We start from the raw sequence: 57,671 nt of genomic DNA, 5'->3' as shown, positions 1-57,671 counted from the left end.
GTAAGGGGCTCGGCGTCACCCATCTGGTCGCTTATAACATTCCCGCCTCCACGACCGGCTTCGCGCTGAACGCGCTGCGTGACGGCAAAGGGTTTACCGGCGGGAAGAACACGCCCGGCACCGCCAGCTGGTACGGCCCCTGCCCGCCGCCAGGCTCCGGCGCTCATCACTATACCTTTACCCTGATAGCCACCGACCTGCCCCCGACGCTCCCGGCCGGATTAACCCGCGAGGCGCTATTTGAAAAGCTGAAGGGACACCAGCTTGCCGCCGCCGGACTCATCGGCCGGTTTGGACAATAGGTCATATCCATTGGAACAGGATGGATAACGCGGTAGCATTTGAGCACCGACTTTCCCCAAGGAGTTCTCATGCAACATATCGTCATTATCGCCAACGGCGCGGCCTACGGCAGCGAATCTTTGTTCAACAGTCTGCGCCTGGCCATCGCCCTGCGCGAACAGCAGGAGCTGGATCTAAAGCTCTTTTTGATGTCTGATGCCGTCACCGCCGGGCTGCGGGGACAAAAACCGGCCGAAGGCTACAGCATCCAGCAGATGCTGGAGATCCTGACCGCGCAGAACGTACCGGTGAAGCTCTGCAAGACCTGCGCCGACGGCCGGGGCATCTCAACGCTGCCGCTGATTGACGGGGTCGAGATTGGCACGCTCGTCGAGCTGGCGCAGTGGACGCTGGCCGCAGATAAGGTATTAACCTTTTAACGGTGAATACGCCAGGCCACAGTTTTTTCTAATGGACGCGGTTTCATTTTTCAAGTTTACCTGCGGTGTTGCCGATATGCCTGCAAACAACACAGCAGGTAACTATTATGTTTCGTTCCATTCGTACGCGCATTATTGCAGCGACCGTCGGCTGTCTGGCCGTTGCGCTGCTCCTCAACACCGTCATTAACTACCAGGTCACCCGCCAGGATAACCTCCAGGGGCAGCGTGAAACGCTCCTCAGCACCCGGGCAAGCCACAGCACGGCCATCGCCGACTGGGCTAACAGCAAAATGACCATGATCGCCTCACTGAGCAGCGTAGCGCTGAGCGATGACCCCGTTCCGCAGTTCGCGCTGATTGCCAAAGCCGGCGGCTTTAGCAACGTTTACGTCGGCTATGCCAGCAAGACGGCAAAATTCTCTGACGCGGCAGGTATTCCCGCCGACTATGACCCGACGATTCGTCCGTGGTATCAGCAGGTCGTACATGACGATGCCCCGGTCGTTACCGCACCGTATATCGATGCCGGTACCGGGAAACTGGTGGTGACCTTTGCCGTACCGGTCAAAGAAAACGGCACGTTAAAAGCGGTCATCGCCGGGGATGTCACGATGGACAGCGTGGTGGCAAACGTCCGCGAGATCCACCCAACGCCGAACAGCAGCGGGCTGTTGCTGAACAGCGACGGCAGCATTATTGCGGCAAACGATCCGGCGCTGACGCTGAAGCCGTTTGGCGATGCGCTGTCAGGCGTTGAGTTCAGCGCGCTGGCTAAAGGCGAGACCGAAAGCGGCCAGCTTCGCGGCGTCGACAAAATTCTCTCCGCAACGCCGGTCAAAGGCACCCACTGGCTGCTAGCGGTAGCGCTCGACAAAGCGGACGCTACCGCCGGGATGAATACGCTGCTGAAAGCCTCTGCCCTGTGCTTTATCGTGCTGGTCCTGCTGGGCGGGATCGTTGTTCATCTGCTGGTCGCCGCGATGCTCAAGCGCCTTATTACTATCCGTAACGCCATGCTGGCTATCGGCAACGGGACTAACGACCTGTCGCAACGCCTGCCTGAAACCGGCCAGGATGAGGTGGCGCAGATAGCGCAGGCCTTCAACCTGTTCAGCGACAAGCTGGCGCAGGTTATGCTGCAGCTGCGCGACGCCACCACCTCGGTACAAACCGCGGCGCAGGAAATTGCCGCAGGCAACCGCGACCTCTCTACCCGTACAGAGCAAGCCGCCTCAAGCCTGAGAGAAACCGCCAGCGCCGTTGAGCAGATTACCGCATCGGTCGCCCAGTCGACAGAGTCCGCCACCGCCGCCAGCGCCCAGGCGGATAAAGCGACCCAGATGGCCTCCCGCGGCGGTAACGTCGTCTCCAGCGCCATTGACACCATGCAGACCATTGAGGCCGCCTCCGCCAAAATTGGCGACATTATCAGCGTGATTGACGGTATCGCCTTCCAGACCAACATCCTTGCGCTCAACGCCTCCGTTGAAGCGGCGCGCGCCGGTGAGCAGGGCCGGGGTTTTGCCGTCGTGGCTGGCGAAGTGCGCAACCTCGCCAGCCGCAGCGCGCAGGCGGCGAAGGAGATCAAAACGCTTATCGACTCCACGACGCAAAGCGTGGCGACCGGTTCACGCTATGTGCGCCTGGCGGGAGAAAGCATGCAGGAGATTGTCGCCAACATCGACAGCGTCTCGGGCATCATGCGGGAAATCAGCATCGCCAGCAGCGAACAAATGCAGGGGATTCAGGAGATTAACCATGCGGTGATTCATCTAGATCGCATGGTGCAGCAGAACGCCGAACTGGTGGTGGAGTCTGCCGCCGCCGCCGGAGCGCTGCAGAGCCAGGCGGGCGACCTTGCTACTACCGCAGGCCATTTCCGCATTTAATTTCAGCCGGGCGCCAGAGCGAACCATAATCTGCGCGCCCGCTGAATGGTTTCAGGTTAATGTCATTTTTGTTGAATCGTTCCCGTTTTTTTTGATCAATGTCATCATCGCCCGCCTCCCTCTTTGGTGTTATGCCATGAGTGAAATGTGAACAACATCACGCACTGGCGCTCTCTGACAGGGTGGGCGTTTTTCTCTTTGTAACGGGGTTGAAAATGGCGATGGTAAAAGCAAGTCTGACATTATTTGGTGGGGATACGGTAGTCGTGCGCTGTTCTGAACAGTGCCACATTCATCTGATGAGCGCGAAAAAGCGTCTGAGCGATGCGCAAAGCGATATCTTAAGCGTACAAAACCGCGAAAGCGCCTACATGACCGTGCCCTACAGCGGCACCTGGAACGTGCTTATCGACAGCCACAGCCAGTCGCTTGAGCACTCCATCAGCTACGTTCCCGCCTGAATACGACAATACCCGGCACGCACCGGGTATTGTTTTGCTGCGCGACACCGCTGTCGTTAGCAGGCCAGCCCCGGCTGGCCTGCGCCGCCAAGCAGATAGCGCACCTTATTGACCAGTTCGTTCAGACAGTCATCCTGCATTCCCAGCTTCACCAGCTCCTGCTCCAGCGAGAACAGATACTGGGCGTTGGTCCCCAGCGGCCCGCTGGCGGCGGCGATCAGCGGCGCAATAACCTGCACGCTGGTATCCGACTCATACAGCGGATGGCGAGGGTCCATAATAAACACCAGCGCGTTTACCGTCCGGCCGTCGTCAAGCGCAAGCTTGCACCAGGTGGGCAGATAGCAGCCGGTGATCATCTCGCGTTTCCAGAGCAGCGTCAGCTCCTCCTCCAGCGCGCAATCGCGCAGGCGATACGCGACGCCGGTGGTGCGTCCGCCCTCTTTAAGGGCAAGCATGCGTCCCGGCTGGCAGGCGCTACCGCGCCCGGCCGTCAGACGTAAACAAAATGCGCGGTGCCAGCCGACGAGCGTGCCGGTGCAGGATTCACTGTAATCCAGCACCGGGTTCCACATCAGCGAACCGTAACCAAATATCCATACCGGGCCATCATCCGGACGGCAGGACAGCGTGGCGGCAAGGGATGCGGCACGTTGTTCCGGCGACCAGAGTAGCGATTCCTCGATTGCACCGAAGGCTGTTTTACAATCAGCCTTCAGCAAGAAATCACGCGTTAACACTTTAAACCTCCACCACTGCGAGCTTCCCGGCGGGATAAATTTCCTTCTGATTTGCTGAAATATTATCCAGCTAATGCTGACAATATGCAATTATCAGACCGCCTGCAAGGCAACATATGCTCAAAAAAACACATTATTCCGGCTTGAGCGAAGCGGCATGCCGCCAGCAGCGACGGGATATTAAGCGCATAATTAAAATACAACCCCATGTATCATAAACAGAAATTAAACGAAATCGATCATTACCCTCATTAGCTGAGAATTTTTATGACTAGCGGTAAATTTCGGTAAAAATTCACTGTCGCGTCAATTGCATCTGGTATTTTATTGGTTTTGATTACCTATAATTAAAACACTTGCATTAATGGAGATGGTTCATGACGCATGCACAAGAGGCGGTAAAAACCCGCCACAAGGAGACATCGCTTATTTTCCCGGTGCTGGCGCTGGCAGTGCTTTTCTTCTGGGGAAGCAATCAGTCACTGCCAGTGGTTATCGGGATTAATATCCTCGCGCTCATCGGGATTTTATCCAGCGCCTTCAGCGTGGTCAGGCACGCCGACGTGCTGGCGCACCGCTTAGGGGAACCCTACGGCTCGCTTATCTTAAGCCTTTCCGTCGTTATTCTTGAAGTCAGCCTGATTTCCGCATTAATGGCTACCGGCGACGCCGCGCCGACGCTAATGCGCGATACGCTGTACTCGATAATAATGATCGTCACCGGCGGTCTGGTCGGTTTTTCATTGCTGCTGGGCGGGCGTAAATTCGCCACTCAGTATATGAACCTGTTCGGTATTAAGCAGTATCTTATTGCCCTGTTTCCGCTGGCAATTATCGTCCTCGTATTTCCAATGGCGCTGCCGGGCGCTAATTTCTCAACCGGTCAGGCGCTATTGGTGGCCCTTATTTCCGCGGCAATGTATGGCGTATTTCTGCTGATTCAGACCCGCACCCATCAGAATTTGTTTGTTTATGAGCATGAAGACGACAGCGACGACGACGATCCGCACCACGGCAAACCGTCAGCGCACAGCAGCCTGTGGCACACCGTCTGGCTTATCGTGCATCTGATAGCCGTCATCGCCGTCACTAAAATGAACGCCAGCCCGCTTGAAACCCTGCTCAGCAGCATGAACGCGCCGGTGGCCTTTACCGGTTTCCTGGTCGCGCTGCTGATCCTTTCGCCGGAAGGCCTGGGCGCGCTCAACGCGGTGCTGAACAATCAGGTGCAGCGCGCCATGAACCTGTTCTTCGGCTCCGTACTGGCGACCATCTCGCTGACCGTGCCGGTCGTGACGCTGATTGCCTTTATGACCGGCAACGACCTGAGCTTCGCGCTTGGCGCGCCGGAGATGATCGTCATGGTCTCCTCGCTGGTGCTGTGCCATATCTCGTTTTCAACCGGGCGCACCAACGTGCTGAACGGCGCGGCCCATCTGGCGCTGTTTGCCGCCTACCTGATGACGATTTTCGCCTGATGCTGGCAGGCATAAAAAACCCCGCCGAGGCGGGGTTTTTTATTATTTGCTGGTATCGAGATCGTCGAAGTTCTTCACCAGATCGTCAATCGCCTTAATCTGCTTGAGGAACGGCTCAAGCTTATTCAGCGGCAGCGCGGACGGACCGTCGCATTTCGCGTGCTCCGGGTCCGGGTGCGCTTCAATGAACAGCCCGGCCAGGCCGGTCGCCATACCGGCGCGGGCAAGCTCGGTCACCTGCGCGCGACGACCGCTGGAGGCAGCGCCGAACGGATCGCGGCACTGCAGGGCGTGGGTCACGTCGAAAATGACCGGCGCATTGCCGGAAACCTGCTTCATCACGCTAAAGCCCAGCATATCAACAATCAGATTGTCATAGCCGAACTGAGTGCCGCGATCGCAAAGGATAACCTTATCGTTGCCGCCTTCGGCAAACTTATCAACGATATTGCCCATCTGGCCCGGACTGACAAACTGCGGTTTTTTCACGTTGATGACGGCGCCGGTCTTCGCCATCGCTTCCACGAGATCGGTCTGACGGGCCAGGAACGCCGGCAGTTGAATAACGTCAACCACGTCGGCGACCGGCTGAGCCTGCTGCGGCTCATGCACGTCGGTAATGATTTTCACGCCGAAGGTCTGCTTCAGCTCCTGGAAAATCTTCATCCCCTCTTCCAGACCCGGCCCGCGGTAGGACTTAATGGAAGAACGGTTTGCCTTATCAAAAGAGGCTTTGAACACGTACGGAATACCGAGCTTTTGGGTAACGGTCACGTAGTGTTCACAGATACGCATGGCGAGATCGCGTGACTCCAGCACGTTCATGCCGCCAAACAGCACGAACGGCAGGTCGTTTGCTACGTTGATATCGCCAATGCTAACCACTTTTTGTTTCATAAGTTCGCCTTATCAGGGGTTAATCGGAATCATTCCAGATTAATGATTAATGCAAAGTAATTTGTTTATGTGCGATGGTGTTGATCTGCGCGCGAATAATTTCGCTGATCGGGTCTTCCGGGCACTGCTCGACGAAATAGCTGAGGTCGTTGAGCGCCACATGTTCGCACTCGAGCTGGGCGTAAATAAGGCCACGGTCGCGAATTTCGTACGGATCTTCCGGATTGAACTGCAGCAGCGCCTCACTCGCGCGTAGCGCAAGCTCCATCTGCCGCTCTTCCATCAGCGCGGATTTCAGGGTATCCAGCAGCTTGCGGATAACCTCCGCGTTATCGGCCTCGTCGAGATCTTCGTTGAACAGCTCCGCCACCGGGCTAATGTTGCCTTTCAGCCACACCTCCAGCGTATGCTCATCCAGCGTGTCGCCGTTGAACGGGTTGATAAGCCACATCTCGCCGATTTCAACATCGGCGCGCAGCAGGAGCTGGGTCGGGAAAATGACCGGCACGACCGGCAGCGACAGACGCCGGGCTATCCACAGCAGGATAGCGCCCAGCGAAACGGCGCTGCCTTCACGGTTTTTCAGCACCTGATCGAGCCACAGGGCGTCGGACAGCCGGTAAATACCGTGCGAATCGCTAAAGCCCCACTCGTCGTAGAACAGCTCCAGCAGGCGTTCAATCTGACGGCTGTCGTCCCAGGACGGACTAATCTCCTCGCGCGCCAGACTCACCAGCAGCTCCAGCTGGTCTGTAACGTGCCGGGCCGGAAAATCGTCGCGAATGAGTTCGGAAATGAGGATCATGCCGTCACAAAGCGGCGCGTTGTTAAATTCAAAATCTGCTAACGATCTCATTACCTACCCCAACTACGTATTGCCTGATGACAACCTGATGACTTCAAAATGATGCTAATCATAGCGCTAATCGGCCGCTCAGTCAGCATGCCACCTCCCGAGCGTCAAACGCTCATTGCCGCCATAGTCCCGACAGGTTTCCACCTCGCGGTATCCGGCATCGGCAAAAAGCGCCCTGACCGCCGCTCCCTGCTGCCAGCCGTGCTCAAGCAGCATCCAGCCGCCGGCGCTGAGGTAGCAACGTCCCTGCGCGATAATATGGGCCAAATCGGCAAGTCCGGCGTCGGCCGCCACCAGCGCCGTTTTCGGTTCAAAACGCACGTCGCCCTGCGCCAAATGCGGGTCCTGTTCGTCGATATACGGCGGATTGCTGACGATCATGTCAAAGCGCTGGCCGTCGAGCGCGCTAAACCAGCTGCTTTGCAGCACCTGAACGTTGTTAACCCCGAGATGCGCCACATTGCGCCGCGCCAGCGCAACCGCATCGGCCACCACATCCACCGCCGTCAGCTGACAGTCGGGACGCTCGCTTGCCAGCGCCAGCGCAATAGCGCCGGTCCCGGTACCAAGGTCGAGGATTCGGCCGGGCGCATCGCCAAGACGCGCCAGCGCCTGCTCGACCAGGCATTCGGTATCCGGACGCGGAATCAGCGTGGCGGGGGAAACAAACAGCGGCAGCGACCAAAATTCACGCATGCCCACCAGGTGCGCGACAGGCTCGCCGCGCGCGCGTCGGGCCAGCAGGCCCGCCAGCGCGTCCAGCTGTTCCGCCGACAGCGGCGTTTCATCGAAGGCGAGAATAAAGGTGCGCGACTTGCCGGTCACGTGGCCAAGCAGGATCTCGGCATCGCGACGCGGGCTTTCGCTCTCTTTCAGACAGGCAATCGCCTGGGCCAGCCACTGTTGATAGCGCATCATTCCTGCTCGGACAGCGCCGCCAGCTGGTCGGCCTGATATTCCTGGACGATGGGCTCGATAAGCATATCCAGCTTGCCTTCCATGGTCTCATCCAGGCGGTAAAGCGTCAGGTTGATGCGGTGGTCGGTCACGCGGCCCTGCGGAAAGTTATAGGTACGGTTGCGATCGCTGCGATCGCCGCTGCCGAGCAGGTTGCGGCGCGTAGAGGCTTCCGCCTGCTGGCGCTTCGCCACTTCGGCGGCGCGAATGCGCGCGCCCAGCACCGACAGCGCCTTGGCTTTGTTCTTATGCTGCGAGCGTTCGTCCTGGCACTCCACCACGATGCCGGTCGGCAGGTGGGTAATGCGGATAGCGGAGTCGGTGGTGTTAACGTGCTGACCGCCCGCCCCGGAGGAACGGAAGGTGTCGATACGCAGCTCCGTCGGGTTGATCTCCGGCATTTCGGCCTCCGGCAGCTCCGGCATCACCGCCACGGTGCAGGCGGAGGTGTGGATGCGCCCCTGCGATTCGGTCGCCGGAACGCGCTGTACGCGGTGGCCGCCGGATTCAAATTTCAAACGCCCGTATACGCCGTCGCCGGACACTTTAGCGATAACTTCCTTGTAGCCGCCGTGCTCGCCTTCGCTGGCGCTCATGATTTCAACGCGCCAGCGGCGGGCTTCGGCATAGCGGCTGTACATACGGAACAGGTCGCCAGCGAACAGCGCGGCTTCGTCGCCGCCGGTGCCCGCTCGCACTTCGACGAACGCATTACGCTCGTCATCCGGATCTTTTGGCAGCAGCAGCACCTGCAGCTGCTGTTCCAGCTGTTCGCTTTTGTCTTTCGCTTCGCGCAGTTCATCCTGCGCCATTTCGCGCATTTCCGGATCGTCGAGCATCATCTGCGCGGTTTCGATGTCATCCTGAACCTGCTGCCAGTCGGTAAAGCAGCGCGACACGTCGCTTAACTGCGCATATTCACGCGACAGCGCGCGAAAACGCTCCTGATCGGCGATCGTCCCGGCATCACCCAGCAGCGCCTGAACTTCTTCATGGCGTTCATGCAGGGCTTCCAGTTTGGCAACAATAGAAGGCTTCATAGGCGTAAATTCACCTTGTAAATAAAATAGAGAGGTGCGCTATTCCAGCCCGAGGCTGTTGCGCAGAATATGCAGGCGTTCATCATCCCCGTCACGGGCTGCCTGCTGAAGTGATTTGGTTGGAGCGTGGATCAAACGGTTGGTCAGCTTACGGGCCAGATCCTGCATAATCGCCTGCGCGTCGCCGCCCTGCTCCAGAGCCGCCAGCGCTTTGGCCGTTAATTCTTCCCGCACCAGCTCCGCCTGTGAACGATAGTCGCGGATGGTTTCGCTGGCGTTTTGCGCGCGCAGCCAGGCCATGAACTCGCTGGTTTCCTGGGCGACGATGGTCTCCGCCTGCTGCGCCGCGGCTTTGCGCTGCGCGAGGTTGTGCTGAATGATGTTCTGCAGGTCGTCCACGCTGTACAAATAAGCGTTGGCGAGCTTGCCGACCTCCGGCTCCACGTCGCGGGGCACCGCGATATCCACCAGCAGCATCGGCTGGTTGCGGCGAGCCTTCAGGGCGCGCTCCACCATCCCTTTGCCAATAATCGGCAGCGGGCTGGCGGTAGAGCTGATAATAATATCCGCCTCCTTCAGCCGCTCATCGACCTCGCTCAGGGCGATAACCTCGGCGCCGACCTCGTCCGCCAGCACCTGAGCGCGTTCGCGGGTTCGGTTAGCGATAAGCATCTTTTTCACCCGGTGCTCGCGCAGGTGGCGCGCCACCAGCTCGATAGTCTCTCCCGCGCCGACCAGCAGCACGGTGACCGAGCCCAGAGATTCAAAGATTTGCCGCGCCAGCGTACAGGCGGCAAACGCGACCGATACCGCGCTGGCGCCGATATCGGTTTCCGTACGCACGCGCTTCGCCACGGAGAAGGATTTCTGGAACATACGTTCCAGCTCGCTGACGTTCAGATGGCCGCGGCTGGAATCGGCAAAGGCTTTTTTGACCTGCCCCAGGATCTGCGGTTCGCCCAGAATCAGCGAGTCCAGCCCGCTGGCGACGCGCATCAGATGGCTGACGGCGTCGTTATCCTGGTGCCAGTACAGGCTCTGGCGCAGGTCGTCCTCGTTGAGCTGGTGATAGTCGCACAGCCAGCGGATGAGCGACTCGTGCAGGTTATCCTGCTCTTCCACGCTCAGGTACAGCTCGGTACGGTTACACGTCGACAGCACCACTCCGCCCTGCACCATCGGCTGAGCCAGCAAGCTCTCCAGCGCCTGGTCGAGGCTGTCCGGCGAAAACGTAACGCGTTCTCGCAGCGCGACCGGAGCTGTTTTATGGTTGATGCCAAGTGCTAATAGCGTCATGGGTGCGGGAGTAGTACCAGCGTTGATAAGGTTAGTCTGAGCGCATCATACAGGATGCGCAAGGTCAATAAAAGAGACAGTCCCCTTTTGGAGTAATCGGTAATTTCATGATTTAAGACAACCTGAACGTAGACGCTGGTAGCGTGCGGCGCTAGCATTAACGGTTATAACTGCTCGCTGATACACAAAAAATCATCTGAAAGGATTTGCCCCCTTATGACACGACTGATTCGCCTGCTGCCGCTGGCGGCACTGGTTCTCACGGCCTGCTCCATCAATGCCCCAAAAGGCCCCGGTAAAAGTCCGGATTCACCGCAATGGCGTCAGCATCAGCAGGATGTGCGCAATCTGAGTCAGTATCAGACCCGCGGCGCGTTCGCCTTTATCTCCGATCAGCAGAAGGTCTATGCTCGCTTCTTCTGGCAGCAGACCGGCCAGGACACGTATCGCCTGCTGCTGACCAACCCGCTTGGCAGCACCGAGCTTGAGCTCAATGCGAAGCCGGGCAGCGTCGAACTGGTGGACAATAAGGGCCAGCACTACACCGCCACCGACGCCGAGGAGATGATTGGCAAGCTGACCGGGATGCCGATTCCGCTCAACAGCCTGCGTCAGTGGATCCTCGGCCTGCCGGGCCAGGCCACCGACTACACCCTGGACGAGCAGTATCGTCTGAGCACCCTCAACTACACCCAGGACGGCAAAACCTGGAAAGTGGTGTACGGCGGTTACGACAGCACGACCAAACCCTCGCTGCCGGCAAATATGGAGCTGACCGAGGGCAGCGAGCGCATCAAACTGAAAATGGATAACTGGATCGTTAAATGAGCACCCGTTGGCCCTCCCCGGCAAAGCTGAATCTGTTTTTGTACATCACCGGCCAGCGCGCCGATGGTTATCACACCCTGCAGACGCTGTTTCAGTTTCTTGACTACGGCGACACGATAACCATCGACCTGCGCCAGGACGGCCAGCTGCGCCTGCTGACGCCCGTCGACGGCGTGCCGGAGGATGAGAACCTGATCGTTCGCGCCGCCCGTCTGCTGATGCGCGCGGCGGCAGAGAGCGGACGGCTTCCGGCCAACGCCGGCGCGGATATCGGTATCGAAAAGCGCCTGCCGATGGGTGGCGGTCTTGGCGGCGGCTCCTCCAATGCGGCGACCGTACTGGTCGCGCTGAACCACCTGTGGCAATGCGGGCTGTCGGTTGACGAACTGGCGACCCTTGGCCTGACCCTCGGCGCGGACGTGCCGGTATTCGTCCGCGGACACGCCGCCTTTGCCGAAGGCGTCGGCGAAGTACTGACGCCGGTCGACGTTCCGGAGAAATGGTATCTGGTGGCGCACCCTGGCGTCAGCATTCCGACGCCGGTGATTTTTAAGGATCCGGACCTGCCGCGCAACACATCGGTGCGGTCAATAGAAACGTTACTAAAATGTGAATTCAGCAACGATTGCGAGGTTATCGCAAGAAAACGTTTTCGCGAGGTTGATGCGGCGCTTTCCTGGCTGTTAGAATACGCGCCGTCGCGCCTGACTGGCACAGGGGCCTGTGTCTTTGCTGAATTTGACACCGAATCCGCCGCTCGTCAGGTGCTAGAGCAAGCCCCGGAATGGCTGCATGGTTTTGTAGCGCAAGGTGTAAACCTCTCGCCGCTTAAGCAAGCCATGACCGGGCAAGCTGAGCTCCGGTGACAACGTCACCCTGTTCCAGACGTTGCATCGCGCTCGTTAATACACCGCCTGGATAGAATTTTGCCTGGCCCGCACAGTTTTTGGCAAATTCTATCCACCACTGGACGCATGCCTGAGGTTCTTCTCGTGCCTGATATGAAGCTTTTTGCTGGTAACGCCACCCCGGAACTAGCACAACGTATTGCCAACCGCCTGTACACTTCCCTTGGCGACGCCGCTGTAGGCCGCTTTAGCGACGGCGAAGTCAGCGTACAAATTAACGAAAATGTACGCGGTGGTGATATTTTCATCATCCAGTCCACCTGTGCGCCAACCAATGACAACCTGATGGAACTGGTTGTGATGGTCGATGCCCTGCGTCGTGCTTCCGCAGGCCGCATTACTGCTGTTATCCCCTACTTTGGCTATGCCCGCCAGGACCGCCGCGTCCGCTCCGCGCGCGTGCCAATTACCGCCAAAGTCGTCGCTGACTTCCTGTCCAGCGTAGGCGTTGACCGTGTTCTGACGGTTGACCTGCACGCCGAACAGATTCAGGGCTTCTTCGACGTCCCGGTGGATAACGTATTCGGCAGCCCGATCCTGCTCGAAGATATGCTGCAACTGAATCTGGATAACCCGATCGTGGTTTCTCCGGATATCGGCGGCGTTGTTCGCGCACGCGCTATCGCTAAACTGCTGAACGATACCGACATGGCTATCATCGACAAGCGTCGTCCGCGCGCTAACGTTTCCCAGGTGATGCACATCATCGGCGACGTTGCGGGCCGCGACTGCGTGCTGGTTGACGATATGATCGATACCGGCGGTACCCTGTGCAAAGCGGCAGAAGCGCTGAAAGAGCGCGGCGCGAAGCGCGTGTTCGCTTACGCAACGCACCCGATCTTCTCAGGCAATGCGGCAAACAACCTGCGTAACTCCGTCATTGACGAAGTGGTTGTCTGCGACACCATCCCATTAACCGACGAAATCAAAGCGCTGCCGAACGTGCGCACCTTGACCCTGTCCGGGATGCTGGCCGAAGCGATTCGTCGTATCAGCAACGAAGAATCCATCTCCGCAATGTTCGAACACTGATCGAACACGGCCGAAAAACCCGCTGCGGCGGGTTTTTTTGTCTGTAACACTTATTTGTATGACTAATGCCTCCTTCACCTGCCATTCATATGACAGATGATGCGCTCTCGGATGAAAGATAATTGTGAAAACTATTTTTTCCTCACATGTTCTGCCCTTTCGCGCCCTCATCGACGCTTGCTGGAAAGAGAAGTACACGGTTTCGCGGTTTACGCGCGACGTTATTGCCGGAATAACCGTCGGCATCATCGCCATCCCGCTGGCGATGGCGCTGGCTATCGGCAGCGGTGTGGCCCCGCAATATGGCCTTTATACCTCGGCGGTCGCAGGGATCGTGATTGCCCTGACCGGCGGCTCGCGCTTTAGCGTCTCCGGCCCGACGGCGGCGTTCGTGGTGATCCTCTACCCGGTTTCGCAGCAGTTCGGCCTGGCCGGGCTGCTGGTCGCCACGCTGATGTCCGGCGTATTTTTGATTCTGTTTGGTCTGGCCCGCTTTGGCCGGCTGATTGAATATATTCCCGTTTCCGTCACGCTCGGTTTTACCTCGGGGATTGGTATTACCATCGGGACCATGCAGATCAAGGATTTCCTCGGCCTGCAGCTCACCCACGTCCCGGAGCATTATCTGCAGAAAGTCGGCGCGCTGGCGATGGCGCTGCCGACAATCAACCCCGGCGACGCCGCGATTGGCATCGTCACGCTCGGAACGCTGATCGCCTGGCCGCGGCTCGGTATCCGCCTGCCGGGCCACCTGCCCGCGCTGCTGCTGGGCTGCGCGGTGATGGCGGTGGTAAACATTCTGGGCGGCCACGTGGCCACTATCGGCTCGCAGTTCCACTATGTGCTGGCAGATGGCTCGCAGGGCAGCGGTATTCCGCAGCTTCTGCCGCAGCTGGTGCTGCCCTGGAACCTGCCGGGCTCCAGCTTCACCCTGAGCTGGGATTCGCTGCGCGCTCTGCTGCCTGCCGCCTTCTCCATGGCGATGCTCGGCGCGATTGAGTCACTGCTCTGCGCGGTGGTGCTGGACGGTATGACCGGCACCAAGCATAAGGCCAACAGCGAGCTGGTCGGCCAGGGGCTGGGGAATATCATTGCCCCGTTCTTCGGCGGTATTACCGCAACGGCGGCAATCGCCCGCTCTGCCGCCAACGTGCGCGCCGGGGCGACCTCGCCAGTCTCAGCGGTGATCCACGCGCTGCTGGTCATTCTCGCGCTGCTGGCGCTGGCGCCGCTGCTCTCCTGGCTGCCGCTCTCCGCCATGGCGGCGCTGCTGCTGATGGTGGCCTGGAACATGAGCGAAGCGCATAAGGTGGTGAACCTGCTGCGCCGGGCGCCGAAAGACGACATCATGGTGATGCTGCTCTGTATGTCGCTGACCGTGCTGTTTGATATGGTGATCGCCATCAGCGTCGGCATCGTTCTGGCCTCGCTGCTGTTTATGCGCCGTATCGCCCGCATGACGCGCCTTGCACCGGTGAGCGTCACGGTACCGGACGACGTGCTGGTGCTGCGCGTGATTGGCCCGCTGTTCTTTGCCGCTGCGGAGGGCGTGTTCACCGACCTTGAGTCGCGTCTCGCCGGAAAGCGTATTGTGGTGATGAAGTGGGACGCGGTGCCGGTGCTGGACGCCGGCGGGCTGGACGCCTTCCTGCGTTTTGTGCAGCGCCTGCCGGAAGGCTGCGAGCTGCGGGTCAGCAATCTGGAGTTTCAGCCTCTGCGCACCATGGCGCGTGCCGGCGTACAGCCGATTCCAGGCCGTCTTGCGTTTTATCCCAACCGTGATGCGGCGCTGGCCGATTTATGATTGTCTCGCAGCGGCCCTGCGCCGCTGCATCAACATCCGATGCAAAAAAAAACGACTCGCTGTGAGTCGTTTTTTTAAATTCTCATTTACCGCTAGCTGTGCTTATGCTCGTCGCGACGGCAGCGTTTGTCGTAGTGGCGCACCCACCAGTATCTGTCGCTGACCTGTTCATGCCCGCTGACGCGCGCCCCTGCGAGCCAGAGGACTGCACCAAGGAAAATACTCAGCACGGCGCCATGTGCGAAAAATTGCGGCAGGTTAAGTTCAGGCAGCTGGTTTAAAATAGAATAACCAACGCCGACAACCATCACCACTAACCCTAAACCCATGAGCACGTTACCGAGTCTTGAAGCGTTTCTGCGTTTCATATGTCACCTCCGGAACTTTGGGTTGTTCAGGGACAAATCCCTACTCCTTGTGTGTAAAGTATAGACTACAGGTCTGCCGCTTAGTGCGTGAGGGATCACAAATACACACAACTGAGTAACAAAACTTTACAAATAACCGCCTGAAACTAATTAAAAATCTAATTGTTTATTCACGTAACTACCCGTTTCGCTGGCAGAATTTTGTCTTCCGCTCCCGCAACCAGTAAACTACGCGCCAGATATCGACCCACTCAGGAACAAGTACGTGACGATAAAACTGATTGTCGGCCTGGCAAACCCCGGCGCGGAGTATGCGGCTACCCGCCATAATGCCGGCGCATGGTATGTGGATTTACTGGCCGAGCGCTTTCGCGCCCCGCTGCGCGAAGAGAGTAAATTTTTTGGCTATACCTCGCGCATTAACGTTGCCGGTGAAGACGTTCGCCTGCTGGTGCCTACCACGTTTATGAACCTCAGCGGCAAAGCCGTAGCGGCGATGGCGACCTTTTTCCGCATCGCTCCAGATGAAATCCTGGTCGCGCACGATGAGCTGGATTTACCGCCCGGCGTGGCGAAATTCAAACTCGGCGGCGGTCATGGCGGCCACAACGGTCTGAAAGACATCATCAGCAAGCTGGGGAATAACCCTAATTTTCACCGCTTACGCGTCGGAATCGGCCATCCGGGCGATAAAAACAAAGTTGTTGGCTTTGTGCTGGGCAAACCGCCGCTCTCTGAGCAGAAGCTGATTGACGAGGCGGTAGACGAAGCGACGCGCTGTACGGAAATTTGGCTGAAAGACGGTTTGACCAAAGCCACCAACCGCCTGCACGCATTTAAAGCGCAATAACGCCCCAACGTGCGGCATTTTCGCCGCGCGCCGTGTATAATAGGCAAAGTTGTTTACTTTTCTGCAATCGGTTACCAGTAACGGATTGATTATCAAAGATTAAGGTGATTTAAATCATGGGATTCAAATGCGGTATCGTCGGCCTGCCTAACGTCGGCAAATCCACCCTGTTCAATGCGCTCACCAAAGCCGGTATCGAAGCGGCCAACTTCCCGTTCTGTACCATCGAGCCGAACACCGGTGTTGTGCCGATGCCCGATCCGCGTCTGGACAAACTGGCCGAAATCGTCAAGCCGCAGCGCATCCTGCCGACCACCATGGAGTTTGTGGATATCGCGGGCCTGGTGAAAGGCGCATCCAAAGGTGAAGGCCTCGGCAACCAGTTCCTGACCAACATCCGTGAAACCGAAGCGATCGGCCACGTTGTGCGCTGCTTCGAGAACGACAACATCATCCACGTAGCGGGCAAAGTTGACCCGGCAGAGGATATTGATGTCATCAATACCGAGCTGGCGCTGTCTGACCTTGAGGCCTGCGAACGCGCCATCCACCGTATCTCCAAAAAAGCCAAAGGCGGCGATAAAGACGCTAAAGCCGAGCTGGCGGTGCTGGAGAAATGCCTGCCGCAGCTGGAAAATGCTGGTATGCTGCGCGCGCTGGATCTGAGCAAAGAAGAGAAAGAAGCGATTCGCTACCTGAGCTTCCTGACCCTCAAGCCGACCATGTATATCGCCAACGTGAACGAAGACGGTTTCGAAAATAACCCGTACCTTGACCAGGTGCGCGAAATCGCTGAGAAAGAAGGCTCCGTCGTGGTGCCGGTTTGCGCGGCCGTCGAATCCGACATCGCCGAGCTGGACGATGAAGAGCGCGACGAGTTTATGGCGGAGCTGGGCCTGGAAGAGCCGGGGCTGAACCGCGTGATCCGCGCGGGCTATGCGCTGCTCAACCTGCAAACCTATTTCACCGCTGGCGTCAAAGAAGTACGCGCGTGGACCATCCCGGTTGGCGCCACCGCGCCGCAGGCGGCAGGTAAAATCCACACCGACTTCGAGAAAGGTTTTATCCGCGCGCAAACCATCGCCTATGAAGACTTTATCGCTTACAAGGGCGAACAGGGCGCGAAAGAAGCCGGTAAGATGCGCGCTGAAGGTAAAGAGTACATCGTGAAGGATGGCGATGTGATGAACTTCCTGTTCAACGTCTAAATAGAATTTGTCGTCTCATGAGGTTTCACAGAATCTCATCAGCGTCACAAAAACCCACGCAACTGCGTGGGTTTTTCATTTTATAGTGTCCCGGATAATATCGTGGAAACGCAGCTTAAAGATGACCTTTTGACCTGCGTTGTGAGCCAGGGTCATATGCAAGAAAAGGCACAACACGGGTTGTGCCACCTGCAGGTTGATATAATCATTGAGACAGTAATATTCCCTGGTGCTTAGCTTCTGGCATCCGAACGTTCTCTTAGCGGAAGTTCGGTTTTTTATAGTATTAAGTGCTTCTTCACTCCCTGATACTAAAACTAATTATCAAAAAAGGTAACCTGACCTTTGGTACAGAAAATACCTGGTACCTTGTACCTGTACTGTGGCTGACAGGGGAAAAGTCCGTAGTGAGTGTACTCTCCAACCTGTGGTATATTTATGCCTCACGCAATCCGTACAGACAGGGAGAACTCAATGCTGAAGGAATACGAAGAAAATGTAGACGTGATTATAAAAAATCAACTTGAAACCACGCTGAATACGTTGGGAGACCTCTCCTGGGCCTACGTCGTGTTATCCAAGAAAGACATGTCATGTATCTTTGGCGTAACGAACTATCCCGATGAATGGGTGACGCAGTACAAAGAAAAGGGGCTGCAGTATACTGACCCGGTCGTCATTACAGCGCTCAATAGATTAACGCCCTTCTCATGGAATGAGAAACTGTTGGTTCGTTCTGATTTTAATTTTGAAAAATTGTTCATTCAGGCAAGTCAGTTTGGAATCATTAATGGGTATACTTTTGTTTTACATGATAATCAGAATAACCTGGTGACCTTATCTTTTATTATTCCTGCGGCAAAAGGAGCAGAGATAATGGAATTGCTGATTCAGCACAAAGGGGATATTTCATTATTGTTAGCATCGGTGCATGAAACGTACCTTACACTAACCTCGCTCTCCGAAAAGGATACTGATAAGCATAGTCAGTTTACTCCACGTGAAAACGAAATTTTGCACTGGACAAGTCTGGGTAAAACGTATCAGGAGACGGGTATGATTCTGGGAATAAAGGTTCGTACCGTCAAATTTCATATGTCAAATATCGTTAAAAAAATGGGCGTAGCTAACGCCCGGCATGCTGTTCGACTTGGTGTTGAGCTTCAGCTGATTAAACCGGTTGAATAATTATAAATAACTACCCTCGGACAGAGGCCAGTCACTCAGCCTACTGCCATCCAGAACCTCGTACCGGTTAGCTATCATGGTTTTCAGCTGCCGTTGACTCATCGTATCGGTATGTCCCAGCAGTAAATAGACTGGTTCATTTTTCTCAGACATCCCTTTTTTGAGTACCGTAACATTCCACCCAGACCGTCTGATTATGTGCATCATAGGATGACTGGCGACCGCCAGGACGCCGTCATAATGATTACGCTGAGCATAGTTAATCAACGAGAGGAATAATACCCGAGATACAGGATAGTTTTTCCCAAGAAGGTGATTCACCCTTTCTTTATCAACAAAAAAACGAGTAGATTCAATGAATTTCCCTTCAGGAATCACTACATCACTAAAGAACCCTGAAAATGTGTCATTGAGCATATTTTGATATTTCATATCTATAATTCTGGTGCTACATATTATCACTCCGTTTTTTACACCAAAAATATAATCTGCTTTTTCATTATCGAATTGATCAAACTCTTTTCCATCTATGCAATTTACTGCCCATTGCAGACGATCTTTAAAAATATTTTTCCTTAACATAAAAAAATCCTCCGTTTCTCCATGACTCAGCGCTGAAAAATTAACCACGTAAACATTAAACATTATGTTACCTCTTTTCAATAAGTTTGAAATCACACTCGGTAACATCAGTGAAGCCTGGTAAGCAGCATGCCGGACAAAAGAATAATAATTCCTTTTCCAGGAAGTTAAAAACAAATAATTAGAGGACAAGCATGCCATTTGGTGCTTTTATTTTCATAGCTAAACACCCTCATAGCTATTAATAAAAAATGAGGCCGCTATATAATCAGATAATCATAGGGAGTTATGAAATTAAGATAAAACTGCAGACATACGCAAAATTAGCAATGCCGTTGCACCAGACAAAATATCGGGATCGCGCCTGCTTATCATTTTATGAGGGTACACAGGCACGCAATCCAGCTTACTGCCCCGGCCCCTAAATAACTGCGCCTAATATCGCTCTATGTAGAGTAACCGCCTCGACGGACGGTCACTCCTGAAAAAAGGTATTTACACAGCATCGTGTACAGGGTCTCCTTGATCGCATAAACAAGCGCGTTGCTGGAGCATACGTTCCGACAGTGATTCGAAGATCCCCTACCCTAACCGCGAACCTGCGTTAGCCGGTATTTGACGGATTAGATGCAGAGAAGCGCCTTTGCATCATCACCCCTATCGCCTGCTGTAACCATCCGATGACGGCAGGCGTCATCCACGTTCCCTCCATCAAATGCGGCTCCTGCTGCATGGCCGTACGAAACTTTTGCTGCGTCGCAGGATCGGTTCCCGCATACGACTGAAACAGTTCCAGCCAGTTTTCGGCCAACTTTTGTGCTTCGGCGGACGAAGGATCACGATTCTCACGCTGAGCCTGGTGCAATTTCGCCACCAGCGGCGGCCACTCCATCATGCGCTCAAAATAGTGCGCCCGGGTAAACGCCATCTCCTGCGGTGACAGATAGCGTTGCCAGATGATAAACCTCGACTCTGCAAAGGCATGCGTGATGTAGTCGGTCATCTCAGCGGTAATCCCGGTTTGTTCCCGCATCTGCGGCTCAACGCTGTGCATCTCGTTCAGACGAGTAAGAAACTCGGGCTTTCCTGCGGTATCCTGCTCCAGGCGCACCATCCAGCGTGTGGCGAGATCCACCGCGCGCGGATCGGCAACATCGACGTTTTGCTCCAGCAACGTTTTTGCTTCATTCACCAGCGCTGACCAGATGGCCGTCAGCGCATCCTTCTGCACGGCAAACGGCAGTTGCTGTAACTCTTCTTTGCTAAACCAGCGATCGTACATATTCATTAACTCCAGGGTCTGTAGCCAGGATTCCAGATCGGGCGTTTCATCCGCGGCCAGCCCGGTACGCAAATCCACCAGCCTGTCGCGCAACGTGTGAATGCTGCGCAGTTGCTTATCCAGCAGGCTGATTTGCGCGTCGAGCAATTCCGTTAATGAAAGTGACGCCTGGTCAAGAAACCCTCTGATTTCAGCAAGCTCCAGCCCTGCTTTTGCCAGCGCCTGGATCATATGCAGGCGCTGAACATCAGCCAGGTTATAGAGCCGGTAACCTGCCGCGCTTCTGGCTGAAGGCAGTAACAACCCTGTTTGCTCGTAGTGATGCAACGTTCGCACGGTGATCCCGGCGCGTTTCGCCAGCTCACCCACCTGAATCAACATAACTGCTCCTTTCCTTCGCCATCAGGGCCACTCTGGAGCCTTACGTTACGTGAGGGTCAACCCATCATGCAAAAAAAACGACTGCGCAGGGAGTAATGCCGATCGGTTAAGGGTTTGCTGACCGAGCCAGTGGCTGTGTATAAATCTGGAACGGTGACTCTCCGCAAGCGTCGCCTGCCGCTGGCGATGATGGTCTGGTTGCTGCCATGACGTTGAAGCGTACGCAATAGTCCTCCCCACTCCACCTTAAATAGCGGCCCGTTTTGTAAAATTTTACCTCTCTATCAATTTATTGCGATGCGGCTGCGTGTAGGATATACGCAGAGCAGCATTATTCTGCGGATGACATTGTTGAATTGATTACGCCACAGTGAAAACCGGGTCGATAAACGAAGAGACGAGCTATGTTATATACAAAGCGTTCCATCCCTAATCTTGAACTGGATTTATTGCGCACGTTTGTCGCGGTTGCTAATGGCAACAGCTTTGCAGCAGCGGCAGAGTCTGTTCATCGTACTCAATCCGCAGTCAGCCAGCAGATGCAACGCCTTGAGCAATTGGTCGGTAAGGAATTATTCAGTCGAAGTGGGCGCAATAAGGCCCTGACCGAACATGGTATAAAAATGCTGGGCTATGCGCGGCGTATTCTGCGGCTGAATGATGAAGCCTGCCTTTCTCTGATGTATGAAGATGTGGATGGCATATTACGCATCGGTTCACCTGATGATACTGCCAATACCATTCTTCCCGAATTACTCTCCCGATTTTCGAAAGCTTATCCGAAGCTCGCGATTGAAATTGTCGTTAAGCGCAGCCCTTTTTTAATGGACATGCTGAAAAACGACGATGTTGACATGGCGATTTCGACCGTTGAAAGCGTCGACTTTCCAGGTTTTGTGCTGAGGACATCTCCGTCGCTGTGGTTTTGTGGCCAGAATTATGAATTTAATCCTGATGAACCATTAGCGCTCGTCTCGCTGGATGAACCCAGTACATACCGCAATATGGCGATTAATCATCTCGACCAGGTCGGTATCCCCTGGCGAATCGCCTATGTGGCAACCACGCTCTCTGGCGCAAGAGCGGCCGTTGCGGCGGGGCTCGGTGTTATGGCTCGCTCAATCGAGCTTCTGGGCGATGACTTGCGCATTCTGGGAGAAGCGGATGGGTTACCAAGGTTACCTGACATCAAATTTAATTTGTACATACGACGCAACAGTCCGCAGAAAGCCGCGAAAGTGCTGTTTGAATCGCTGCTTGGCGAGAACCTTAATGAGTAAATAGCCTGCAAGCAGGCTCCACACAATCCATGGGCCTGCCAGTAAAGTCAATACGTGTTGTTCTGCTCAATTTTTATCATCACCGGGTAACCGTGTTTGCCAGCCACTGCGTCAGTTCAGCCACTGGATGATTTTCAATATCCGCCACCAGCTGTATCACTTTTTCAGCTGCCAGCGGCGTAAGAATACCGTTGACGTTGTGGCGGAATTTTTGCTCTATATCGCCATTTTCCATAGGATTCTCCGGGTTGCCATAATTCACCCTCAAATATTTTGTCACTTCTCTTCCGTCTTTCAGCGTGACGGTGATCAGACCGGGGAAGTAAGCAGGAAAAGGGATTTCGCCTTCCTCGCAGTAGCGATAAGACACCTTCCGGGCCAGTTTCAGAACGTCTGCTCTGACCAATTGCGCTGGGGAGAACGATTGCAGGTTCAAACCGTCATCGATCATGCCTGAAGCAACCAGATAAGGCAGGCTAAATTTAGCGGCATAAGGCGTACACGGGGCGAATTTGTCATCGGCTGGCTCGCAGATAAGAGCAGCAGCGATGGGATCAACAACACAGAGGATTTGCTGAACATCTTCAGGCTTGATGCCATCCTGAAGCAGCTTGCGCGCGCAATCAACGGTCGCATGGGCAAAGTGACAGCATGGGTATGGCTTGATGGACACGCGCATCATCTCCCAGTTTTTGCCCAGTTCCTGGCAGACATCGGCTGCGTTTATTTCGCTTTCTATACCGTGTGTGGCAAACAGGCCAAAGCGTCCCTCAAATATCGTCATTGGCCCCGTCATTCCGGCCCTTGCCAGATAAACAGACAGAATACCGGAGTGCGCCGCCCAGCCCGCGTGAAAACATTTCGCTGATGAGCTGTTAGTCAGATATTCAGCAATGCCGGCGGCCTGGCTGCCCGCAAGCCCCATCGCATGAGCACAAGCCTGAGGCGACAAATTCAGCAAAGAGGCCGCCCCACCGACTGCGCCAAAAAGGCCCGCAATCGCCGTTGAGTGGAAACCCCGCTTGTGGAAGCTGCCCTTTGACGCCAGCCCCACGCGTGCAGCGACCTCCCAGCCAATGATGTATGCGGTCAGCATCTCCCGGCCACTCAGGTTCAGGTCTTCTGACAGGGCGATCGCCAGCGGCGCAAGTACTGCGCTGCCGTGCGTAATCGAGTCGGTATGCGTATCATCAAAATCCAGCACGTGCGCGGCAATACCGTTGGCTAACGCCGCGTAGGCCGGAGACAGTGTGTACGCGCTGCCCCACACGCGACATGTCCCCTGAGTATTGGGCATGGTATGGAGAGCGTTACGACCATTTATCGCATTGGTTTGCATCGTGCCCGCCAACGCCACGCCAAGACAGTCCAGCAGATGCAGTTTTGCGCGCGCGATCACGTGGGAAGGAATAGCATCATAACGTTCAGAGGAAATGAATTGGCTCAAATTTTCGCTATAAGTCATTGTATATAGTCCATAATAACAACAGCCCAGCATTTCATCGGGCAGAGTTTCCGACTTTGACCCGATGAAATCACAGGTGCTGACGTCGATGATTACGTGACCTAAATGTCCCGTAGTAAATGGGGTTTAGCTGAGCCAGCCGCAGCTTTTGGCCTGAGCGACAATTCTGTCGACCTGCTCGGGCGCATTGCCGACATAGGTGGTGGGATCGAGAACGGCGTCGAGTTCTTGCCGGGTCATTGCTGAGTTGATGCGCGGATCTTCGGATAACGCCTGCGCGAAAGTGCCGCCATCCTCAAGGCCGTGCATTGACGCTTCATAGACCAGTTCGTGAGCGGTTTGCTTCCCGACCTTCTCTGATAGTTCGAACATGACGCGTTCCGCCAGCATAAACCCGCCGAGAATATCCAGATTCTTACGCATTTTATCTTGCTTAACATGCAGGCCCGACAGGGTAAATTTCATGTTATCCAGAATCACAGAAAGCATCAGGCAGATTTCCGGCAAGACCTTCCACTCCATTTTCCAGATAGCGCCATCGCGTTCATGCTGGTGTTTCATCAGATCAAGTAAGATAGCGACATTCCCTTTCAGCGTGTTGCTGACGCAGGCCGCATTTTCGGTTATCGCCGGGTTGCGTTTATGCGGCATAGTGGAAGACCCAACCTGACCTTTACCGAATGGCTCGGCCACTTCGTCAAGCTCATTGTGAGCCAGCAACAGGATTTCGTTGGCTATCTTGCCAAGCGTCGCGCTCACCATACCCAGCACCATACCGTACTCACAAAAACGATCGCGGGCCGGTTGCCATGAAATTTCCGGAACGCCCAGATTAAGCCGGTGCAGTACGCGCACCTCAAGCTCGTCAGCGCGTTCACCAAAAGAGGCTTTGGTACCCACCGCCCCGACCACACTCCCAACGAACAAACGCGGTTCCAGCTGTACCAGTCTTTCATGATGACGCATTAACTCGGCAAGCCAGATTGCGGTTTTATGTCCAAACGTGATAGGGATAGCCTGAAGGGCCAGGGTCCGACCGGCCATCGGCGTGTTGCGATGTTCTTCAGAAAGCTTCAGCAAAGAACGACAGATATCGCTGAGATCGCGCAGGATGATTTTATGCGCCATTTTGAACTGCAGAACCATCCCCGTATCCATTACGTCCTGGGTGGTTGGGCCAAAGTGTACGTACTCGCCAAATCCATGTGAACAGGCATCCTCAAGCGCTCTGATCGTGGGGACCAGCGGATGCTTGGTCAGGCGGACCTGCTCCAGAATAAGCCCCATATCCAGACGCTCCAGCCTGGCGCAGTCAACTATTTCATCAGCGGCAGACTGCGGAATAATGCCCATTTCGGCCTGTTCGATAGCCAATGCGGCCTCATAGTCCAGCCACATTTGCATACGAATGTCATCAGAAAATACCTGACGCATTTCTTCAGTAGACCATAAATTTCTTAACAGTACGGAGTCAAAAACGCTGGTTGACATAGACTTATCTCCAGATAATTGATTTTCTTTAAAAAGATGAATCCTGAAGTTTTAACAATATCGACATAATTGACAGGATAAAAATCCTGATCGGTATTCTCTTCAATCATCAACATGACAAAATGATTATCAAAGCATTTAGGACAGAGTTGTGTTAATAATATTTAAGAGTCATTAAATATCATTAATGATTCCTTATTTAGCGCATAATAAAATTTATAAAAATAGAGAAAAAGAATCTCAGATAATTGTTTTACAAAGAAAAACATAAAAAACATCAGTTTTTCTTTAGAACTTAAAAATAAAATTAATGTTTTGAAATAAGATCATGATCAATTTTTAATTTTTTGTTGGTTTTTAATTTCACTGGCAAGTGATAGCTTCAAAAAAAGCAGGAGTATAAATTTAATCGCAACCAAAAAATAACAAACACTGACTCACTTCAGATGTTTAATGTTGACACGTCTGTCAATCAATATCACATCGGATGCTTTGTATAAGGAAAAGAAAATGTCACAAACACGTAAAACCCGGATTATTCATGGTGGTAGAGGGAAGGTTTGCGATATCGGTCCCGTCAACCCGCCGGTTATGAGAGCCAGTACTATTATTTTCGACTCCATCACGACATGGCGCGATGCCCGTAAGCGGAGAGAAACTGAACGCCTTCTCAGCTACGGTGCGCGCGGAACTGAAACCGCCTTTGCGTTGGAAGAACTGATTACAGAGCTTGAGGGCGGCTATCGCGCGCAATTGTTCCCAACAGGGCTTGCCGCGATTGCAGTGACAGTGATGAGCTATGCGCATGCGGGGGGGCATGTGCTGTTCGCCGATTCTATCTATGAGCCTGTGCGTAAAATCGCCAAAAGCTTTCTGACGCCAAACAATATCAGTTATGACTTCTTTAAAACCGACGGGAGCGACTTCGAGGCCAAACTTCGCCAGGAAACACAGCTGATCTTTGCTGAATCGCCGGGGTCTCTGCTCTATGAAATGTTGGATCTCCCGAAACTCTGCTGTATTGCACACGCCCGTAATATACCTGTAGCCGTAGACAATACCTGGGGTTCAGCCTGGCTATACAACCCACTGGAGCTGGGTGCTGATGTTTCCATTATTGCCGCGACCAAGTATCTGAGCGGGCACTCTGACGTCATGATGGGCATCATGGTCGCCAGTGAAAGCGCTTGGCAAAAGATTGGCGCGCTACCGGAGGCTATGGGGCAGGTAAGCAGCCCTGACGACGTATCTCTGGTGCTGCGGGGGATGAGAACACTGGCGACCCGACTGGCGGCTCATGGTCAAAGCGCGATGACCGTCGCCCGGTGGCTACAAGAACGTAAGGAAGTGAAAAAAGTCTATTTCCCGGGGCTTGAAGAACATCCACGACATGATTTGTTCAAACGTGACTGCAAGGGAACTAACGGTCTGCTGACCATTGAACTGAAATCACACTATACCCTGGAAGATGCCGAAACCTTCATCGACGCGCTTGAGCTTTTTGGTATCGGCGCCTCCTGGGGAGGATTTGAAAGCCTTGTATTACCCGCCAATGTACAGGGCGCGCGCTCTGCAACGGACTGGAGCCAACACGGCCAGTTTATACGACTCCATATTGGTCTTGAGGATGTCAATGACCTGCTGACCGATCTGGAACAGGGACTCAATAAGTTGAGCGACTGACATTCACTGGCGGGCAGTGTCTCTGCACGCCATCTAAAAATGGCAGTACGTCGTGAATATGGGGAAAAACTATGACTGGCGTTATTCTCGCGGTATTCGTCACCGGATTGGTGATTTTCATGTTGGCGAAAGGATATAAACCTCAGCCGGTATTATTATTGGGCGGATTATTACTGATGGGGCTCACGGTAACGTTTAATCTTGGAACATTACTGCCTGAGAAAACCTCCACTCATTTTGCCTTTTTTGATATTTTCAAAGTGTTCAGCGATATTATGAGCACACGGCTGGCTGGGCTTGGACTGACATTAATGGCGATCGCGGGTTTCTCTCGTTATATGGATCATGTCGGCGCCAGCAAAGCACTATTTGCCGTATTCGAGAAACCGTTGAGCTCGGTACGCTCACCCTATCTGCTGCTTGTCGTCGCTTTTCTTGTGACCCAGGTATTGGTTATCTTCATCCCCAGTCATGCGGGTTTAGGCATGCTGCTGATGGTGACCATGTATCCCATTTTGATTCGCACTGGAGTCAGTCCGTTATCTGCACTAGCCGTCATCGGTACATGTCAGTTTATCGATCATGGTCCAGGTTCTGGCAACGTCATCATGGCGGCTAAAACAGCAGGTATTGACCCTGCGGTTTACTTCGTCTCTTACCAGTTACCGATCACCATTCCGGTCATTATTGCCGTTGCGGTTGCACATTTCCTTGCTCAGCGCTGGTGGGACAAGCGCGAGGGCTTCGTATTCAATCAGGAAACTCTGGATAAAATCGATAACAACGATCGTGCCCGCCCGCCGCTGATCTATGCATTATTGCCGGTTGTACCGCTCGTCCTTATTATCGGGTTTAGCCCAATATTCAAGTCATTCATTAATATTGACGTGACCACGGCGATGATTATCAGTACCGTCATTGCCCTTATTTTTGAATACTTCCGTTTGAAAAGCGCGAAAGCGGTAATGGACAGCTTTATGTTGTTCTTCGAAGGGATGGGCAAACAGTTCGTGCTGGTCGTGTCGCTGATTGTCTGTGGCGAGGTCTTTGCCAACGGCCTGTTACATATCGGCGCAGTGGACACAATGATCTCTGCCGCACAAAATGCAGGCTTCGGCGTAGGATCCATGGTCATCGTGATGAGCTTCATCCTGGCGCTTGCGGCTTTCCTGATGGGCTCCGGCAATGCGGCATTTTTCTCCTTCGCGGCCCTGACGCCTAAAATTGCAGCTTTTCTGAAAGTTGATGTGGTCACGCTGATTTTGCCCATGCAGATCATGACCAGCTTTGGTCGTACCGTATCACCAATAACCGCCGCTATTGTCGCCATTGCGGGCATCGCAGGCGTGTCCCCATTCCAGGTCGTTAAACGGACGGCGATACCGATGGGAGTGGCGGCCATTGTTAACCTGGCGATGACGTTTATATATTTAGAATGATAAACGAGCGTTCCAGGCATTGTCTGAAATGCAGAATGCTTTTTAAGCCGCGATTTGAGGTTCTGCGCAAGTCGGTCAACACTTGCTAAGTGAGGCCTAAGTCAGAACGGTTAATTTACGTCTCAGGCCCCCAAAATGGGCATGTCCTTTTATTAAAGCGGAGACGACGATGCGTAAAGTAACGGTAATCCCAGCGGTAATGCTGGTAATGGCGGTTTGCAGTGCCAGTGCGTTTGCTTCATCACACGATGATGAAATGGCTGTCGTAAAAAACAAAGTGACGTTAATCCAGGCAATCTCCACTGCCGAGAAGCACGTCAATGGCGTTGCATCAAAAGCAGAATTCGAAATATCTAAATCAGTACCGGTCTATGAGATTCATGTAGTTCAGGGCCAGAAAGTTCATGATGTCAAAGTCGATGCGAACAGCGGTGCGGTTATTTCCTCAAAAATGGAATAAGCGCCGCGAAGCAATGCCCAAGGCGGCGCTAATAGCGTGACCCGAAACCTGACAGGCACAGCTTGATAATCTTCAGCTCAAAGGCCCACTGCGGTGGGCCTTTGTTATTTGGCTGAATTCCGGCGTCGTTTTCCCTCCTCAATAACGCGCTCGCGAACATGACAAAGTTGTCATGTTTCTGGCGGCATTTTGTCGGGGGACGCGGCGTAAACTTGGCATGTATATCGTTGTCAGGAATCGTTCGACATGACCATTCTCAAGCCCGGCAGGTTCATTATCATCACCTCGGCTCTCGTCTGCACGGCAGCGTTTTGGTACTTTTCGCTACGCACATCGCCAGCGGCCGAGAAATCTACCCCCGCACCACTCGTTAGCCTGGTCACCGTGAAAAGTACGGATTTACCCCTCACACTGACGACGCAAGGGCATCTGATCTCCCTTAACCAGGTTGATGTCCGCGCGCAAATCACCAGCGCAGTGACCCAGGTTGTGTTTCACGAAGGGGATTTCGTCAAAAAAGGCCAGCTGCTGTTCACGCTTGATGACGCGCAGCAGCAGGCCGCGCTGCATCATGCGCTTTCCCAGCTCGCGGTAATGCAGGCGCAGCTCAATAAAGCCAATCACGATCTTGTACGTGGCAAATCATTGATTAAACAAAACTATATCTCTTCCTCAGACTGGGACACCCTGGTAAGCACTCAACAGCAGTACAGCGCTCAGGTTCTTGCGGCGCAGGATGATATTCGCACTGCCCAGGCGCAGCTCTCCTACACCCGAATTTATGCCCCGGTGAGCGGTAAAACCGGGGCGCTGAACGTGCATCAAGGAAGCCTGGCGCAGCCGGGCAGTACGCTGCCGCTGGTCAGCATCAATGAGTTTGATCCGATAGGCGCTGAATTTACCCTGCCCGAGCAAAACCTGAATGCCGTGATTGTGGCGCAGTCACACGCGCCGGTAAAAGTATGGGTGAACAATGCTAACGGACAGCGCATTGCCGGGACGCTCAATTTTATTGATAACAGCGTCAGTACCAGCAGCGGCACCGTCAATTTCAAAGCCCGCTTTGAGAATGCTGATAACCTGCTGTGGCCGGGGTTGTATCAGGAGATTACGGTTGATGCCGGAATTACGCCAAACGCGGTCGTGCTCCCGCCGCAATCGGTGCAGGATGGTCCGGACGGGCATTTTGTATACGTCATCGATAAGCAAAATCGCGCTTCAACCGTGCCGGTAACGTTGCTGCGTATCCAGCAGCAAATGGCGGTAGTTGAAGGCGTAACCCCTGGCATGCAGGTTGTGAACGAAGGCGCGCGCATGCTGCGCCCTGGCATGTCCGTGTCCATTGTAACGCATCGCGCAGGACAATCGTTATGAGCTTGTCCGAACTGTGTTTGAAGAAGCCTATCGCGGTCATGCTGCTGTGGCTGGCGGTGGTTGTCGCCGGGTTAATATGCTGGTTCAAACTGCCCATTGCCGCCCTGCCCAATTACGATACCCCCACCATTCAGGTGACCGCCTCGCTATCCGGGGCAAGCCCGGAAACCATGGCGTCGTCGGTGGCGACGCCGCTTGAGAAAAAGCTCTCGACGATTCCGGGCGTGGCGAACATGACGTCAAACAGCCTGCAGGGCGAAACCACCATTGTGCTGGAGTTTGACCCGTCGCGTAATATCGACTCCGCCACGGTCGACGTACAGTCAGCGTTATATCAGGCGCTTAAGCAGTTACCGAAGGAGATGACCACACCGCCGACGTTCCGCAAAATTAACCCGGCGGATGCGCCTATCGTACAAATCGGGCTGGATTCCCCGTCTATGACGCTGTCTGATTTAAACCGTTACTCAGACGACCTGATAGCGCCCGCGCTGTCTACCTTAAATGGCGTGGCGCAGGTGACGGTTATCGGCCAGAAGCGTTACGCTGTGCGTATTGAAATCAACCCAGACAAACTTGCGGCGACCGGGCTTACGCTTGAGGATGTCAATGCAGCGGTGAGTGCGGCGAACGCCAACTCGCCTATTGGCGAGCTCGACGGCAAGCGTCAGATGGTCATGCTGCAAACGCGTGGCGACCTGATGAATGCCGCCGACTTCGCAAACGTCGTCATTGCCACCCGCAACGATCAGCCCGTCAGGCTTTCGGATGTGGCATCGGTTGAGGACAGCATCGAAAACACCTTAAGTTTCAGTGCCGTCAACGGTCATAATGCGATTGTACTGAGCGTTCAGCGCCAGCCGGGCGCGAACATCGTGTCCACCATTGACGCTATCCGCCAGATTTTGCCCAAACTGCAGGCGCAGATGCCGGCGTCGGTGAATGTGAAGCTTCTCAATGACCGTTCAACCTCCATTCGCAATGCTATTCATGATGTCACCGTCACCCTGATGCTGACCATCGGGTTGGTTATCATGGTGATTTTGCTCTTCCTGCGCCATGCCCGTGCCACATTCATTCCTGCGCTCAGCCTGCCGGTTTCGCTGCTCGGCGCCTTCGCGCTGATGTACGCATTTGGCCTAAGCCTCGACAACATCTCACTGATGGGGCTGACGATTGCCGTCGGCCTGGTGGTGGATGATGCCATTGTGGTACTGGAAAACATCATGCGCTACATCGAGCAGGGGGAAAAACCGTTCCAGGCCGCGCTTAAAGGCGTGAGGGAAGTGGCCTTTACGGTGATGTCTATCTCGCTTTCGCTGATTGCGGTGTTTATCCCGATTTTCTTTATGCCGGGAACGATCGGCCTTTTGTTCCACGAATTTGCCTGGGTCGTTTCGCTGGCCATTCTGGTATCCGCCGCGGCGTCACTGACCATCATCCCTCTGCTGGTACCGAAGCTGATTAAACCGCACCATATCAGCGACAAACCCGAACCTCGCTGGAGTATTGCGTTTGAAAAAGGCTTTGACGGGCTGCGTCAGCATTATGCAAATGGGCTGGAATGGGCCATTCGCCACCGCGGGGTAACGCTCAGCGTCGCGTTGGCCACCATTCTTCTGACCGCCGGTTTATACTGGGTTTCGCCAAAAGGCTTCTTCCCGCAGGAGGATATCGGGCAGATAAATGCCAATATCGACACACCGCAGGATATGTCTTACGAAGGGCGGCTCAACGTCGCTCAGCAGCTGGAAACGACGCTTCTGCAAGACCCTGATGTGGCAGACATCGTCACCAAAGTCGACCACGACACCACCCAGCTGACGCTGACGCTGAAAGCGCAGAACCAGCGCCCGCCGATGAGTGTCGTACTCAAGAATATGCGGGCTGAAACCGAGTATCTGCCCGGCATAAAGGTCTTCTTCAGCCCGATACAAAATCTCAAAGTCGGCGGGCGTAATGCGAAAAGCAGCTACCAGTATACTCTGCAATCCGTGAGCAGCAGCGGCGGCGTTAGCCTTAATGACTGGGCGAACAAGCTGATGGCGCAAATGCAAAAGAGCGGCGTTTTTGTAGGGCTTAACAGTGACGCTCAGCTTAACGGCCTGCAGGCGCAGCTGGTGATTGACCGTAATAAAGCCTCGCTGATGGGCGTAGATATTCAGCAGATCCGCAAAAATCTTTACGACGCTTTCGGCACCTACCAGGTCTCCACCATTTATGCCCCGGAAGACAGCTACGAGGTGATTATGGAGGTCCAGGCGCCCTTCCGCCAAAACGAGAGCGACCTGTCGAAAATCTATGTTCGGGCATCGGATAACTCCCTGCTCCCCATCACCACGTTTACCCATATATCGCGCACGCAAGGCGTCACCGCCGTGAATCACCAGGGGCAACTGCCGGCGATTACGCTGTCGTTTGATTTAGCGCCGGGCAAGTCCTTGTCGGATGCGACCCAGGCGATAACGCAAGCGCAGGAAGCCATCCAGCTACCCTCGTCGGTGTTTGGCTCGTACGCCGGCCAGGCCGCGCTGTATCAGCAGTCGCAAACCAGTCAAATCTGGCTGATTGTGCTGGCGCTGGCGGTGATTTACGTCATTCTTGGCGTGCTATATGAAAGCTGGATCCACCCGCTCACTATCCTGTTGGGACTGCCTTCGGCAGCCGTCGGCGCGCTGCTTGCGCTAAGGATTTTTAACCTTGAACTGACTTTTATCGCGATGATCGGTATTTTGCTGTTGATAGGTATCGTCAAAAAGAACGCCATCATGATGATAGACTTTGCATTAGCCGCACAGCGCGAGCAGAGGTTAAGCCCGCATGACGCCATTATCCAGGCGTGTTTACAGCGCTTCAGACCGATAATGATGACCACCCTGTGCGCCATCATGGGCGCGCTGCCCATTGCGCTAAGCCTGGGCGCAGGCGCTGAGCTGCGCCAGCCGATGGGGGTAGCGATAGTCGGTGGTCTGTTATTCTCGCAGTTCATCACGCTGTTTGTTACGCCAGTGCTGTTCTTGCTTTTTGATCGCGAAGGCAGCAAGGCCGTCCCACAATTAGCCGAGGAGTCGTCATGAGGATTTTGCTGGTTGAAGATCAAAAAATGGCCTCTGAGTACATCGCCAAGGGCCTGACGGAAAATAACTTTGTTGTCGATGTCGCACAAAATGGCGTAGATGGGCTGCACTATCTGCTGACCAATGACTACAACCTGGCCATTCTTGACGTCATGCTGCCGGGTATCGACGGCTGGAAAATCATTGAGATGGCCCGCCAGGCCGGGAAACAAACGCCCATTATGTTTCTGACCGCCCGCGACGATGTTGAAGACCGCGTACGCGGCCTGGAGCTCGGCGCGGAAGATTATCTGATTAAGCCCTTTTCGTTCAGCGAACTGCTGGCCCGGGCGCGGGTTATCCTGCGGCGCCAGAATCCGCAGCACGCCCCGAGCGCAGATGAAAACATTCTGCAAGTTGCTGACCTGACGCTTGATTTCATCAAACACCGGGTTACCCGCTCCGGCGTACGCATTGAGCTGACGCAAAAAGAGTTTTTGCTGCTCAGATTACTGATGCGCCGCTCAGGTGAGGTACTGTCGCGCACCGTGCTGGCAGAACAGGTGTGGGACATGAACTTTGACCCTGAAACGAACGTTATCGATGTGGCTATCCGTCGCCTGCGCAGCAAAATAGACGATGGCTTCGACGATAAATTACTGCATACCTTACGGGGCGCGGGCTACGTGCTGGAATTACGCTCTTCATGAATACCTTTATGCGCTCGCTGCGAAATATGCCGATAACGTTGCGGTTAACGCTGTATTTTTCAGTGACAATGGCCATTGTGCTTTACAGCGTTTCCGGCCTTCTGTATTCCACTCTGCGCTCGCAGTTGATGCAGAAGGATGAGCAGGAGCTGCGTAGCTCAATGCAGTTTCAAAAGGAAATGGCGATTGCCATTAGCGAACGACAGAGCAGTGAACAGCAATGGCAGAAAGAGCTCTTTGAATATGTCGTCCAGCAGGAGAGGCTCTCGCTGCGTATAATAAGCCCTGACGGCAAAATTTATTCACAGTCCAAAAACATGCGCGTCCCACAATCTGATTTCTCACCGCCCACCGAGAATTTCAGCTATCGCGCGTGGCGCTTTCATGAAGGCAGCCATAAAGAAAAATACCTCATTACGTCGACACATTTTACGCTTAAAGGCCATCAGCAATGGCTGGTGCAGGCAGCGTTAAACGTGTCGAAAAATAATGAAATCATTGAAGATTACTACAAAAAAATGATGTCGGTCGCGGTGCTGGCGATTGTGCTGTTTGCGGCATTTGGTTATTGGCTCGCCCGGCGCGGCCTATCGCCCTTGCGCACCATCGTTGCCGAGATAGAGAAAATACGCGCCGAAGATTTACATGCGCGTATTTCAACCCAACGGTGGCCTACCGAGCTAAATACGCTGGCCGCCTCATTTGACCGTATGATGATGCGCCTTGAGGCGTCGTTTAAGCAGCTCAACCGTTTTTCGTCCGATATTGCCCATGAGCTGCGCGGGCCAATCAATAACCTGATCTCGGCCGCCAGCGTTACGCAGGCCAAAGACCGCAGCAGTCAGGAATATCAAGAAACGCTGGCCGCCATCGTTGAAGAGGGCGAACGCTTATCACGAATGATCTCCTCCATGCTATTTCTGGCCCGGGCGGATAACAGTCGCGAAGTGTTAACCAAAGAGACGGTGAGCACGACGCGTGAATTTGAAAGGCTGATTAATTTCTACGATGTGCTGGCCGAGGAGAAAAATATCACCCTCACCAGCGAAGGCGATATTCGCGTCATGGCCGACCCGCTACTGCTACAGCGGGCGCTGTCAAATATTCTGGCTAACGCGATTCGCCACACGGGAGAAAACGGTCGCATCGTTTTGACGGCGACGGAAGATACAGACATGAGCTATCTGAGCATCACCGATAACGGCGAGGGCATCAGTGCGGAACATTTGCCGCTCATTTTTGACCGCTTCTACCGGATCGACGCCGCACGGAGTCTGGCGGAAAACACCGGGCTCGGGCTGGCGATTGTAAAAACGATTGCCGAATTGCATGGTGGTAAAATTAGCGTGGAAAGCGAGCCTGGCCAGGGCAGTAAATTCACCCTCGCCCTGCCCAAAAAGTGACGCTATTGCTTTACGGGGCCAGGGCGGCCACGGTCATCTCCTGTTGACTTATTCTGTAAAAGAATTACCTTTCAGGACATGAAGAAAATACTGATCATCGTCCCCGACGGCGGCATGCTGTTTGAATCCGCCGGTATTGCCGACATTCTGATGCAGGCGAACCAGCTGCAGACGGAGGGGTTAACCGGCCCGCGCTACCAGGTCAACCTGGCGACCACTCAGCCTCATCAGGTGATCCACGGCCAGTCCGGCCTGAACCTGCTGGCGGATCACCGCCTGCATGAGCTCGACCCGCGGGAACCTCTCGATACCATTATCATCACCGGCCGGGGCCAGAATCCGCTGGAGGGAACGGCGGTGGTCGACTGGCTGCATCTTGCCGCTCCGCATGCCCGCCGCATTGCCTCTGTGTGCGGCGGCGCGATGCTGCTGGCGCAGAGCGGGCTGCTCGACGGCCGACGGGCGACCACCCACTGGAAGCTGCTGGACGCCCTGCAAACGGAATTTCCGCAGGTCAGGGTCGAAGGTGGGCCGCTGTACGTTCAGGATGGCCACATCTGGACATCCGGCGGGGTCAGCTCCGGGTTCGACCTGACGCTGGCGCTGGTTGAAGAGGATTACGGCTTCAGCCTCGCCCGCGATATCGCCCAGGATTTCGTGATGTACCTGCGCCGCCCGGGCGGGCAGCTGCAGTTCAGCCGCTACAACCTCCGGCAAGCCGGCGCATCAGGCCCGATAAACGACCTGCTGACGTGGCTCCTCGATAACCTTACCGCCGACCTGAGTGTCGAGAAACTGGCGGAAAAAGTCGCCATGAGTCCGCGCAATTTCACCCGCGTTTTTACCCGGGAAACCGGCGCATCTCCGGCGCGCTATGTTGCCGAAGCGCGTCTTACCGCGGCCAGACAGCGCCTGGAGCAAAGCAGCGATACGCTGGAGAGAATTGCCGAGCAGACGGGATTTGGCAACAGCATCAATCTGCGTCGGCTGTTTGAAAAACAGCTCCACCTGACCCCCGGCGAATACCGCCAGCGCTTTCACTGCCGCCGAATGGCGTAAAGTGATCCTTTTTTGTCATTTACGCCAAAACACCGCCGGCCTACAGTAAACCCATAGACAACAAATAAGGAGTTGATCATGGTTAAGGTCGGTATTAACGGTTTCGGCAGGATCGGACGTAACGTACTGCGCGCGGCGCTGGGAAATCCGGGCATTCAGATAGTGGCAATCAACGATCTGACGGACAGCAAAACGCTGGCTCATCTGCTGAAACACGACTCGCTGCTCGGTACTCTCGCCGCCGACGTGGCTGCCGGCGAGGGCCAGCTGCTGGTCGACGGCCGCCCCATCGCCGTCTTCAGCGAACGCGACCCGGCCCGCATCCCCTGGCGCCAGGCGGAGGTGGATATCGTTATCGAAGCAACCGGGTTCTTCACCGAGCGCGACAAGGCCGCGGTCCATATCCACAGCGGCGGCGCAAAGCGGGTGATCGTCTCCGCGCCGGGCAAAAATGATGATTTAACCGTGGTGATGGGGGTTAACGATGCGCTGTACGACCCGCACAAGCACTACGTGGTCAGCAACGGCAGCTGCACCACCAACGGTCTTGCGCCCGCCGCTCAGGTGCTGCATCAGCATTTCGGTATTAAGCATGGCCTGATGAACACCACCCATGCCTACACCAACAGCCAGGCGCTGCACGATCAGCCAGAGAAGGATTTACGCGGCGCACGGGCCGCTGCGCTGTCAATTGTGCCCTACTCCAGCGGCGCGGCGAAGGCGCTGGGCAAAGTTATCCCGGAGCTTGATGGCCGACTGACCGGCTATTCGCTCCGCGTCCCGGTTCCGGTAGTGTCAATCGTCGACCTTACCGTAACGCTTGAGCGCGATGTCACCGCAGAAGAGGTTAACGACGCATTTCGTCAGGCCTCGGCCAGCGGGCCGCTGCAGGGCATTCTCGGCTACAGCGATGAGCCTCTGGTATCGAGCGATTATCAGGGCGATCCGCGCTCGTCCATTATCGACGGTCTGTCGACGCTGGTTATTGGCGGTAATATGGTCAAGATTCTGGCCTGGTACGACAACGAATGGGGATTCTCAAACCGTCTCGTCGATCTGGCGCTGATGATGGCGCAGCGCGAAGCGTAGCCTCCCGCCTGGCGGCCCCCGCAGACGCCGGGCGGTCGCCAGGCGCTTAGCGATGGGCTGACAGAATGCGCTCAATTAAGCCTTTATAGCGTGCGATATCGCTGCTGCGGTTAATTCCGAGCTTAAACAACGCGGATGCGCGCTGGCTGTAGAGGGTTTTTACACTGACGCCTAATTCATTCGCCCAGTACGCGAGGTCATTGCCGTCGAGCGTGATGTGTAGCGCCCTGACCTCTTTTGGCGTCAGGCTGTTGAGCCTTGAAAATAACGCGGCCTCACGGCTCTTAGAGACAGGTGCTGCCTGCTGGCCGTCGGCATTGTCGTGCTGCAGCAGCCCTGCAAGGCATTTTGCGATATCGCGAACAGGCTGGTTTTTATTCACCATCATGCACCCCGGCGCCCGGCTTGCATAGCAGAGCAGCTGCGGCGCGGCCCTGCTGTACAGAAACAGCACGGAGGTGTGATGGATCCGCCACGCTTCACGATGCAGCAACAGCACATCGACGAACCCTTCATCGATAAGCTGGCGATAGTTATGCAGATTTATCACCAGCAACGCTATCTCTTCAGACGCCCCGCGGCGCCAGAGGAGAAAGTCGGCAAAGCACTGAAACAGCAGCGTCGTGCACGGGCAGGAGGCTGACGCCGTTAAGACTTCCAGCGCGCGGCGGCTAAAGTTGCACTCATCAATCACAACGCAGAGTTTCTGACTGCTCGTCACATATAAATCCATTATGCATACCTCCCGCGTTACGGTCAGGATGTTACATTTCGGACAATATCGAAACGGAAAGGACGTTTTCATTGAGCCGGGCCGCCGAATCAGCCGCCCGGACAAAAGTAACGAGGCTATTGATAGAAATCAGAATGAATGTTTAATACCCAACATTCCCTGCGTATCGCTATAGCCCTTACCGCCAATCTGCTGCGCCACGTTTAACCAGAACGTCGTCTGATTGGTCATTTTGCCTTCAACACCCGCCTTCAGTTCACCGATATTTCGGGTTCCGGCAACCTGAGAGTTAACGCCATCCATGTTGACCCCGTAGGCGCTGGTGTTGTAAATCCAGTTGGCTTCGACAAAAGGTTCGAATACGCGCTGCGTATTTTCATCCAGCTTGCTGCGTCCCTTGATAAAGGCTCTCACCCCTAAGCGGGTTTGCAGGTTGTTGTCGCCGGTGCTTTCAACCACCGTGCCGTTCTGCTCGGTATGGCGGCTGGCCGTTACGCCCATCCAGGTTAACTGCGCCTGCGGCTGGATAAAGACCTCATTGGTCATGCCGTTCAACGTCTGGTACTCCCCGGTCTTATGGGTGTAACCGGTCTCAACCGATGCGGTGAAGCCATCCGATTTGTAGTTTTCCGTTGGCAAGCCTTCGCCGGTGACGCTGTTGTTAAACCAGTTGTACAGCGCCCAGCTGTCCACATAGAGGCCCTGCTTTAGCGCGTCGTTGGCGTACCATGTGCCGTACACCCCGGCGCTATAGCCGCTCAGCGTCCCTTTTGAATTGTACCCGGAGACGTTAGAGATGCTATTGCTGTGCTGGTTGGCATAGCCGCCCATCACACCGAACAGGTAGCGATCCTGACCGTCAGAGGACCAGTCGGCAAGGTCGCCGCCGAGCTGCATGACGTAGCGATTCGCCTGGGTTGCTATCTGTCCATTTCCGGAATCCGAACGGTTATGCCCGCCGATGTTGCGCAGCCACAGCGATGTCGCCTTCTCTTTACCGCCGCTGAGGTCGTCAAGGTATTGCGTTTCGCCTAAGCGATCGTGCAGCGTCATGCTAAAAAGCGTATTGGCGGCGCGGATGTTATCGATATACGAACCGGTCTCCGCACGCAGCGCCCTCTGCCCGCCCGTCGCTCCCGGCTGACCCGGGTCGGTTGCTCCGGCGGGGTCTGATTTCCCTGCGGGGGTATTCAGCAGCGACGTCAGGTACCAGGATTGCGCATTGCCGCCATTGCCGCCGCGGGCCAGCCGGTAGTCATAGGCTCCGGCGGCAATTGTGCCTTTCCCCTGGCGATAGCCATCAGAAGACGGCGACAGCGTAAAGGCATCCGCGGCGGTGGTGCTGCCGTTTTGCGCATCCACCAGCAGGATGCCATTTTGGGTTTGCGCCCCGTTGCCGCCTGCATGTTTAATCAGCAGATTGGTGGTGCCTGATGCCTGCGCATTATCAAGAATCACTTTATCCGTCGGTGAATTATCGCCGCCCAGCCAGGTATTGAGGACGATCGTGCCGTTGTTGCCGATATAGGTTTTCCCGACCGTCAGCGTATTTCCCGGCTTGCTGCCCGCCAGATTAATCACTCCGCCGTTGGTCATCCCCCCTGCGAGGGTTAAATTACTGTTTGCCGCGGTATTATTGCCCGCCAGGGTATTGAATGCAGCCACGCGTCCGGTGTTGACGACCATTCCGTTGACCGTACCGGTACCGGACAAGGTGCCGTTTGCAGAAACGGTCACATCACCGGCGCTGGCGCCATTGAGCACCGCGCCTGGATGCGTCGCATCCCCCACAACCACCGTGCCGCCGTCGATGGTTGTCGTGCCGGTGTAGGTATTCACCGTATTAAATACGGTGGTACCGTTCAGGCTGGAAACATTGCCGCTTCCGTTAATTACCGGCGAGAAAATATAATTCCCTGAAGTATCGCTATGATTAAGTATCAGGCTGCTGTTGCTATTGAGTAAGTTCAGCGTCGGGGTGTTAAGAATACCCGCGGCGACAGGAGCGCTCCCCGGTAAGCCGCCAATGACCACCCGCCCGTTGGCGGCATTCACATCAACAGAACGACCTGCCGTCAGCGTACCCTGATTTGAGACAATCAGCGTTCCGTTTCCTGTCCCTGCCGAGCCAATCGATAAGATGCTATTACCGATATCCCACAGCGAGCCGCTACCGTCAATATGCACCGTACCGGTTCCGCCTGCCGGATTTGAACCGCTACCGCCCGCAATACTCCCGCCGCCGCTGGTTACTTTGCCACCGTCAGCAATATTCATCGTGCCGGTACCGTTAGCGCCAACAATAATCCCGTCGGCGACGGTAAACGTTGACCCCGCGCCAGAAACATTAACCGTACCCGTGGCATTGGAATCCAGCCCAATATAGGTAAGAACATTACCGATGGCCGAGCCACCGTTAGTGATATTCAAAACCCCGGTGCCGTTGTTTCCAACGGTAATTCCCGAAGTGCTTGTCGCCGTCGCCAATAGCTGTGAACCGGCGCCGTCAACGGTAACCGTACCGTTACCGCTGCCGTTCTGCCCAATATTCAAAAATACCAGGGCAACCTTACCGCCATTTTTGATTTGCAGGTTGCCGGTTCCGCTTCCCCCCACGGCGGTTGTACCGTTAGTGAGGGAATTATTGGCAGCATCAACGCCGTCATACCACGTACCGCCATCAATAATTACCGTACCGCTGCTGCCGGAATCGTAGCCCAGCACAGAGCCGGAGGTATCCGCCGTATTATCAGTGCCTGAGCTGACGACGGCGCCGCTATTGACGGTCAGCGTGCCAGTACCCGACATCCCTACATAAAGCGCGCCAGGCAGCGTCCAGGGAGAGCTCTGGCTGCCAGGCACCGTTACCGCAGCGCCATTATCGATAATGGTTTCACTGTTATTAATGACCGCAAGCGCAGGCATACTTAGCACCGCAGAGGTTGCTAACACCATGTTTTTGAGCGATATGATTTTCTTTATCTTCATCGCGTCATATCGCCCTGACGAAAAAGATACGTCCTTTTTATTCGACATAATAAAAACCTTTACAAGCTAAAAATACAATACAATCCACTGACTTGATACAAAGTCACCGGTTAATTTACTGGTAGCTAAAAATACCTATTGCAGTTCACTTAATGCAAATTTATAAATACGCAATGCTACGCATCCAGAGATGCAATTTAAAACATCGAGTTATAATGCGCAGGGAGTAGCGCTCCACATATGGTGGAGTAAACCCAAAAGATAAAATCGTTAAGATTAATAGCCTGGCGGCAGTTTTTTCAGATAAACAAGGCGCCCTCTGTTTATTTTAACATACCCACCATCGGACAACTCCTTGAGGATCTTGTTAAGCGAACTGCGCGACACTGCGGCTCGGTTCAAAATAAAATCAAAGATAGAGATCTCATCCAGGCTCTCACGGTGCTGCTCCCATAACATCTCAAGGTAGGTTTTCACAATACCATAACTACTTGTTTTAGAAGCCAGTTCATCCCTGACATAATAAATACTTAGATACCATGTAAGAATCGCTGAGACATCTTTCCAGAGCAGTTTATCTTCGACTAATGCTACAAGGTCAGAGAGTTTCATACATGACAACTCAATGTCAGAGACCGCTTTGATATAGCAGCACTCACAGGCTGAGAATATCGTTGACAAACCTAAAACAGCCGAGTGATTAATGTTGGCAATAATCAGGTTATTATTAATATTACATAACTCAATTTCGCCCGATATCAAATAATAAACCAGAGGGTCATCATTGTTTTTAAAGCTCAGCCGCTGCCTTGCCGAGGCCATTATCTTTACTCTTGCAGAATGGTTTGTTATCTCGTTTCCCAAGTTGACCTGGGCTGTACGAACCCGCTCATCAAGGGAAAACAAATCACTGTACATAACCACCTCTTAGATTCGATTGATTTTTATTTTTTACACCACGCGCACGTTGCAAATTGAAGGAATGGGTACATAATTATAGACGCTATACTCTATACAAAGTGGATATACTGACAAAACGATCTTTTGTGTAAAAATGATCATCGTGACGTTTAATTATGTACAGCATTACGGCTCATTACTGATATGTATTCATTTACTCTCCTTAGCAAACGCTTATATTGCAGGTAGCGCGGGTTATACTGTTATTGCAAAAAAACACGCTTTCACTGCATAAATCGCTAAAAGATGCCTTGTCTAATCCATTCTCACATCAATGGCCCATAGCAAAACAAAATAATCCAGCTCAGGTTTATTATTTTAATAACTTTACATTCATCCTAATGGTCTGATGAGTTAGCAATACCTTTACGGTACCAACAAAGTATTCTCATTATCATTATGTTCTTTCATTCCCTGATACTCTTCCTGCTTTAAAAGGAGTGCCGCGTGATATACATAAGCAGCGCTAACGCATCTGGCGCATTCTCGCATACAATAAATGATGCGTAACAGATGATTTCACCAACCGTTTTGATAGGGCAACTCGTATAATCACCATATCCATGGATATCATATCGAATGCTCTTTCAATATGGTTGAATACTAATATTGTTCCTTTAGGAGGAATCCTGATTCATCAGCACTGAAGCCCACAAAATGTTTAGGAAAACAAAACAATGAGAAGGCATGTCTGAATTTAAACGGGGAAGAATTCTATCGACAACGTGCGAAGATTAATAGTTAAAGAAACTAAAAAAAGCAGAAAAAAGGGTATTTAAAAAATAACGCAGGTGATTATTTTATAAGGTACCGCATATACACCTACAGATGCACTCTTTTTTTGCGATAAAAAATATCCACGCCGGGACGTGGATATTATTGGCAAGCAAAACACTGTCACAGATAATAAAACATGCCACAGCGCCGATAATTCCCCTGCCTACATCACCTCTTCCGTGGCGTGGCGCTTAAGGGCCGCAACCGCTTTCGCTATCTCCGGCGCCAGCCAGCGATCGTCCTCCCAGGTCGGCACCGTTTCCCGCAGCAGCGCCAGCGCCCGACGCGTGCCCGGCGCCAGCGTGTCGATGCGGTGGAACTCCAGCCCCTGCGCGGCAAGCAGATACTCAATCCCGAGGATCTGGTACAGATTGCCGTTCAGCCGGTGCAGCTTGAGCGCTGCGCCGGTGCCGAGGCTTAAGTGATCTTCCTGCAGGGCCGACGTCACAAAGTTATCCAGCACCGCCGGCTGCGCGAGCTGTTTGTTTTCCGCGCACAGCGACGCCGCGACGTACTGGGCAATCATCATTCCGGAATTCACCCCCGGACGGGTCACCAGGAAGGCGGGCAGCCCGCTGACCAGCGGGTTAACCAGCCGGTCGAGCCGCCGTTCGGCAATCGCCCCCAGCTCCGCCATGGCGATAGCGAGGATATCGCAGGCCATCGCCACCGATTCGCCATGAGGATGCGCCTGCGACACTACCCGCCAGTTGTCCAGCGTGCCGATAATCAGCGGGTTGTCAGTACAGGCATTCAGTTCGGTGTCGACCTGCCGCTGCGCATGAGCAAACTGATCGCGACAGGCGCCGTGCACCTGCGGCATGGAGCGCAGGCTGAGCGCGTCCTGGGTACGAACGCCCTGGCTTTCTGCCAGCAGCTGGCTGTCCGCCAGCAGCTGTCGCAGGCGATGGCCGCTGTGCTGCAGCCCGGGGCTGGCTTTTAACGCCAGGATCTCTTCATCAAACGCGGCGGTCTGTCCGCGCAGCGCTTCAAAGCTCATCGCGCCAGTCACATCCGCCCAGTCCAGCAGCTTTGCGGCATCGTCCAGCGCCAGGCAGGCCAGCCCGGTCATACAGGGAGTGCCGTTGACCAGGCTAAGCCCCTCTTTAGCGCCGGGCGTAATTGGCGCCAGCCCGGCCTCTTCCAGCGCCTGGGCGGCAGGCAGCACCCGGCCCTGCCAGCTCACCTCGCCAACCCCCATCAGCGCCAGACCGATATGCGCCATATGGGTCAGATAGCCGACGGACCCCTGCGACGGCACCTGCGGGGTGATACGCAGATTGAGAAAGGCCAACAGTTGTTCCACGATGGCGCACGAGATCCCGGATTTGCCGTGGCTGTAGTTCGCCACCGCCGCACAGATAATCGCCCGGGTTTGCGCCTCATCAAGCAGCGGCCCTACGCCGCAGGCATGGCTTAACAGCGTATTGCGCGACAGTTGGCTGAGCTGCTCTTGCGCAAGCGTGATGTTACACAGGGCGCCAAGCCCGGTGTTGATGCCGTAGGCCACCTGTCCGGCATCGATAATGTGCTGGACGATTGCCCGGCCCTGCGAAATGCGCTGCCAGGCGTTCTCGCTTAAGGTCAGCGGCGCGTTGCCTCTCGCCACCTGTGCGACCTCCTGCCAGCGTAACGGGGCGTCGCCCCACTGCACGCCGCCGCTCATACGGACTGCCCCGGCTGATGGTGGCTGGAGATAAACTGTTTGAAACGCGCTGAGCCCTGGGCGCCGAAAAGGTCGTCCGGCGCGCCTTCACAATCGATATTCCCCTGATGCATAAACACCACGCGGTTGGAAACATGGCGGGCAAAACCGAGCTCGTGGGTGACGACCAGCATCGTGCGTCCCTCTTCCGCCAGGCTGCGCATTACCTTAAGCACCTCGCCCACCAGTTCCGGATCCAGCGCCGAGGTCGGCTCATCAAACAGCATCACTTCCGGATCCATCGCCAGCGCGCGGGCGATGGCCACCCGCTGCTGCTGGCCGCCCGACAGCTGGGCCGGATAAAAATCTTTGCGGTTCAGTAAGCCGACGCGGTCGAGCAGCTTTTCCGCCTGCTCAATGCACTCGCGCTTATTGCGTTTTAGCACGTAATGCGGGCCTTCAATCACGTTTTGCAGCACCGTCATATGCGACCACAGGTTAAAGCTTTGAAACACCATCCCCAGCCGGGAGCGCAGGCGCTCTATTTGTTTCGGATTTGCCGCCAGCTGATGGCCGCGCGCGTGGCGCTTCATCTCTATCGTTTCGCCGCCGACGCTGACCACGCCGGAATCCGGCGTCTCCAGCAGATTAATGCAGCGCAACAGGGTGCTTTTGCCGGAGCCGCTGGCGCCGAGAATAGAAATAACGTCGCCTTTATTCGCCTGAATCGAGATACCTTTCAGCACCTCCAGCGCGCCAAAGGATTTGTGGATCTCGCTGACCGACAGGGTCACAGGGCGTGTGTCGTGCATACTATTCTCCTTTGGTAACAGGCTTGAGTGAAACGTTGCCCGCCGCGTGGCGAATATGCGGCGTCAGCTTACGCTCCAGCAGGGCGTAGAGCTGCACAATGATAAAGTTGAGGAGCAGGTAGATGGCGGCGGCGCAGAGAAACACCTCCATCGTCCGGTAGGTGCGCTGAATAATCTGCTGGGCCACCCCGGTCACATCCCAGACCGTCACCAGGCTTGCCAGCGCGGTGGATTTCACCAGCAGAATGGCCTCGGTGGAATACGCCGGCAGCGCATAGCGCAGCATCACCGGCGCGATAATGCGCCGCAGCAGCAGAAAGCGCGACATCCCGCAGGCCTGGCCGGCCTCTATTTGCCCGGGCGGCACCGCCAGCAGCGCGCCGCGCAGAATCTCCGCGGTATAGGCCGCAGTACACAGCGACAGCGCCAGCACCGCGCAGATAAACGGTTCGCGCAGCAGCGGCCACAGGAAGCTGTGGCGGATAACGCCGAACTGTCCCAGGCCGTAGTAGATAAGAAAAAGCTGGATCAGCAGCGGCGAGCCGCGAAAGACCAGGATGTAGCCTTTTGCAAAGCCGCTCAGCAGCGGCCAGCGGCTCATGCGCATCGCCAGCACGCCGACCGCGAGGATCCCGCCGCACACAAAGGCGCTGATAAACAGCCCGAGCGTTACCGGCAGCGCCGCGCTGAGTTTTAAAAAGGTGTCGCTGAGAAAGGCAACGTCGATCAACATACTTTCTCCTTAGGCCTGCGCCGCGCTGCGGCGCTGCCAGGCGCGGTTCAGCCGGGTTTCGGCCCGAATGAACGCCCGGTTAGACAGCAGCGTGAGGATCAGATAGCAGCTCCCGCCAATGAGATAGAACAGGAAGTATTCACGGGTTGAGCCTGCGGCTATCTGGCTGGCGCGCATCAGCTCCGCAATGCCGGTCACCGAGACCAACGCCGAATCCTTCAGGCTCATCTGCCAGACGTTTGACAGCCCGGGCAGCGCGTAGCGCACGATCTGCGGCAGCATAATGCGGCTGCAGATCCGCCAGCGCGGCATGCCGATAGCCACTGCCGCCTCGACCTCGCCCGAGGCCAGCGCCAGACGCGCCGCCCGGTAGACTTCCCCCTGGTAGGATGCCGAAATCAGGCCTATCGCCAGCGCGCCTATCAAAAACGGCGGCACTTCAATAAAACCGTCGGCGCCGAACAGGTGGCCTATCCACGAGATAAGCCCGGAACCGCCAAAGTAGAACAGGTAAATCACCAGCAGTTCAGGAATGCCGCGAAACACCACCGAATACGCCGCGCCGAACCAGCGCACCGGCGCGTGCGGCGACAGCTTCGCGGCGGCGACTGCGCCGCCGACCACCGCCCCAACCGCCAGGGCCGCCAGCGACAGCAGCAGCGTGGTCAGCGTCGCGCTGAGAATTAAGGTTCCCCAGCCGTTTTCACCAAAGCTCAGCAGGCCCATCATGATTCCCCCTCGTTTACGGCGTTACGTCGCTCTTAAACCATTTTTCGCTCAGCTTTTTCACTGTGCCGTCCGCCAGCGCAGCCTGAATGGCGGCGTCCAGCTTCGCTTTAAGGTCGGTGTCGCTGTGGCGCACGCCCATCGCCTCGCCGTCGCCCCAGATCGGGCCGCTCAGCTGCGGGCCGCTAAAGTTCAGATTGCTGTTTTCCGGGCGCGACAGCGTAGAGTTTGCGAAGGTAATGTCGTCAAAGACGGCATCGATGCGCTCCGCCTGCAGGTCCAGAATGGCGTCGGCGGAGCTGTTGTACTCGCGCACCTCGGCGACATCCTTGAAATACTTATCGATGAACGGGGTATAAACGGTGCCGGACGCGATACCGATGGTTTTACCCTTCAGCGCCGCCTTCAGAGGCGCAATGGCCGCCTGAATCTCTTTTTCGTCATCATGCAGCTTGATGATATGTCCGGCGCCGGTGGCAGGCGGCAGCAGCGTGCCTTTTACGGCGATGAAGGAAGCTGGCGTGGAGGCATAAGGAACCGTAAACGTCACCACCTTCTTCCGATCCGGCGTGATGACGATAGCGTCCATAATGACGTCGTATTTGCCCGCGTTAAGCCCGGCTATCATGCCATCCCAGTTTTGCACTACCAGCTTGCACTCGATAGCCATACGCTGACACAAATTCTCCATCAGCTCGGGCTCAAAGCCGCTCAGTTTGCCCCCCGGCAGCGTCAGGTTCCAGGGCTCATATCCCCCTTCCGTGGCGATGGTTATCGATTTCCATTCTTTTGCGCTGGCGGCGCCGCCGCAAAGTAATAGCCCTGAAAGCAGGGTTGTCAGACAGGCCTGGCGAAATGTAATGCGCTGCTTCATTATGATTCTCCTGATTTCATAAAAGGTAATGACTGCTCGGGATGCCTTCTGCCGGGCGTAAACCACAGATGACAGATCATGTATATACAACCATTGACATTGCCGCACACCCACCGGATGATGGATTTGTGAGCTGCACTGTAAATAATTTGTAATCGAATTGAAAACTATGTGTAGCGATTAATTTACATCTGACGAAAATTTTGCGGGTGGTTATCCATGATTACGTCCTTCACTCTGGCCTCGTTACCCGTTACGCGCTGGCAGAACGGCGCCGGTGAAACGCGGGAAATTGTCCGCGTCGCCGCCGCTGACGCGCCTTTTCTCTGGCGCGCCAGCATCGCCACGCTGCAGGCTGACGGCCCGTTTTCACGCTTTGACGGTGTAGACCGGGTGATTGTTCTGCTGGAAGGCGCCCCGCTGTGGCTGCGGGGCGGAAATATTGAGCATCGACTGGAGCCCGGCGTACCGTGGGCCTTTGCCGGGGAGTGGCCGCTGGCCAGTGAAGGGATTGTCGCTCCGGGGATGGATTTTAACATTATGACGCAGCGCCACCTCGCCAGCGCGCAGGTGGACATTGCCACCACCGCGCAGCGTCCGGAAGCGGAGGGTGTTGCCTGTGTGTTAAAAGGACGCTGGCAGATGGCCGGTGCCGACCATCATGCGGGGGGCGGTATCTGGTGGCAGGAGGAGTCGCCCGGCGACCTCGTGCCGCTCACGGCGGATGCGTCGCTTATCCTGACGACTATCCGCCGCGTCAGCGGCCGCTAGCGGTTATTTCAGCAGCCGTACCTTGACGGTTTTACCTTTGATTTTGCCCTGCTGCAGCTGTTTCCAGGCATGACGGGCAACCGACTGGCGTACGGCAACATACGCATGGATCGGATGGATATCGATTTTACCGATGTCCGCGCCGTCCAGCCCTAGCTCGCCGGTGAGCGCGCCAAGGATATCGCCCGGGCGCATTTTGGCTTTTTTCCCGCCGTCGATGCACAGGGTCGCCATCGCGGCCTCCAGCGGCGCGATGCGCACGCCGTTCGGCAGCGGCTGCCAGTCAAGCTTAACGTTGAGCATCTCTTCCAGCGCGTTGGCGCGCTGGGCCTCTTCCGGGGCGCAAAGGCTTATCGCCAGCCCGCGTTCACCGGCGCGGGCGGTACGGCCGATGCGATGCACGTGAACCTCAGGGTCCCAGGAGAGCTCGTAGTTGATAACCATCTCAAGGGCCTTAATATCCAGGCCGCGGGCCGCAACGTCGGTGGCCACCAGCACCCGGCTGCTGCCGTTGGCGAAACGCACCAGCGTCTGGTCGCGATCGCGCTGTTCCATATCGCCGTGCAGCGCCAGCACGCTCTGGTTGCTGTCGCTTAGCGCATCGCATACTGCCTGACAGTCTTTTTTGGTATTGCAGAACACCACGCAGGAGGCAGGCTGATGCTGGCTCAGCAGCGTCTGCAGCAGGCCGATCTTGCCGCTGCGGGAGACCTCGTAAAAACGCTGCTCCACCGCCGGCAGTTCATCAACGGTATCGATTTCAATGGTCAGCGGATCGCGCTGAATACGGCGGCTGATCGCGGCGATCTCCGCAGGCCAGGTGGCGGAAAACAGCAGCGTCTGACGCTTCTCCGGCGCCCAGGCGATCACCTCGTCAAGCGCGTCGGCAAAGCCCATATCCAGCATCCGGTCCGCCTCATCCAGCACCAGCGTTTGCAGCGCGTCCAGGCTGACGGTCTCTTTTTTCAGGTGATCGAGCAGCCTTCCGGGCGTCGCCACAATGATGTGCGGCGCATGGGTCAGCGAGTCGCGCTGCACGCTGAACGGCAGGCCGCCGCACAGCGTCAGCACTTTAATATTCGGCATAAAGCGGGCCAGCTTGCGCAGCGCGCTCGCCACCTGGTCGGCCAGCTCGCGGGTCGGGCACAGCACCAGCGACTGGGTGATAAACTGGCTGGCATCAATATGCTGCAGCAGGCCAAGACCAAACGCCGCGGTCTTACCGCTGCCGGTTTTGGCCTGCGCGCGGACATCTTTTCCCGCCAGAATGGCCGGCAGCGTCGCCGCCTGAACCGGCGTCATGGTCTGGTAGCCCAGCTCATTAAGGTTGTTGAGTTGTTCTTCAGGGAGGGCGTTAAGTTCAGCAAACGATGTCACAGTGATAGTCTCAGCGGATAAAAAAGGCCGCCCGGGCGTTATTGCCGGGCCGTCGAAGCACAATGATACCATTCAATGCCGGTGGCGCTGCGCGGATTTTTCATCCGCGTGTCATATCGCACTGCTATACCTGCCACCTTTATCCCAATACTGGAACGCATATGTCCGCTTCCCTGCACATCTTTGATTTAGACAATACGCTGATTGACGGCGACAGCAGCACCTGGTGGAGTGAATACCTGGTCCGCGAGGGGCTGGTCGATGATGACCGTTATCTGGCGCGCGAAGCCGCGCTGATGGAGGACTACGCTCACGGCAGCATGGACCTTCACCAGTACGTTGCGCTCACTCTTTCTCCCCTCGCCGCCATGACTATCCCGGAGGTAGACGCCAGGGTAGCCCACTGGGTGGATGACGTTATCCTGCCGCGCGTCTACCCGCAGGCGCGGGAGCTTATCCAGACGCTGAACGCCCAGGGCCAGCCGACGCTGGTGATTTCCGCTTCGGTCAGCCTGCTGGTCAAGCCTATCGCCCGGGCGCTGGGCATCAATGAGGCGATCGGCGTCGAGGTCAGAACGCGCGACAACCGCTACAGCAACTGCATCAGCGGTACGCCAAGCTATCAGCAGGGGAAAATTACCCGGTTTAACGCCTGGCGGGAAACGCAGGCTGCGGCGCCGGAGACGGTGACGTTTTACACCGACTCCATTAACGACCTGCCGCTGTGTCTGCAGGCCGATAAGGTGGTGCTGGTGAACCCCTGCCCGCAGCTGCGCGCGCAGGGGGAGGCGCGCCAGTGGCCAGCGGTGAGCTGGTCGCTGGCGTAAGGGTTAGTCGGCGTTAAACAGGGGCACCGGGGTGCCCTGAATATAGCGCCGACGCAGCCAGGCGGAGAGCGTATCCATCAGCATCACGACCCCCACCAGGATAAGGGTAATGAACATCACCACGTCCCAGTTCCACAGACGCATGTTTTCCGCGTAAATCAGGCCAATCCCCCCGGCGCCGACGAAGCCCAGCACCGCGGCCGAACGGGTGTTCGACTCAATCTGGTAGAGGCTGAGCGCCAGAAACGTCGGGAATGATTGCGTAAAAATGCCAAAGCGGTGTTTTTGCAGACCGTTCGCCCCGACCGCCGTCAGGCCGCGTCCTGGCGAGCGCTCCACGGCCTCATGCCCTTCCGCGTACAGGCGCCCCAGCAGGCCGGTGTCCTGCATAATAATCGCCAGCACCCCCGCCAGCGGTCCGAGCCCGACGGCGCGCACGAAAATCAGCCCCCAGATAGCCATGTCGATACCGCGCAGCAGATCGAACAGCCGGCGGACCAGCATGGCGACAATCCCGCTGACGCGCCCTCGCATGATATTGCGGGCGGCGAAAAACGAGAGGAACAGCGCGATAACCGTCGCGGTGATCGTGCCGGAAAAGACAATCGCCAGGGTGATGGCAATCTGCGTGAAGTAGTAGCGGAACGGCCAGTTAAAGAAATCATGCCAGACGAACATGCGCAGGAAGTAGCGGCCAAGCTGCTGCATCCCCGAGGTCAGCTGCTCGTAGCCAATGCCGAACTGGCTGAAAAACCAGACATAATACAGTGCGACCGCCAGCGCCAGCAGCGCGATGCGGCGCAGGTAGCGCCCCTGCATGCGGAACAGATTCCGGTGCTGCTGGCGGCTTAACGCAACGTCAGGGGCCGATTGCCAGTGTGTCATTTTTCTCCCTCCAGAACCCACTGACGCAGACGCCCGGAGAGCATATCCAGCAGTGAAACCACCATGATGATCAGCAGCAGCGTAATGCTTACCTGATCGTAACGATCGAGCTTAATGTTGGTCATCAGCTCCTGGCCGATACCGCCGGCGCCCACCAGCCCAAGAATTGTCGACGAGCGGAAGTTAATCTCAAAGCGCATAAAGCCGTAGGAGAGAAACACCGGTTTTACCTGCGGCCAGAGCGCGAAACGCATGCGCTGAACCGGCGTCGCGCCGCAGGCGGTCAGGCCGCGCACCGGCTTGTTCTGCGCGCTCTCAATCGCCTCATAGAACAGTTTGGTCAGGCTGCCGACGGTGTGCAGCGCCAGGGCGAGAAAGCCCGGGATCGCGCCAATGCCGAACGCCATTACGAAAATGACCGCCCACGCCAGCTCCGGCATGGTGCGCAAAAAGGCGACCAGCGCCCGTACGCCAAAGCGGACTCCCGCTGGCGCCCAAGCGTTGCGGGCCGCCAGGAAGGCGAGAACCGTCGCCACCGCCACCGCCGCCAGCGTCGCGGCCAGCGCCAGCTGCAGGGTTTCCCAGATAAGCGGCAGCTGAATAGGCAGGCGGTAGCCCCAGTAGGCCAGCGAGCCTTTGGTGTGCGTATCGGCGAACAACACCGGGAAGTGCAGCGTCGGCAGCGTCTCCAGCATGTAATCGAAGAAGTTGGGCAGCGAATGCCAGATGGTGAAGAGATTAAATTCGGCAGCGCTTCCGGCGGCAAAATAGAGCACCAGCAGCAGAGCGGACCAGGTCAGGGTATCGCGCTTCTGGCGATGCTTCACCTGGTGGTAATAACGTTCAAATTCCGTATTCAGCATAGTCACTCGCAGGTCGGTCGCGAACATAATGACCCGACGCCGCGCCGGGCTGACGCCTGGCGCGGTCCTGAGGCAAGAATTAGCGCGCGTTAACCAGCTCGCGCTTCATGTCGATGATCTGTTGGAAATCCGCCACGGTTGCCGGGCCGATATGCTGCGTACCGCCCATCGCCTTCACGAAGCAGGCGTGGTCGTCGGTATCGAGCTTTTTCACCGCCGCAACCACTTTGGCTTTAAAATCGGCCGGCAGGCTGTTGCTGACCAGAATCGGGCCATTGGGGATCAGCGGCGATTTCCAGATAATGCGGATCTGCTTCATCAGGTCAGGATGATCCATGCGGATCAGACGGTTGAAGGCGCCGGAGGTATAGCCGGTATTGTAATCGCCCACCAGCGACGCCCAGGTCACCGCGCCGGCGAACTGGCCGTTCAGCACGCCGAGAATGTCCTGCTCATGGCCGCCCGAGAAGGTGACGCTTGAGAAGAAGTTGTTGTATTTGTTGTCGGAAGTACCGCCGAACTTTTGCTTGAACGCCTGGTTTGGGATCAGGAAGCCGGAGGTTGAATCCGGGTCGGCGAAGCCGAAGGCTTTCCCTTTCAGCTCGTCGAGCGATTTGTACGGGCTGTCCGCTTTTACGATAACCACCGAGTGGTAGCCGCGGGACTGATCCTTGTCGTCAACGGCGATACCGACGATATCCACCGCTTTCGGGTTATTGATGTAAACCGACGCGTAGGACGACGGCGACATGCTCAGCACCACGTCGACTTTCCCGCCCAGCAGACCCTGGATCACGCCAGAGTAGTCAGACGAGTTGCGAAGTTTAGTATCCACGTTCAGCTCCTTGTCGAGGAACTGCTTCACGCACTGGTTGTCGCCGATTTGCTGCGTTGCGTTTTGTCCACCCAGGATCCCCAGATTCAATTCCTTGGGTTGTTCAGCCGCACTCGCCTGCCATGCCATCAGAAGTCCTGCCATCATAGCGGAAAAACGTAATGCGCCTGTCATCTGCTTTTTCATTATCATTGCCCGTGTTGTCTGAATTAATGGAGTTGACTTATTTCATCGCCGTACAGTGTGTGCAGAACATCCGGCGTCAGCTGCGCCGGGCTTCCGTCAAACACAATTTGTCCCTGCGCGATGCCAATCACGCGGGGGCAATATTCTTTCACCAGCTCAATCGAGTGGAGGTTGACCATGACGCTTATCCCCTGCTCGCTCACCTCGCGCAGCACCCGCATAATGCGCTGGGTGTTTTTGGGGTCGAGAGAGGCGACCGGCTCGTCGGCCAGCAGGATTGAGGGGTTTTGGATCAGGGCGCGGCAAATCGCCACGCGCTGCATCTGCCCGCCGGAGAGATTCTCCGCCCGCTGCAGCGCATGCGGCAGCATGCTCATCCATTCCAGCAGCGAAATCGCCTTCGCCCGGTCCTCCGGCGAAAACACTTTGAACAGCGACTTCAGCGTGGAGGTCTGGCTGAGGCGTCCCAGCAGCACGTTGGTCAGCACGTCGAGGCGCGGCACCAGGCAGAAGTCCTGGAAAATCATCCCGCATTCGCTGCGCCACTGGTTCAACGCCCGCCCCTTCAGCCCGGAGACGTCGCGCGGCGTACCCACCTCCGGGTGGCTCAGCAGCTCGCCGGAGGTCACGGTATGCGTGCCGTTCAGCACGTGCAGCAGCGTGGATTTCCCGGCGCCGGAGCGGCCGATAATTCCCACCATTTCACCGGCGTGAAGATCGAAGCTAATGTCGTTTAGCACCGTCTGATGCGCGTTATAGGATTTGCACAAATTTTTCACGCTCAACACCTTGCGTTGCCGGACGGGATTTATTTGCGTCAGAGCCTGATAGTCGTTTGCTGTCAATAGTGCGCGAGCGTTATTCATTTGCTTTTCCTGTACATGCTTCAGCCGAGGGTTATTAACGGCGGTTTGCGTGAAGATTTAATGACAGAAAAGCGAAGGTCCGATGAAACCGGGCGATGCAAACGTTAATACTGCCTGATTTTTCCCCTGCGATTTCAGGCGCGGCGGACGATATTCGGCTAAGGTTTTCTGAGGGTTGCAGGCAGCCCGCCGTATTCGAATACAACAAGGAGAAAAACCGATGATGACCCGTACCTCGCGCCGTCCTCTCCCTGGGCGTCTCGCCGTTCCGCTGGCGCTGGGCGGCGCGCTGCTTTCGCTTGCCGCGGCGGTACACGCAGAGGACGCCAAACCGACGCCGCCGCAGTCGCCCGACGAGCTGCTCGGACCGCTGTTCAGCGACGTGCAGCGCGCGAAACTCTTTCCGGATCAGAAAACCTTTGCCGACGCGGTGCCCAAAAGCGACCCGCTGATGATCCTGGCCGACTACCGGATGCAGCGAAACCAGTACAGCTTCGACCTGCGCCATTTCGTCGACGTAAACTTCACCCTGCCGGAAGAAAAGAAGAAATATGTCCCACCGGCCGGCCGGAGCCTGCGCGAACACATCACCAGCCTGTGGCCCGTCCTGACGCGTACCGCGGACTCCGCCGCCAGATGGGATTCGCTGCTGCCGCTGCCCAAACCCTACGTAGTGCCCGGCGGCCGGTTTCGCGAGATATATTACTGGGACAGCTACTTCACCATGCTGGGGCTCGCCGCAAGCGGCCGCTGGGATAGCGTCGAGGATATGGTCGCCAACTTTGCCTGGGAAATAGACGCCTGGGGGCATATTCCCAACGGCAACCGCAGCTATTATCTGAGCCGTTCGCAGCCGCCATTTTTCGCCTTCATGGTCGAACTGCTCGCCAGCCGCGACGGCGACGCCGCGCTGAAAAAATACCTGCCGCAGATGGAAAAAGAGCACGCTTACTGGATGGAAGGACAGGATGCGCTGTCGCCGGGGAAAGCGGACAAACGGGTGGTCAAAATGGACGATGGCGCGGTGCTGAACCGTTACTGGGATAATGAAGACACCCCGCGCCCGGAGTCCTGGCTTGATGATGTCAATACGGCCAAAAGCGACCCAGGCCGTCCGGCGACCGGGATCTATCGCGATCTCCGCGCCGCGGCGGCCTCCGGCTGGGACTTCAGTTCCCGCTGGATGGACGATCCGCAAAAGCTCAGCACGCTGCGCACCACCAGCATTGTGCCGGTCGATTTGAACGCCCTGATGTACAAAATGGAAAAGACGATCGCTTCGGCCAGCAGGGCCAGCGGCGATGCGGACAACGCCGCGCGGTATGACCAGCTGGCGACGGCTCGCCAGAAGGCGATGGAAAAATACCTGTGGAACGACAAAGAGGGATGGTACGCCGATTACGACCTGAAAACCCGCAAGGTGCGGAGTCCGCTCACCGCCGCCGCGCTGTTCCCGCTGTTCGTCAACGCGGCCCCGAAGGACCGTGCGGATAAGGTGGCGGCGGCAACGCAGGCGCACCTGCTAAAACCGGGCGGGATCGCCACCACCACCGTAAGCAGCGGCCAGCAGTGGGATGCCCCTAACGGCTGGGCGCCCCTGCAGTGGGTCGCGGTTGAAGGGCTGCAAAACTACGGTGAAGACAAAGTGGCGATGGACATCAGCTGGAGTTTTCTCACCAACGTGCAGCATACCTACGATCGGGAGAAAAAACTGGTGGAAAAATATGACGTCAACACCACCGGAACCGGCGGTGGCGGCGGTGAGTATCCGCTGCAGGACGGCTTCGGCTGGACCAACGGCGTGACGCTGAAGATGCTGGATCTTATCTGCCCGAAAGAGAAGCCGTGCGACAACGTTCCGGCCTCCCGCCCGGCTCCGACAGCGACGCCTGCCCCGGCCCCTGCGGCGGAGAAAACGTCGTAATAAAAATGCCCGGCAACTCCACGTTGCCGGGCATTTTCAACATGAAAATACGATTAACTGCTCTTGCGTACCAGTCTGAAAACCAGGAGCACCACCAGCGCGCCCACCACGGCCACCAGGAAGCTGTGCAAATTAAAGCCGGTCACGCTTCCGCCGATGCCAAACATCGTCGCCAGCCAGCCGCCGACGACGGCGCCGACAATACCCAGTACGCAGGTCAGAATAAACCCGCCGCCGTCACGTCCGGGCATGATAAATTTCGCAATCACCCCGGCAATGAGGCCGAACACAATCCACGTAATGATACCCATAACCACCATCCTCCAAAAAATAATCACAAAAATAATGCTTAAATCTTGTCATCCGGATAGCTTAAGTATAGGTAAACATACTGAAAAAAGAGGCCGGGAAGATAAATTTTTATACCGCCTAAATTTTTCACCTGTTTGCCTTAAGTTCTGATTTACCGTGCCGATACTTTACCGAAGGTCCGTCAACTGGGAGCTACCTAGTGTGAGTCATTATAATGAGCAATTTCTTAAGCAAAATCCGCTGGCAGTGTTAAACGTTCTCCGCGATCTGCATCGCGACCGCGTTCCTCTGCGCGTATCATGGACGACAGGACAGTTTATTAGCCGTATTCTTGACGTTTCCGCTCAGGGCGTGATTATCGATTACGGCAGTCAGGAATATGAAAACCGCGCGGCGCTGCGCGCGGAAAATATTGAAATCTCTGCCGAAACGCAGGGCGCGAAAATTGAATTTACCCTACCCCGTCTGACTCACGGTCTGTATCTCGATCTCCCGGCATTTACCATGCCGCTGCCGCCTTCGCTGTGGTTCGTCCAGCGCCGCGAATATTTTCGCATCAGCGCGCCGCTGCACCCGATTTATTACTGCAAGGCGCGATTGCCGGATAACAAAGAGATCCGCTTTCGCCTGTTTGACCTGTCGCTGGGCGGAATGGGGGCATTAATGGACGAGCCGCCGCCGGCCATTTTACAAAACGGGCTGCGCCTGCCGCAGGTTGAGCTGGACATGGGCGAGTGGGGAAAATTTCATTTCGATACCCAGCTGATTTCCATCAGCGAGCGACAGGTGGTGGACAGCAAAAATGAAACCATCACCACGCCGCGCCTGAGCTTCCGCTTTCTTAACGTCAGCCCGGCCGTTGAGCGCACGCTCCAGCGCATTATCTTCTCGCTGGAGCGCGAGGCGCGCGATCGCGCCAATAAGGTGCGTTAATCGATAGCGTCCATGGCCTTTTGCACCTTCCAGATATAGCGAGGGGCCTGCGGCGCAGGGTGGTTTTTCACGATATGGTCGAAAAATTCGTCTTTATCGAGGTCATTGATTTTGTCGATGGCCTTTTTGCGATCGGATGAGAAGGTGCGCAGCAGCGCGCCTGCGCCGTTGACGTATGAGACCACCAGCGCATACTGCATGACTTCCGGGTCCTTGATCCCGGCCAGCACGCCATGCTCCAGAATGCTGAAATAGGCGGTCCCCATCGAGATGTTGCGCTCCGGGTTTTTCAGCTCGCTGGTCGAGGGCTCGCCGTTCCAGCCCATATAGCGGTACACCTCCCGCCCGGCGGTAGAGGCCTTCAG

At 55.7% G+C, this 57,671-nt stretch carries 52 protein-coding genes (2 of these 52 only partly in view); 26 read left to right on the top strand and 26 right to left on the bottom strand.

All coding sequences use genetic code 11. The annotated features are described in order from the left end of the window. From ENTCL_RS10250 to ENTCL_RS10235, 4 genes are all read left to right on the top strand, one after another. Window positions 1–302, top strand: the 3' portion of a protein-coding gene (locus ENTCL_RS10250; RefSeq protein WP_013366048.1) for a YbhB/YbcL family Raf kinase inhibitor-like protein. Its footprint begins 253 nt before the window's first position; only the last 302 of its 555 coding nucleotides appear in the window; the start codon falls outside the window, past its left edge; the stop codon is at window positions 300–302. Between the two features lie 69 nt (window positions 303–371). Then, window positions 372–722, top strand: a complete 351-nt coding sequence (locus ENTCL_RS10245) for a DsrE/DsrF/TusD sulfur relay family protein (protein WP_013366047.1) — start codon at window positions 372–374, stop codon at window positions 720–722. 107 nt (window positions 723–829) lie between these two features. Continuing rightward, on the top strand, window positions 830–2,614 hold the full coding sequence (locus ENTCL_RS10240) for a methyl-accepting chemotaxis protein (RefSeq protein WP_013366046.1): 1,785 nt from the start codon (window positions 830–832) through the stop codon (window positions 2,612–2,614). Window positions 2,615–2,829: 215 nt separating this feature from the next. Next, a complete protein-coding gene (locus ENTCL_RS10235) occupies window positions 2,830–3,075 on the top strand; it encodes a DUF1883 domain-containing protein (protein ID WP_013366045.1) in 246 nt (81 codons plus the stop codon). Window positions 3,076–3,131: 56 nt separating this feature from the next. On the opposite strand, the gene ENTCL_RS10230 is transcribed toward ENTCL_RS10235, so the two are convergent. Then, complete coding sequence (locus tag ENTCL_RS10230; protein WP_013366044.1) at window positions 3,132–3,815, bottom strand: gamma-glutamylcyclotransferase; 684 nt, start codon at window positions 3,813–3,815, stop codon at window positions 3,132–3,134. Between the two features lie 377 nt (window positions 3,816–4,192). Here ENTCL_RS10230 and chaA point away from each other — a divergent pair, with 377 nt between their 5' ends. Further along, complete coding sequence (gene chaA / locus ENTCL_RS10225; RefSeq protein ID WP_013366043.1) at window positions 4,193–5,293, top strand: sodium-potassium/proton antiporter ChaA; 1,101 nt, start codon at window positions 4,193–4,195, stop codon at window positions 5,291–5,293. 42 nt (window positions 5,294–5,335) lie between these two features. Here the strand turns inward: chaA and kdsA are convergent, their stop codons facing one another. The 5 genes from kdsA to hemA form a co-directional block, all read right to left on the bottom strand. After that, complete coding sequence (gene kdsA, locus ENTCL_RS10220; protein WP_013366042.1) at window positions 5,336–6,190, bottom strand: 3-deoxy-8-phosphooctulonate synthase; 855 nt, start codon at window positions 6,188–6,190, stop codon at window positions 5,336–5,338. A 46-nt stretch (window positions 6,191–6,236) separates the two neighbouring features. Then, complete coding sequence (gene sirB1, locus ENTCL_RS10215) at window positions 6,237–7,046, bottom strand: invasion regulator SirB1 (protein ID WP_013366041.1); 810 nt, start codon at window positions 7,044–7,046, stop codon at window positions 6,237–6,239. Between the two features lie 78 nt (window positions 7,047–7,124). Continuing rightward, window positions 7,125–7,961 (bottom strand): peptide chain release factor N(5)-glutamine methyltransferase, encoded by an 837-nt coding sequence (gene prmC, locus ENTCL_RS10210; protein WP_013366040.1) that lies wholly within the window; start codon window positions 7,959–7,961, stop codon window positions 7,125–7,127. Next, a complete protein-coding gene (gene prfA, locus ENTCL_RS10205; RefSeq protein WP_013366039.1) occupies window positions 7,961–9,043 on the bottom strand; it encodes a peptide chain release factor 1 in 1,083 nt (360 codons plus the stop codon). The genes prmC and prfA overlap by 1 nt, the downstream gene beginning before the upstream one ends. 39 nt (window positions 9,044–9,082) lie before the next feature. Continuing rightward, complete coding sequence (gene hemA / locus ENTCL_RS10200; protein ID WP_013366038.1) at window positions 9,083–10,339, bottom strand: glutamyl-tRNA reductase; 1,257 nt, start codon at window positions 10,337–10,339, stop codon at window positions 9,083–9,085. 216 nt (window positions 10,340–10,555) lie between these two features. Between hemA and lolB the strand changes: the two genes are divergently transcribed. The 4 genes from lolB (at window position 10,556) to dauA (ending at window position 14,911) form a co-directional block, all read left to right on the top strand. Then, entirely contained in the window at window positions 10,556–11,167 is a 612-nt protein-coding gene (gene lolB, locus ENTCL_RS10195; RefSeq protein WP_013366037.1) for a lipoprotein insertase outer membrane protein LolB, read from the top strand. After that, complete coding sequence (ispE, locus tag ENTCL_RS10190) at window positions 11,164–12,033, top strand: 4-(cytidine 5'-diphospho)-2-C-methyl-D-erythritol kinase (RefSeq protein ID WP_013366036.1); 870 nt, start codon at window positions 11,164–11,166, stop codon at window positions 12,031–12,033. The genes lolB and ispE overlap by 4 nt, the downstream gene beginning before the upstream one ends. A gap of 126 nt (window positions 12,034–12,159) precedes the next feature. Next, window positions 12,160–13,107, top strand: coding sequence for a ribose-phosphate diphosphokinase (prs, locus tag ENTCL_RS10185; RefSeq protein ID WP_001518537.1), 948 nt, complete (start codon window positions 12,160–12,162; stop codon window positions 13,105–13,107). 124 nt (window positions 13,108–13,231) lie between these two features. After that, a complete protein-coding gene (gene dauA / locus ENTCL_RS10180; protein WP_013366035.1) occupies window positions 13,232–14,911 on the top strand; it encodes a C4-dicarboxylic acid transporter DauA in 1,680 nt (559 codons plus the stop codon). A gap of 92 nt (window positions 14,912–15,003) precedes the next feature. On the opposite strand, the gene ychH is transcribed toward dauA, so the two are convergent. Beyond that, the gene (gene ychH, locus ENTCL_RS10175) at window positions 15,004–15,279 is read right to left on the bottom strand and encodes a stress-induced protein YchH (RefSeq protein WP_013366034.1); all 276 of its coding nucleotides are present in this window, start codon (window positions 15,277–15,279) and stop codon (window positions 15,004–15,006) included. Window positions 15,280–15,544: 265 nt separating this feature from the next. On the opposite strand from ychH, the gene pth reads away from it, so the two are divergent. The 3 genes from pth (at window position 15,545) to ENTCL_RS10160 (ending at window position 18,525) form a co-directional block, all read left to right on the top strand. Next, window positions 15,545–16,129, top strand: coding sequence for an aminoacyl-tRNA hydrolase (pth, locus tag ENTCL_RS10170; protein WP_013366033.1), 585 nt, complete (start codon window positions 15,545–15,547; stop codon window positions 16,127–16,129). A 116-nt stretch (window positions 16,130–16,245) separates the two neighbouring features. Then, complete coding sequence (ychF, locus tag ENTCL_RS10165) at window positions 16,246–17,337, top strand: redox-regulated ATPase YchF (RefSeq protein ID WP_013366032.1); 1,092 nt, start codon at window positions 16,246–16,248, stop codon at window positions 17,335–17,337. A gap of 474 nt (window positions 17,338–17,811) precedes the next feature. Beyond that, entirely contained in the window at window positions 17,812–18,525 is a 714-nt protein-coding gene (locus tag ENTCL_RS10160; protein WP_013366031.1) for a helix-turn-helix transcriptional regulator, read from the top strand. Here the strand turns inward: ENTCL_RS10160 and ENTCL_RS10155 are convergent, their stop codons facing one another. Further along, window positions 18,526–19,170 (bottom strand): acyl-homoserine-lactone synthase, encoded by a 645-nt coding sequence (locus ENTCL_RS10155; protein WP_013366030.1) that lies wholly within the window; start codon window positions 19,168–19,170, stop codon window positions 18,526–18,528. Window positions 19,171–19,711: 541 nt separating this feature from the next. Next, window positions 19,712–20,770 (bottom strand): MerR family transcriptional regulator, encoded by a 1,059-nt coding sequence (locus ENTCL_RS10150; protein WP_013366029.1) that lies wholly within the window; start codon window positions 20,768–20,770, stop codon window positions 19,712–19,714. A 404-nt stretch (window positions 20,771–21,174) separates the two neighbouring features. On the opposite strand from ENTCL_RS10150, the gene ENTCL_RS10145 reads away from it, so the two are divergent. Next, window positions 21,175–22,050, top strand: coding sequence for a LysR family transcriptional regulator (locus ENTCL_RS10145; RefSeq protein ID WP_013366028.1), 876 nt, complete (start codon window positions 21,175–21,177; stop codon window positions 22,048–22,050). Between the two features lie 79 nt (window positions 22,051–22,129). Here the strand turns inward: ENTCL_RS10145 and ENTCL_RS10140 are convergent, their stop codons facing one another. Continuing rightward, window positions 22,130–23,515, bottom strand: a complete 1,386-nt coding sequence (locus ENTCL_RS10140) for an MmgE/PrpD family protein (RefSeq protein ID WP_013366027.1) — start codon at window positions 23,513–23,515, stop codon at window positions 22,130–22,132. Window positions 23,516–23,641: 126 nt separating this feature from the next. Further along, window positions 23,642–25,006, bottom strand: coding sequence for an adenylosuccinate lyase (gene purB / locus ENTCL_RS10135; protein WP_013366026.1), 1,365 nt, complete (start codon window positions 25,004–25,006; stop codon window positions 23,642–23,644). 510 nt (window positions 25,007–25,516) lie between these two features. Between purB and metC the strand changes: the two genes are divergently transcribed. The 9 genes from metC (at window position 25,517) to gap (ending at window position 37,279) form a co-directional block, all read left to right on the top strand. After that, on the top strand, window positions 25,517–26,689 hold the full coding sequence (gene metC / locus ENTCL_RS10130) for a cystathionine beta-lyase (RefSeq protein ID WP_013366025.1): 1,173 nt from the start codon (window positions 25,517–25,519) through the stop codon (window positions 26,687–26,689). A gap of 71 nt (window positions 26,690–26,760) precedes the next feature. Further along, window positions 26,761–28,128, top strand: coding sequence for a C4-dicarboxylate transporter DcuC (gene dcuC, locus ENTCL_RS10125; protein WP_013366024.1), 1,368 nt, complete (start codon window positions 26,761–26,763; stop codon window positions 28,126–28,128). Between the two features lie 169 nt (window positions 28,129–28,297). Beyond that, window positions 28,298–28,588 (top strand): PepSY domain-containing protein, encoded by a 291-nt coding sequence (locus tag ENTCL_RS10120; protein ID WP_013366023.1) that lies wholly within the window; start codon window positions 28,298–28,300, stop codon window positions 28,586–28,588. A 246-nt stretch (window positions 28,589–28,834) separates the two neighbouring features. After that, window positions 28,835–29,962: an efflux RND transporter periplasmic adaptor subunit gene (locus ENTCL_RS10115; RefSeq protein WP_013366022.1), complete on the top strand. Its 1,128-nt coding sequence runs from the start codon at window positions 28,835–28,837 to the stop codon at window positions 29,960–29,962. Then, window positions 29,959–33,039 (top strand): efflux RND transporter permease subunit, encoded by a 3,081-nt coding sequence (locus tag ENTCL_RS10110; RefSeq protein ID WP_013366021.1) that lies wholly within the window; start codon window positions 29,959–29,961, stop codon window positions 33,037–33,039. The genes ENTCL_RS10115 and ENTCL_RS10110 overlap by 4 nt, the downstream gene beginning before the upstream one ends. Beyond that, window positions 33,036–33,728 carry a heavy metal response regulator transcription factor gene (locus ENTCL_RS10105; RefSeq protein WP_013366020.1) on the top strand — a complete coding sequence of 231 codons (693 nt, stop codon included), beginning with the start codon at window positions 33,036–33,038 and terminating at the stop codon, window positions 33,726–33,728. The genes ENTCL_RS10110 and ENTCL_RS10105 overlap by 4 nt, the downstream gene beginning before the upstream one ends. After that, complete coding sequence (locus ENTCL_RS10100) at window positions 33,725–35,131, top strand: heavy metal sensor histidine kinase (RefSeq protein WP_013366019.1); 1,407 nt, start codon at window positions 33,725–33,727, stop codon at window positions 35,129–35,131. The genes ENTCL_RS10105 and ENTCL_RS10100 overlap by 4 nt, the downstream gene beginning before the upstream one ends. 78 nt (window positions 35,132–35,209) lie before the next feature. Further along, window positions 35,210–36,190, top strand: coding sequence for a GlxA family transcriptional regulator (locus ENTCL_RS10095; protein ID WP_013366018.1), 981 nt, complete (start codon window positions 35,210–35,212; stop codon window positions 36,188–36,190). A gap of 78 nt (window positions 36,191–36,268) precedes the next feature. Then, window positions 36,269–37,279, top strand: a complete 1,011-nt coding sequence (gene gap / locus ENTCL_RS10090; protein WP_013366017.1) for a type I glyceraldehyde-3-phosphate dehydrogenase — start codon at window positions 36,269–36,271, stop codon at window positions 37,277–37,279. Between the two features lie 46 nt (window positions 37,280–37,325). On the opposite strand, the gene ENTCL_RS10085 is transcribed toward gap, so the two are convergent. The 8 genes from ENTCL_RS10085 to ENTCL_RS10050 all read right to left on the bottom strand — a co-directional run bounded on the left by ENTCL_RS10085 (window position 37,326) and on the right by ENTCL_RS10050 (window position 47,527). Next, on the bottom strand, window positions 37,326–38,000 hold the full coding sequence (locus ENTCL_RS10085; protein ID WP_157865540.1) for a helix-turn-helix transcriptional regulator: 675 nt from the start codon (window positions 37,998–38,000) through the stop codon (window positions 37,326–37,328). A 141-nt stretch (window positions 38,001–38,141) separates the two neighbouring features. After that, window positions 38,142–40,937 carry an autotransporter outer membrane beta-barrel domain-containing protein gene (locus ENTCL_RS10080; RefSeq protein WP_238981803.1) on the bottom strand — a complete coding sequence of 932 codons (2,796 nt, stop codon included), beginning with the start codon at window positions 40,935–40,937 and terminating at the stop codon, window positions 38,142–38,144. A 339-nt stretch (window positions 40,938–41,276) separates the two neighbouring features. Next, the gene (locus tag ENTCL_RS10075; protein WP_013366014.1) at window positions 41,277–41,918 is read right to left on the bottom strand and encodes a helix-turn-helix domain-containing protein; all 642 of its coding nucleotides are present in this window, start codon (window positions 41,916–41,918) and stop codon (window positions 41,277–41,279) included. A gap of 982 nt (window positions 41,919–42,900) precedes the next feature. Then, entirely contained in the window at window positions 42,901–44,403 is a 1,503-nt protein-coding gene (locus ENTCL_RS10070) for an HAL/PAL/TAL family ammonia-lyase (protein ID WP_013366013.1), read from the bottom strand. Continuing rightward, entirely contained in the window at window positions 44,400–45,194 is a 795-nt protein-coding gene (locus tag ENTCL_RS10065; RefSeq protein ID WP_013366012.1) for an ABC transporter ATP-binding protein, read from the bottom strand. The genes ENTCL_RS10070 and ENTCL_RS10065 overlap by 4 nt, the downstream gene beginning before the upstream one ends. A 1-nt stretch (window position 45,195) precedes the next feature. Then, window positions 45,196–45,927: an ABC transporter permease gene (locus ENTCL_RS10060; RefSeq protein WP_013366011.1), complete on the bottom strand. Its 732-nt coding sequence runs from the start codon at window positions 45,925–45,927 to the stop codon at window positions 45,196–45,198. Window positions 45,928–45,936: 9 nt separating this feature from the next. After that, on the bottom strand, window positions 45,937–46,656 hold the full coding sequence (locus ENTCL_RS10055) for an ABC transporter permease (RefSeq protein ID WP_013366010.1): 720 nt from the start codon (window positions 46,654–46,656) through the stop codon (window positions 45,937–45,939). 13 nt (window positions 46,657–46,669) lie between these two features. Continuing rightward, entirely contained in the window at window positions 46,670–47,527 is an 858-nt protein-coding gene (locus ENTCL_RS10050; RefSeq protein ID WP_013366009.1) for a transporter substrate-binding domain-containing protein, read from the bottom strand. Between the two features lie 219 nt (window positions 47,528–47,746). Between ENTCL_RS10050 and ENTCL_RS10045 the strand changes: the two genes are divergently transcribed. Further along, complete coding sequence (locus ENTCL_RS10045) at window positions 47,747–48,298, top strand: HutD/Ves family protein (RefSeq protein WP_013366008.1); 552 nt, start codon at window positions 47,747–47,749, stop codon at window positions 48,296–48,298. A 3-nt stretch (window positions 48,299–48,301) separates the two neighbouring features. On the opposite strand, the gene dbpA is transcribed toward ENTCL_RS10045, so the two are convergent. Further along, complete coding sequence (gene dbpA / locus ENTCL_RS10040; protein WP_013366007.1) at window positions 48,302–49,675, bottom strand: ATP-dependent RNA helicase DbpA; 1,374 nt, start codon at window positions 49,673–49,675, stop codon at window positions 48,302–48,304. A 161-nt stretch (window positions 49,676–49,836) separates the two neighbouring features. Here dbpA and ENTCL_RS10035 point away from each other — a divergent pair, with 161 nt between their 5' ends. After that, window positions 49,837–50,502 (top strand): HAD family hydrolase, encoded by a 666-nt coding sequence (locus ENTCL_RS10035; protein ID WP_013366006.1) that lies wholly within the window; start codon window positions 49,837–49,839, stop codon window positions 50,500–50,502. A gap of 3 nt (window positions 50,503–50,505) precedes the next feature. Here the strand turns inward: ENTCL_RS10035 and phnE (ENTCL_RS10030) are convergent, their stop codons facing one another. From phnE (ENTCL_RS10030) to phnC, 4 genes are all read right to left on the bottom strand, one after another. Continuing rightward, window positions 50,506–51,387, bottom strand: coding sequence for a phosphonate ABC transporter, permease protein PhnE (gene phnE / locus ENTCL_RS10030; protein WP_013366005.1), 882 nt, complete (start codon window positions 51,385–51,387; stop codon window positions 50,506–50,508). Next, window positions 51,384–52,250: a phosphonate ABC transporter, permease protein PhnE gene (gene phnE / locus ENTCL_RS10025; protein ID WP_013366004.1), complete on the bottom strand. Its 867-nt coding sequence runs from the start codon at window positions 52,248–52,250 to the stop codon at window positions 51,384–51,386. The genes phnE (ENTCL_RS10030) and phnE (ENTCL_RS10025) overlap by 4 nt, the downstream gene beginning before the upstream one ends. Before the next feature lie 79 nt (window positions 52,251–52,329). Further along, entirely contained in the window at window positions 52,330–53,271 is a 942-nt protein-coding gene (gene phnD / locus ENTCL_RS10020) for a phosphonate ABC transporter substrate-binding protein (protein WP_013366003.1), read from the bottom strand. Between the two features lie 23 nt (window positions 53,272–53,294). Beyond that, window positions 53,295–54,137, bottom strand: a complete 843-nt coding sequence (gene phnC, locus ENTCL_RS10015) for a phosphonate ABC transporter ATP-binding protein (RefSeq protein ID WP_013366002.1) — start codon at window positions 54,135–54,137, stop codon at window positions 53,295–53,297. 220 nt (window positions 54,138–54,357) lie between these two features. On the opposite strand from phnC, the gene treA reads away from it, so the two are divergent. After that, window positions 54,358–56,061, top strand: a complete 1,704-nt coding sequence (treA, locus tag ENTCL_RS10010) for an alpha,alpha-trehalase TreA (RefSeq protein ID WP_013366001.1) — start codon at window positions 54,358–54,360, stop codon at window positions 56,059–56,061. 53 nt (window positions 56,062–56,114) lie between these two features. On the opposite strand, the gene ENTCL_RS10005 is transcribed toward treA, so the two are convergent. Then, window positions 56,115–56,372 carry a GlsB/YeaQ/YmgE family stress response membrane protein gene (locus tag ENTCL_RS10005; protein WP_013366000.1) on the bottom strand — a complete coding sequence of 86 codons (258 nt, stop codon included), beginning with the start codon at window positions 56,370–56,372 and terminating at the stop codon, window positions 56,115–56,117. A 202-nt stretch (window positions 56,373–56,574) separates the two neighbouring features. Between ENTCL_RS10005 and ycgR the strand changes: the two genes are divergently transcribed. Further along, complete coding sequence (gene ycgR / locus ENTCL_RS10000; protein ID WP_013365999.1) at window positions 56,575–57,306, top strand: flagellar brake protein YcgR; 732 nt, start codon at window positions 56,575–56,577, stop codon at window positions 57,304–57,306. On the opposite strand, the gene emtA is transcribed toward ycgR, so the two are convergent. Then, a protein-coding gene (gene emtA / locus ENTCL_RS09995; RefSeq protein WP_013365998.1) for a membrane-bound lytic murein transglycosylase EmtA crosses the window boundary here: on the bottom strand, window positions 57,303–57,671 show its 3' portion. The gene runs 246 nt beyond the window's last position; 369 of the gene's 615 nt are visible here — the last part of the coding sequence; its start codon lies beyond the right edge, outside the window; it ends in the stop codon at window positions 57,303–57,305. The genes ycgR and emtA overlap by 4 nt on opposite strands.

The sequence above is a fragment of the [Enterobacter] lignolyticus SCF1 genome (assembly GCF_000164865.1).
Taxonomy (GTDB): domain Bacteria; phylum Pseudomonadota; class Gammaproteobacteria; order Enterobacterales; family Enterobacteriaceae; genus Enterobacter_B; species Enterobacter_B lignolyticus.
Note: the sequence above shows the minus strand (reverse complement) of the source record. Positions and strands in the feature narration are given on the sequence as shown.

Coding starts and splice junctions, on each gene's coding strand:
- hemA (WP_013366038.1), bottom strand. CDS start 10,339: ATGACGCTATTAGCACTTGGCATCAACCATAAAACAGCTCCGGTCGCG.
- sirB1 (WP_013366041.1), bottom strand. CDS start 7,046: ATGAGATCGTTAGCAGATTTTGAATTTAACAACGCGCCGCTTTGTGAC.
- phnC (WP_013366002.1), bottom strand. CDS start 54,137: ATGAATAACGCTCGCGCACTATTGACAGCAAACGACTATCAGGCTCTG.
- ENTCL_RS10235 (WP_013366045.1), top strand. CDS start 2,830: ATGGCGATGGTAAAAGCAAGTCTGACATTATTTGGTGGGGATACGGTA.
- ENTCL_RS10240 (WP_013366046.1), top strand. CDS start 830: ATGTTTCGTTCCATTCGTACGCGCATTATTGCAGCGACCGTCGGCTGT.
- ENTCL_RS10160 (WP_013366031.1), top strand. CDS start 17,812: ATGCTGAAGGAATACGAAGAAAATGTAGACGTGATTATAAAAAATCAA.
- ENTCL_RS10140 (WP_013366027.1), bottom strand. CDS start 23,515: ATGACTTATAGCGAAAATTTGAGCCAATTCATTTCCTCTGAACGTTAT.
- ychH (WP_013366034.1), bottom strand. CDS start 15,279: ATGAAACGCAGAAACGCTTCAAGACTCGGTAACGTGCTCATGGGTTTA.
- phnE (WP_013366004.1), bottom strand. CDS start 52,250: ATGCTGAATACGGAATTTGAACGTTATTACCACCAGGTGAAGCATCGC.
- ENTCL_RS10155 (WP_013366030.1), bottom strand. CDS start 19,170: ATGTTTAATGTTTACGTGGTTAATTTTTCAGCGCTGAGTCATGGAGAA.
- ENTCL_RS10075 (WP_013366014.1), bottom strand. CDS start 41,918: ATGTACAGTGATTTGTTTTCCCTTGATGAGCGGGTTCGTACAGCCCAG.
- ENTCL_RS10070 (WP_013366013.1), bottom strand. CDS start 44,403: ATGAGCGGCGGCGTGCAGTGGGGCGACGCCCCGTTACGCTGGCAGGAG.
- ENTCL_RS10035 (WP_013366006.1), top strand. CDS start 49,837: ATGTCCGCTTCCCTGCACATCTTTGATTTAGACAATACGCTGATTGAC.
- ENTCL_RS10100 (WP_013366019.1), top strand. CDS start 33,725: ATGAATACCTTTATGCGCTCGCTGCGAAATATGCCGATAACGTTGCGG.
- phnE (WP_013366005.1), bottom strand. CDS start 51,387: ATGACACACTGGCAATCGGCCCCTGACGTTGCGTTAAGCCGCCAGCAG.
- ENTCL_RS10105 (WP_013366020.1), top strand. CDS start 33,036: ATGAGGATTTTGCTGGTTGAAGATCAAAAAATGGCCTCTGAGTACATC.
- metC (WP_013366025.1), top strand. CDS start 25,517: ATGTCACAAACACGTAAAACCCGGATTATTCATGGTGGTAGAGGGAAG.
- dcuC (WP_013366024.1), top strand. CDS start 26,761: ATGACTGGCGTTATTCTCGCGGTATTCGTCACCGGATTGGTGATTTTC.
- ENTCL_RS10095 (WP_013366018.1), top strand. CDS start 35,210: ATGAAGAAAATACTGATCATCGTCCCCGACGGCGGCATGCTGTTTGAA.
- ENTCL_RS10050 (WP_013366009.1), bottom strand. CDS start 47,527: ATGAAGCAGCGCATTACATTTCGCCAGGCCTGTCTGACAACCCTGCTT.
- kdsA (WP_013366042.1), bottom strand. CDS start 6,190: ATGAAACAAAAAGTGGTTAGCATTGGCGATATCAACGTAGCAAACGAC.
- prfA (WP_013366039.1), bottom strand. CDS start 9,043: ATGAAGCCTTCTATTGTTGCCAAACTGGAAGCCCTGCATGAACGCCAT.
- ENTCL_RS10065 (WP_013366012.1), bottom strand. CDS start 45,194: ATGCACGACACACGCCCTGTGACCCTGTCGGTCAGCGAGATCCACAAA.
- ENTCL_RS10045 (WP_013366008.1), top strand. CDS start 47,747: ATGATTACGTCCTTCACTCTGGCCTCGTTACCCGTTACGCGCTGGCAG.
- ENTCL_RS10115 (WP_013366022.1), top strand. CDS start 28,835: ATGACCATTCTCAAGCCCGGCAGGTTCATTATCATCACCTCGGCTCTC.
- ENTCL_RS10110 (WP_013366021.1), top strand. CDS start 29,959: ATGAGCTTGTCCGAACTGTGTTTGAAGAAGCCTATCGCGGTCATGCTG.
- treA (WP_013366001.1), top strand. CDS start 54,358: ATGATGACCCGTACCTCGCGCCGTCCTCTCCCTGGGCGTCTCGCCGTT.
- ispE (WP_013366036.1), top strand. CDS start 11,164: ATGAGCACCCGTTGGCCCTCCCCGGCAAAGCTGAATCTGTTTTTGTAC.
- ENTCL_RS10120 (WP_013366023.1), top strand. CDS start 28,298: ATGCGTAAAGTAACGGTAATCCCAGCGGTAATGCTGGTAATGGCGGTT.
- ENTCL_RS10080 (WP_238981803.1), bottom strand. CDS start 40,937: ATGCCTGCGCTTGCGGTCATTAATAACAGTGAAACCATTATCGATAAT.
- ENTCL_RS10150 (WP_013366029.1), bottom strand. CDS start 20,770: ATGTTGATTCAGGTGGGTGAGCTGGCGAAACGCGCCGGGATCACCGTG.
- chaA (WP_013366043.1), top strand. CDS start 4,193: ATGACGCATGCACAAGAGGCGGTAAAAACCCGCCACAAGGAGACATCG.
- ychF (WP_013366032.1), top strand. CDS start 16,246: ATGGGATTCAAATGCGGTATCGTCGGCCTGCCTAACGTCGGCAAATCC.
- purB (WP_013366026.1), bottom strand. CDS start 25,006: ATGTCAACCAGCGTTTTTGACTCCGTACTGTTAAGAAATTTATGGTCT.
- ENTCL_RS10005 (WP_013366000.1), bottom strand. CDS start 56,372: ATGGGTATCATTACGTGGATTGTGTTCGGCCTCATTGCCGGGGTGATT.
- lolB (WP_013366037.1), top strand. CDS start 10,556: ATGACACGACTGATTCGCCTGCTGCCGCTGGCGGCACTGGTTCTCACG.
- ENTCL_RS10145 (WP_013366028.1), top strand. CDS start 21,175: ATGTTATATACAAAGCGTTCCATCCCTAATCTTGAACTGGATTTATTG.
- ENTCL_RS10245 (WP_013366047.1), top strand. CDS start 372: ATGCAACATATCGTCATTATCGCCAACGGCGCGGCCTACGGCAGCGAA.
- ENTCL_RS10055 (WP_013366010.1), bottom strand. CDS start 46,656: ATGATGGGCCTGCTGAGCTTTGGTGAAAACGGCTGGGGAACCTTAATT.
- prmC (WP_013366040.1), bottom strand. CDS start 7,961: ATGCGCTATCAACAGTGGCTGGCCCAGGCGATTGCCTGTCTGAAAGAG.
- ENTCL_RS10060 (WP_013366011.1), bottom strand. CDS start 45,927: ATGTTGATCGACGTTGCCTTTCTCAGCGACACCTTTTTAAAACTCAGC.
- gap (WP_013366017.1), top strand. CDS start 36,269: ATGGTTAAGGTCGGTATTAACGGTTTCGGCAGGATCGGACGTAACGTA.
- phnD (WP_013366003.1), bottom strand. CDS start 53,271: ATGAAAAAGCAGATGACAGGCGCATTACGTTTTTCCGCTATGATGGCA.